The following is a 55,948-nucleotide window of genomic DNA, read 5'->3' as shown; positions in this document are numbered from 1 at the left end:
GTGTTGAACAGGTAGCGCCAGACCACCGCGGTGGCGACCACGGTGGTCACCACCGGCGCGAACAGCGCGGTGCGGAAGAACGCCTGCGCGCGCGCCAGCGGCGAGTTGAGCAGCAGCGCCGCGCCCAGCGAGGCGCCGATCGACAGCGGCACACCCACCGCCACGAAGTACAGCGTGTGGCCCAGCGCCGCCCAGAACAGCGGCCGGTGCAGCAACGCCCAGTAATTGCCCAGGCCCACGAAGCGCAGGTTGTGCGGGTCGGCCAGCGCGTAGAGGTCATAGTCGGTCAAGCTCAGCGCGAGCGCGGCCAGCACCGGCAGCAGGAAGAACACGCCCAGCACGAACAGCGCGGGGGCGAGGAACAGCCCGGCGGCCAGGGAGCGGTTCACGGCGCCGCCTCGCGCGCGCGGTCGAGCACCCAGCGCCGCTTGGCCAGGATGTCGTCGGCGCGGCGGTCGATCTCGGCGGCGGCCTGGTCGATGCTGAGCTGCCCGGCCACCGCCTGCGCGGCGACCAATTGCATCTCGTTGACGATGCGCTCCCACTCCGGCACGGCGGGCGCCGGCCGGACCCGCTCGAGCTGCTCGCGGAACGCGCGTGCCTTGGGATCGTTGCGCAGCGCGTCGCCCTCCCAGGAGGCGCGCCGCGGCGGCATGTCGCCGAGCAGCTCGTAGAAACGCTGCTGCACCTGCGGCCGCGAGAGGTACTCGATGAGTTCCCACGCTTCCTGCTTGTGCGCGGAGCGGCGGAAGATCACCAGGCTGGAGCCGCCGGCCAGTCCCGCGCCGGGACCGTCGGGACCGGGCAGCGGCGCGGTGGCCCAGTCGTCCTGTTCGGCGGTCGGCAGGCGCTTGCGGAACTCGCCGATGTTCCACGGACCGGAGAAGTAGAACGCGTACACGCCGCGGCCGAACTCGTCCCACGGGTTGCCCGCCTCCACGTTGGTGATCGCCGGCGCCTGGCGGAGGCGGAAGGTGTCGACGTAGAAGGCCAGCGCGCGCCTGAAGCCGGCGCTTTCGAAATTGCCGTAGCGGCCGCCGTCGCGCAGCAGCGGCTCGGGCTGCTGCAGCGCCAGCGAGAGCAGCTGCTCGAACTCGTTGGTCGGCAGCAGGATGCCGTAGGTCTTGCGCTGCGGATGGCTGAGCGCGGCGAGCATGCGGCGCCACTGCGCCCAGTCGCGCGGCGGCGCGTCGAAGCCGGCCTGGTGCAGCAGGTCGCGGCGGTAGAACAACAGCCGCGTGTCGACGTACCACGGCACGCCGACCAGCGTGCCGTCGACGACGTTGGTCGCCCAGATGCTCTGGAAGTAGTCGTCCTGCCGCACGACCTGCGAGCGGTCCACGCGCGGCTGCAGCGGCTCGAGCGCACCCACCGCGGCCAGCTCCGCCAGCCAGGTGTTGCCGAGCTGGCTCACGTCCGGCGTGGTGTCGCCGGCGAAGGCGGTGAGCAGCTTCTGGTGCGCCGCGGTCAGCGGCATCTGCTCGACCTTCACGGTGAGCCCCGGGTGTTCGCGCTCGAACGCGGGCAGGAGCTTGCCCACCGCCTCGCCCTCGCGGCCGATGGTCCAGAAGGTCAGCGTGTGCGCGTCGTCGCGCTGCGTGCATCCGCCCGCCAACAACGCGCCGATCAGCGCCAGGCCGGCCGGCAGCCATCGGCGCGGGCGGCGCACGCGCGACTTCATGGCTTGCGCGGCGCCTCGTCCAGCCAGCCACCGGTGAAGCCGGCCCGCTCCAGTCCCTTGCGGATGTAGGGGTTGCGCCTCATCACCTTCCACACCAGGCCGCTGCGCCAGTTCTCGATCATCAGCACGATCGGGCCCTGGTCGATGCCCAGCTGCACGGTGTCGACCCAGCCGAGCGACGGCACCAGCCTGCCGGTGCGCAGCGTGGCGTCGGCGTCGTGGAAGCTCGGGTTGAACGCGTCGACGAAGCCGTAGCGGTTGTAGATGGATTTGCCGTAGCGCTGCTTCATCGTATCGAGCGCGGGGACCACGATCTCCGGTGCGAAGGCGATCGAGCCCCCGGCCGCGGTGGGCGCGAGCGTGCCGTCGTCCTCGACGTAGTCCAGGCCCGCGCCGCGCGCCGAATAACCCTTGAACGCGCGCCCGCCATCCTCGACGTCGCCCGGGCCGTTGCTGGCGGTCAGGCCCCACACGTCGGCGCCGTAGCCGGTCCACTTGCCCGGGTTGGCGATGGCGTAGTTGCGCTGGCTGTAGGTGGCGCGGCGGCTGTTCTCGAAATAGTCCAGGTTGTGCTCGCGGTTCCAGTCGTCGCGGATGCCACGGAAGTCGATCCAGGCCTGGCTGTACTGATGGCCGAACAGCGGCGCGAAGGTGAGGAAGGTCTGGCCGTAGTACGTGCCCCAGGTCTTGTCGTTGGTCGAGGTCCAGGCCTTCCATGCCGCCGGCTGCACCGAATGGGTGGGCGAGCCCAGCGCCATGACGTAGACCAGCATGCCTTCGCAGTAACCCTTCCAGTCGGCCGGGATGAACTTGCCGCCGGGGGTCCAGCCCATGCTGATCAGCGGCGGCCGCGCCTGCATCCAGCGCCAGTCCACCGCGCGATAGATGTCGTCGGCGAGCTGGCGGATCTCCTTCTCCTTGGGCGTGTCGCGGTCGTAGTAGGACTGCGCGAACAGCACGCCGCCGAGCAGCAGCGTGGTATCCACGCTCGACAGTTCGACGCCGCGGTCGAAGCGCTTGCCGGTCTTCATGTCCAGGAAGTGGTAGTAGAAGCCGCGGTAGCCGGTGGCATCGTCCTCGCTGGCGTTCTGCGGCGCGTCCTTGAAGAAACGCAACGTGGCCAGCGTGCGCTCGATCGCCTGCTCGCGCGTGACGTAGCCGCGCTCCACGCCGATGCCGTAGGCGGTCAGCCCGAAGCCGACCGCGGCGATGCTGGAGAACGACTCGCCCGGATAGTGGTCCGGCACCAGCCCGGTCTTCGGATCGGCGCTGTCCCAGAACCAGTCGAAGGTGCGTCGTTCGAGGTCGTCGACCAGGCGTTGTTGCGCCGGCGTGGCGTGAGCGTAATCCAGCGACGTGTTGCGTTCGCCGGCATGGACGGGAGCGGCCAGTGCGGTGACGGCGACCGTCAGGCCGGCAAGGGTGGCGCGCAAGGTATCGAGCAATGGCTTGGTCATCGAAGAACCGTGATGTCTGCGGATGGGGAAGGTACCGCCCCGACGAACATCACGCCGCCACGGCCTCGGCCGTGCAGTGCCGTGCGATGAAGGCCTCGTGCGGCGGCATGGCGTCCACGCAACTGGATACGACGTTGCGCACGCCCTGCATGAACTGGCGAAGGTCCGCCTCGGGCATCTGGTCGACCAGCGCGTGGTAGCGCTCCGGCAGGATGCCCTGGCCGATCATCACCTGGACCCAGCTGACCAGGCCGAACATCTCGTTGCCGTCGCGGAAGAAGCTGCCGGTGTCGCGGAACAGCCGGATGTTGTCCTCCAGCGTGGTGGGGATGGACATCTCGCGGCATTGCTTCCAGAACGGCTCGTCGCGCTGCGTCGCGTGGTAGTGCAGGATCAGGAAATCGCGGATGCGTTCGGCCTCGACCGCCGATTGTGCATTGAAGCGCTCGCGCAACACCGGATGGCAGTCGCGCCGCGGCAGCAACGTCAGCAGCCGCATGACGCCGGACTGGATCATGAAGATGCTGGTCGATTCCAGCGGTTCCATGAAGCCGCTGGCCAGGCCCAGCGCCACCACGTTGCGGTTCCACGCCTGCTTGCGCCGGCCGGTGACGAAACGCAGAGGCCGCGGATCGCCCAGCGGCCGCCCGTCCAGGTTCGAAAGAAGCACGGCCGCCGCTTCGTCGTCGCTGACATGGTCGCTGGAATAGACCATGCCGTTGCCGGTGCGATGCTGCAGCGGAATGCGCCATTGCCAGCCGGATGCGCGCGCCGTGCAGCGCGTGTACGGCGTCGGCGGCCCGACCTTCTCGCAGGCCACCGCCAGCGCGCGGTTGCACGGCAGCCAGTGCGTCCACTCCTCGTAGCCGGAGTGCAGGGCCTGCTCGATCAGCAGGCCGCGGAAGCCGGAGCAATCGATGAACAGATCGGCCTCGATGCGCTCGCCGTTTTCCAGCACTACCGCTTCGACGAAGCCGTCGTCCGCGCGCAGCAGGGTCTGGGCGATCTTGCCTTCGGTGCGGCGCACGCCGCGCTTCTCCGCATAACCGCGCAGGTAGCGGGCATATCGGCCCGCGTCGAAATGATAGGCGTAGGCGATATTGGCCAGGGGCGAGGTCGCCGGCACGTCGCTTGCCGAGGTCATGAAGCGGCCGCGTGGCGCGGCGAAGGTGTTGAGTGAATACAGGCCGAGCTCGTCGGCCAGCCCCAGTTGGCGTGCGCGCAGCCAGTACTGGTGGAACGGCTGCATGCCCACGTCGTGGCCAAGGGTGCCGAAGCCGTGGATGTAGGAGTCGCCCACCCTGCCCCAGTCGTTGAACTGGATGCCGAGCTTGAAGGTGCCCTGGGTCTGGCGGACGAACTCGGCTTCGTCGATCTCGAGGAAGCGGTTGAACAGGCTCAGGTGCGGCACCGTCGCCTCGCCGACCCCGATCGTGCCGATCTCCTCGGATTCGACCAGTCGTATGGCGCAGTCGCGGCCGAGTACCTTGGCCAGCCCGGCGGCTGCCATCCAGCCTGCCGTGCCGCCACCGACGATGAGAATGGTCCGGATGTGATCGCTCATGGCATGCGCTTTCGACGAAAACGGAAACCTGGCGCGACCAGCGCTTGCCCGTCCCTGGAGCCGGCTGACCGCCGCCGCATAGGAGCAAGGCCTGCAAAGCAGGCCTTGCCATGGTACGACCGTACGACTGCCGCGGTCAGAACTTGATGTCTGCCGTGAGCTTGTACGTGCGTGGCACGCCGTAGATGTTGCCGATCGGGTTGTAGTACGGCTGGTACACACCGTTGTTGAAGACGTCGATCACGTCCGAGTAGTTCTTGAAGTTCAGGACGTTCAGCGCGTCGAACCGCAACTGCAGCACCAGTCCGTGTCCGAGCTCGAAGTTCTTGGTCGCCTGCAGGTCGATGTCGCGGTAACCGAAGATCGGACCGCCGATCAGGAACCTGCCCCCACCGCTGGGCGTAGCCGTCGCAGGCCAGGCATTGGCGTATTCGCCCTGCGGGCCGATCGGCTGCGCGCCGCAGTAGTTGGTGCCCTGGGCCTCGGGTGGCACACCGCAGATCGAGTTGTTGGGCGTCGGCGTGGCCAGCGTCAGTTTGCCCGCCAGCGTGATGCCCCATGGCACGTCGACCGAGCCGCTGACCACCAGGCGGTGCTTCGGCGCGGCGCTGGAGGTCTGGAACGGATAATCCTTGATGCTCGGCAGATCGAACGCGTAGCCGTCGGAGTACAGGCGGTTCTGCGTCGCGTGCGTATGCGTGTAGGAAATCGTCAGGCCCCAGCCGCTTTCGCGGGTGTAGGGCTTCTCCGCCGACACCAGCAGTTGCGTGTTGTAGTTGGTCTTGCCGTTGTCGAAGAGGATCAGGCTGCCGATGCCCGGCACGCCCGAATCGCCCCACTGGTTGGTGTTGGTGCCGTAGGTATAGAAGTGGCCGTTCGGATAGCGGTTGCCGAGCTGGCCGATGATGCCGTCGTACTGGATGATGCGCGCCAGCGTGACGCTGGTGTTCCAGTCACCCAGCTTGTTGCGCATGCCGAGGCTGAACTGGTCCGAGTACGGGGCCTTGATGTTGTTGTTGATCATGTCGACTTCGCTCACGCCCGATCCCAGGCCTTGCAGGTTGGCGGCGTCGAAGTACTTCGGATCCCACACGAAGCAGGACTGGTTGTCGGCCTGGCCGGGACCGCAGCCGTTGAGCCCGGCTGGATTCTCGAAGTAGATGTCCGGTTCGGACAGGGCGTTCTTGCTGTTCTCCAGCGAGATCACGTCGAACAGGTTGCGGTCGTACGCGCGGCCGGCGCCGCCGAAGATCACGTGCTGCTCGTCGGCGTTCAGGTCGTAGGAGAAGCCGAAGCGGGGCTGGATCTCGTTCCTCGGCGCCTTGCGGTTGTGGCCGTTGCTGATGTAGTCGGCGATGTTGACGCCGCCGGCCGCCAGGCTGTCGGCGTAGGAGTGGTCGATGGTCACCTCGCCGGTACCGTCGTTGACCTGGTAGGTCGGCGCGTAGATGGCATCGACGATCGGCTGCAGCGTCCGGTAGTTCAGGAACTGCGGCGATTTCTCGTAGTCCCAGCGCACGCCGAGGTTCAAGGTCAGCTTGTCGTTGACCTCCCAGTCGTCCTGGATGTAGGCGCCGAACTGCTTGTTCTCCGACACCGCGGTGAGCGGAAGGCCGGAATTGACCTTGCCGAACGTGACGCGATACGGGATCGATGCCGCGCCGTTCGGACCGACGTCGTAGAAATAGTTCGCGGCCGTCGAGCTGTCGCGGTCGGAGAGCGTGACCTTCTTGTATTTCACGCCCATCTTGACCACGTGGTCGCCATGCCACTCCAGGTCGTTGAAGGTCAGGTTGTCCTGGATTCCATTGCCCTTCTGCCGCGCCTCGAAGTACTGGCGAGGGTCCTGGCCGTTGATCAGCAGAACCTGCCCGACGGGGTCCGTCGCATTCCAGAAGTAGGTGGTCGCCGGCGCGTCCGTGATCGCCGAGGGCGAGTCCAGCGTGCTCTCGTAGGTCCACATCAGCTCGTTGAACCAGGCGTCGGCGCTGTGCTGCCAGCGCGCGTCCACGCGCTTGTCGTCGTTGCGGTAGTTGTAGTTCGCCGAGGGCGCCGTATCGATGTCGGCGCCGAAGATCTGCGTTTCCTTGCGGATCTTGGTGCTCAGTTCAAAACGGTCACGGTCGGTCGGCTCCCAGTCGATCTTGCCGAAGTACAGGTTCTCCTTGAACGGCAACGCGCTCGGGCCGAGCTGGCTGCGCACGTCCGGGGGAAGGAAGTTGTTGAATGGGACGCCGTTGTAGGTGCCGGCCGAACCGGTGGTGGTGGTCGGCGTGGAGAACTCCTTCGCTTCGTAGGTCACGAAGAAGTGCAACTTGTCCTTGATGATGGGGCCGCCGAAGGCGCCGCCGTATTCACGGCTGACACCCCGCGCCTTGTTGTGCGAGTCGGCCTCGGCGGGAGTCTCGGCGCGGAAGCGGTCGCTGGTGAAGGTCTCGAACGCCTCACCGTGAAACTCGTTGGTACCGGACTTGGTCTCGGCGGTGATCGCTGCCGAAGAGATCTGGTCGTATTCGGCCTTGTAGTTGGACGTGATGACGCGATACTCGCCGATCGCCAGCTGCGGGAACGGATTGCCGGCGTCGCCGTCATGGTTGGGACCCGCCTGACCAGCCAGGCCGCCGCCATGGATGTAGTTCTTCTGGCCGACGCCGTCGATGTAGACATTGACGTTGCTGCTGGGCTGGGAGCCGGCCTTGATGGAGGTCTTGCCGTTCTGCGTGCTGAAGGCCATGCCGGGCACGATGTCGGCGAACTCGAGGAAGTTGCGCGTGACCTGCGGAATGGTCGCGATCTGGCGCTGCGAAACGACGTTGCCGACTTCGGATGTCTTGACCTCCACCAGCGTGGTCGCGCTCACCGTCACGCCGGTCAGCGTGGTCGCATTGGCCGCCGAGGGAGCATTGCTGGGCGCAGCCGGCTGCTGCAGATCCAGCGTGGCAGTGGAAGCCACCGTCAGGGTGACGGTGCGTTCGGTGCCCGGACCCGCATCCACCTGGTAGGTGCCAGGCTGCAGTCCCGGCATCGCGTAGCTGCCGTCGGCGCCGGTGCGCGTGCGGCGCACGGAACCGGTGGCCACGTTGCGGGCGGTCACCTGGGTGTTGGCGGGACCGCTGCCGCGCAGCGTCGCGTTGGCGGTCTGCGCCCACAGCAGGTCCGGTGCGGCGGCAAGCGCCACCGCCGAGCCGGCGATCAGGCTGGCGAGCAGGCGTTTCTTAAAGCGCATCGTCGTGTTCATGGTTCCCCTCCCTCGAGGGCGCGTGCTGTTGGATGGTTGTTTCAGGCGGGTGATGCGATCGTGAGGTCCGCGCCGCAACTGCTACGTACGACGACCTCGCAGTCCAGGGTGTTGGCCAGATCGCCCGGTGGTTCGCCGGGGTCGAGCTGGCCGGCCAGGCGCTCCAGCGCGCTGCGGCCGAGATCCGCAATGCGCACGTGCACCGTGGTCAGCGGCGGCGTGAGGTAGCGCGCGATCGGGATGTCGTCGAAGCCGGCCAGCGCGATGTCCTGCGGAATGCGCAGGCCGGCGTCCTTGAAGGCGTACATGCAGCCCACCGCCATCATGTCGTTGGCGGCGAACACCGCGCGCGGGCGGACCTCGCGCTGGAGCAGCGCGATCGCGGCGGCGTGGCCGGATTCCTCGTTGAAGTCGCCAGGCACCACGTCCGGCGTCACGCCCGGTGCGTGCTGCGCCATCGCATCGCGATAGCCGCGCTCGCGTTCCTGCGCGTCGAAGTTGCCCGCCGGTCCGCCGATGAAGGTCACCTGCGGGTGGCCCGTGCGCAGCAGGTGGCGGGTCATCGCGTGGGCGCCGGCATAGTCGTCGATGTTGAGCGTGCGGTACGCCGGGTCGCGCACCGCGCTGTTGAGCAGCACGGTGGGCAGTTGTTCGGGCAGGTTGGCGTGCAGGAACGCGGCGTCCATGCGTGGCGACAGGATCAGCAGGCCGTCGACCCGGCCCTGCATCGCGCGCATCGCCGCGGCCGCCTCCTCGCTGCTGTCGTGCGAACTGGACACCAGCAGGTGCAGGCCGCGTGCGCGTGCGGCCTGGTCGATGCCGCGGATCAGTTCTGAGAAGAACTCGCCGTGCAGGTCCGGCAGGAGCGCGCCGATGGTGTGCGTGCGACGGGTGATCAGGCTGCGCGCCGCCACGTGCGGCACGTAGCGCAGGCGCGCGGCGATCTCGCGGATACGCGCGGTGGTTTCCGGCGTGACGCCGCGATGGCCGTTGAGCGCGCGCGATACCGATGCCACCGAGACCCCAGCCTCCCGTGCCACGTCTTTGATCGTTGCCATGTCCTTGTCCCCACCGTCCGTCGCGGCGGAACGTAAACGTTTTCATCGGGGAAAGTAAAGTTGCAGCGAAGCAAACGTTTTCATGGCCCTCCAGTGGCGACGAACCCGGCCGATAGCCTCTCGAAGGGAGCTTTCCGGTGCGTGCGCTGGTTCCCGGTTCGCCCGTTAAAACGCCATTAACCTGCGTTCCGCCAAGATGTTGCACATACTCTCGCTCCTTTGCCCGAACAAATTTCGGTAAATGGTTGATTTCACGATGATCGCGCTGCTCACCGCCGTCTTCTGCCTGGCCCTGCTGGCCGGTGCCGTCCGGCGCGTGCCGAACGGCCAGGTGCTCAGCCTGTATCGCGGCGGCAAGCGGCGGCGGCTGCTGCAGCCGGGCGTGCATTTCGTATTGCCGGGGCTGGACCGGGTCGGCCACCGCATCGATCTGGCCGGACAGGTGCTGCATTTCCAGGAACCGCTGGCCAGCGCGCACGACGTGCGCGGCACGGTGTACTGGCAGGTGCTGGAGCCCGAGCGCGCCGACGCCGTGTTCGACCAGGCCGAGCAACTGATCCGCGGCGGTGCGCTGGACGCGCTCAAGGACGAACCGGCCGCTGCGCAGGAGAATCGCCGCGACCTCGGCGGCCGGCTCAAGCAGCGCCTCAACGCCGCCCTGCGCGAGCGCGGCATGATGGTCACCCGGGTCGACCTCGACTTCGCCTGACCCCCGCGCTCTGGCTTCGGCTGCGCGCGCACCGGATACTGGGCGGCTCCCGCATGCGAGCGCGCCGATGAACTCTCCCAGCCTGCACGAACGCCTCGAACACGGCATCGCCGCGCTCGGCCTCGCGCTGCCGGCCGGCGCGGTCGACCGGTTGCTGGCCTACCAGGCCCTGCTGCAACGCTGGAACGGCACCTACAACCTCACCGCCGTGCGCGACCCGGCCGAGATGGTGACCCGCCACCTGCTCGACTCGCTGGCGATCCTGCCCTACGTGCAAGGCGACACGCTGGCCGACCTCGGCACCGGTCCCGGGCTGCCCGGCATCGTGCTGGCGATCGCCGCGCCGGGACGGCAGATCCTGCTGGTGGACTCGAACGGCAAGAAGGTGCGCTTCCTGCGCGAGGCGATCCGCACGCTCGGGCTCGAGGGCGTACGCGCGGTGCAATCGCGGGTGGAAGAGGTCGAGGGCTCGTTCGACTGCATCACCGCGCGCGCCTTCGCCAGCCTGGCCGACATGCTCGGCTGGGGCGGCCATCTGCTGGCGTCCGATGGCGTCTGGCTGGCGATGAAGGGCAAGCCGGCCGACGAGGAGTTGCCGGGAATTCCCGCCGGCTTCGAACTGCGCGCGCGGCATGCCCTGCACGTGCCCGGGCTGGAGGCCGAGCGGCATCTGCTGGTGCTCGGCCGGGCCTAGCCGCGGCGCCGCATGGCCGAGCCTTCCCCCGCGAACGCGGGGAAGGTGCCGACAGGCGGATGGGCGCGCTCTTGGGCGCGATGCCTGGGTGAGGCCTTCGTAAGGTTTCCCCCATCCGCCCTGCGGGCACCTTCCCCCGTCAACGGGGGAAGGAACCAGGCTTGGCTGGCCGTCATGCCGAGGGCCACCGCGCGACGCCGATGGGACTATGCTTGACCGGCGGCATCCCGCAGGAGCGCGTCGTGAAACATTTGCTCAGCCTTGCCCTGATCCTCGGCGCGACCGTCGCCTACGTGGCCGCGTCCGGTCCCCTGTTCTTCGGCGCGCCGCTGCTGGGCGCGCTGCTGCTGCTGGCAGGGATGGCCCTGGAAGTCGGCTTCTGGCGCCGGCTCCGGCGCGTCCGGGTGGCGCGCGCGCCGAGGCGCGCCTAGTCGTCCAGCGCCGCGCCGTTGCTGGCGATCACCTGCGCATAGAGCTTCGCGCTGGCCTTCGGCGTGCGCTTCTGCGTGGCGAAATCCACGTGGTACAGGCCGAAGCGCTTGGCGTAGCCGAGCGACCATTCCAGGTTGTCCAGCAGCGACCAGGCGTAGTAGCCCTTCAGGTTCACCCCGGCTTCGATCGCCGCATGCAAGGCCTTCAGGTGCTTGCGCAGGTAGCCGGTGCGCAGCGGATCCTCGAGCACTTCGCCCTCGGCGACGGGCGGGTCGTAGAACGCCGCGCCGTTCTCGGTCACGTACAGCGGCAGGTCGCCGTAGCGGCCCTTGAACCAGGTCAGCGTGTCGGTGAGGCCCTGCGGATAGACCTCCCAGCCGGTCTCGGTGTAGGTCGCCTGCGGCTGGCGTACCGGCGAGGCCTTGAGCGGGTACTGGGCCGGATCGTGACGGACCACCGCCCGGGTGTAGTAGTTGATGCCGACGAAGTCGGGCCTCTGGCAGGTCAGCTCGAAATCCCCGGCGGGGAAGTCCGGCCAGGCGTCGCCGAAGATCTCCTTCAGTTCCGGCGGATAGCTGCCCAGCAGCGCCGGGTCGGCGAACTGCTCGTTCATGTAGGCATGCGCGCGGCGGGTGGCGGCCAGGTCCTCCGGGCTTTCCGTCGCCGGGTACTTGGGCTCGATGTTGAACACCACGCCGACCTGGTGCCGGCCATGCGCGCGGTAGGCCTGGATGCCGGCGCCGCTGGCGCGCATCAGGTTGTGCGCGGCGAGCGGCGCCTCGTACTTGCTGCGATGGCCCGGCGCCACGCCGCCGAGCAGGTAGCCGCCGTCGGTCACCACCCAGGGTTCGTTGAGCGTGGTCCAGTGCTTCACGCGGTCGTCCAGCGCCTTGAACATCACTTGCGCGTACTCGGCGAACCAGTGGGCGATGTCGCGGTTGAGCCAGCCGCCGCGATCGTCCAGCGCCGCCGGCAGGTCCCAGTGGAACAGCGTGGCGTGGGGCGCGATGCCGCTTTCCAGCAGCTCGTCGACCAGCCGCGAGTAGAAGTCCAGCCCCTTCGGGTTGACCCGCCCGGTGCCCTCGGGCAGCACGCGCGCCCAGTTGATCGAGAAGCGGTAGCCGGCCAGGCCCAGCGCCTTCATCAGCTGCACGTCTTCCCTGTAGCGGCGGTAGTGGTCGCAGGCGACGTCGCCGGTGTCGCCGTTGTGCATCATCCCCGGCGTGTGCGCGAAGCGTTCCCAGATGCTGGGGCCGGCGCCATCGGCCAGCGGCGAGCCCTCGATCTGGTACGCCGAAGTGGCGGCGCCCCAGAGGAAATCGTCGGGGAAGCGGTAACTGCGGGTCATGGCGGGAACTCGCGGCCGGGGAGGCGTTGGATGTAAACGATTACGCGGGCAGAATAACCGAAAAGGTCGAGCCCGCAGACCGCTATCGCCGCCGCGCCCCGGCGCCGAGGACACCGAATGGCCACCGTTCGCCTGGACAACGTGCGCAAGGTCTACCCCAACGGCCACGTCGCGGTGGAAGAAGCCAGCTTCGAGGTCGGCGACGGCGAACTGATGGTGCTGGTGGGGCCTTCCGGCTGCGGCAAGACCACGCTGCTGCGGATGATCGCAGGCCTGGAGACGATCAGCGCCGGCACGCTCAGCATCGGCGGCCGCGTGGTCAATGAGGTCGCGCCGAAGGAGCGCGACATCGCCATGGTGTTCCAGAACTACGCGCTCTACCCGCACATGAACGTGGCCGAGAACCTCGGCTTCGGGCTGAAGCTGCGTGGCCACCCGCGCGCGGAGATCGAGCGGCGCGTGCGCGAGGCCGCGTGTCTGCTCGGGCTGGAGGCGCGGCTGGATGCGCGGCCGGCCGCGCTGTCCGGCGGCCAGCGCCAGCGCGTGGCGCTGGGCCGCGCGCTGGTGCGCAACCCGAAGGTGTTCCTGCTGGACGAGCCGTTGTCCAACCTCGATGCCAAGCTGCGCCTGGCGATGCGCGTGGAGATCGCGCGCCTGCACCGCCAGCTCGGGGCGACCATGGTGTACGTCACCCACGACCAGGTCGAGGCGATGACGCTGGGCCAGCGCATCGTGGTGCTCGACGGCGGGGTGATCCAGCAAATCGACACGCCGATGGCGCTTTACGAACGGCCGGCCAACCTGTTCGTGGCCTGCTTCCTGGGCAGCCCGGCGATGAACCTGCTGCGCGGCATCCTGCAGGGCGACGGAAGCGGCCTGGCGCTGGCGACCGCGCACGGCCGCATCGCCCTGGGCGAGCCACCGCAGGCCGGTTCGCTCGGATCCTGGCTGGGACGCGAGCTGGTGCTGGGCCTGCGCCCGGAAGACCTGCAGCCGGCCGATGCCCGCCGGCCGGCCCGCCTCGAGGCCCGGCTGGAACTGCCCGAGCCGGTCGGCAACGAAATCTTCCTCAACCTGCGCCACGGTCCGCTGGCGCTGGTCTCGCGGGTGCCGCCGCAGCCGCTGCCCGAACCCGGAAGCATGCTGGCGCTGGGCTTCGCGCCCGACCGGCTGCATTTCTTCGAGGCCGACGGCGGCGCGCGGATTGCGTGACCGCGGCCGGGGTCGCCCGCGGCGCCGGACCCACTACACTAGGTCCCTTTCCGCGTCACCGGAAGCTATCGACCCATGGCCCGCATCATCGCTGTCGCCAACCAGAAGGGCGGCGTCGGCAAGACCACGACGGCAGTCAATCTCGCGGCGGCGCTCGCGGCCGCCAAGCGCAAGGTGCTGCTGGTCGACCTGGACCCGCAGGGCAACGCGACCATGGCATCGGGCGTGGACAAGCGCGAGGCCAAGCCCAACGGTTGCGAGGTGCTGCTGGACGAATCGCCGATCGAGCGCGCCATCGTCACCACCGAGGCGCACTACGACCTGCTGCCGGGCAACGGCGACCTGACCGCCGCCGAGCTCAAGCTGATGGACGCGATCGCGCGCGAGAGTCGGCTCAAGGAGCAACTGGCCAAGATCAGCGACAAGTACCAGACCATCCTGATCGACTGCCCGCCCTCGCTGCACCTGCTCACGCTCAACGCGCTGGCAGCGGCCGACGGCCTGCTGATTCCGGTGCAGTGCGAGTACTTCGCGCTGGAAGGGCTCTCCAGCCTGCTGGAGACGGTCAAGGCGGTGCGCCAGCGGCTCAATCCGAAACTCGAGATCGAGGGCCTGCTGCGCACCATGTACGACGTGCGCAACAACCTCGGCAACGAAGTCTCTGCGCAGCTGACCCAGCACTTCGGCGACAAGGTGCTGCGCTCGATCATCCCGCGCAACGTGCGCCTGGCCGAGGCGCCCAGCCATGGCCAGCCGATCCACCTGTACGACCGCAGCTCGCGCGGCGCGATCGCCTACATCGGCCTGGCCGGCGAGATCATCCGCCGCGAACGCGGCGCGCAGGCCGCCGTGGCCGCGCTCAACGACATGCACGACACCGGCGCGGCGCTCGACACCGCCGCCGACATCCACCAGGAGTAACCATGGCCGCCGCGAAGAAACGGGGACTCGGCCGCGGGCTGGACGCGCTGCTCGGCGGCGACGGCGCCGGCACCGCATCGCCGCTCGAGCAGGAGGGCGAGCTGCGCAGCTTGGCCGTCCAGCAGATCCAGCCGGGCAAGTACCAGCCGCGCCGGCACTGGAACGAGGAGGCGCTGGACGAACTGGCCGCCTCGATCAAGGCGCAGGGCCTGATCCAGCCTGTCGTGGTGCGCGCGATCGGCACCAACCGCTACGAGTTGATCGCCGGCGAGCGCCGCTGGCGCGCGGCGCAACGCGCGCAGATGAGCGAGATTCCCGCGCTGGTCAAGACCGTCGACGAGGCCGCCGTGCCGGCGATGGCGCTGATCGAGAACATCCAGCGCCAGGACCTCACGCCGCTGGAAGAAGCCGATGCGCTCAAGCGCCTGATCGACGACTTCGAGCTCACCCACCAGCAGGCGGCCGACGCCGTGGGCCGCTCGCGCGCGGCCGTGTCGAACCTGCTGCGCCTGATCGACCTGCCCGCTTCGATCAAGAAGCTGCTGGACGAGGGCAAGCTGGAGATGGGCCACGCCCGCTGCCTGCTGACGCTGGACGAGGGCATCGCCGTGCCGCTGGCGCGCCAGGCCTCGACCCTGGGCTGGAGCGTGCGCGAGCTGGAGGATGCCGCCCGCCGCGCCCAGGCCGCGCCGAAGGGCAAGGCCAAGGGCGGCGCGCGCGATCCCAACATCGATGCGCTGGAACGCGAGCTGGGCGAGCGCTTCGCTACCCGCGTGGAGCTCGCGCAGGGCCGCGGCGGCCGCGGCAAGCTGGTGATCCACTACCACAGCAACGACGAGCTCGACGGTATCCTGGGCAAGCTGCGCTGACACTTCGGACGCCTGAAAGATGAAACGGCTTGCCCCGGTCTTCTCGAAGGTGGATCCCAGACAGCGACAGTTCGAGGCGCTCACCCGCGCGCATGCCGGCGACCTGTACCGCTTCGCCTACTGGCTGTGCGGGCAGGACGCACTGGCGCAGGACCTGGTGCAGGAAACCCTGCTGCGCGCCTGGAAGAACCTCGACGCGCTGCGCGAGGCCGAGGCCGCCAAGCCCTGGCTGCTGACCATCCTGCGCCGCGAGCACGCGCGCCTGCACGAACGGCGCAATTTCGACACCACCGAACTGGACGACGACCTTGCCGAAGACGCTGCCTGGGCCAGCCCCGAACGGCACGGCGATGCCGCCCAACTGCGCGAGGCCATGCACAAGTTGCCGCACCGATACCGCGAACCGTTGCTGCTGCAGGTGCTGGGCGGTCTGAGCTGCGAGGAGATCGCCGCCGAACTGGGCCAGCAGCCGGGCGCGGTGATGACCCAGTTGTTCCGTGCGCGGCAGAAGCTCAAGGCCATCCTGCACGGCGAACGCGCGGAGGTGCAGCATGGACTGTCTTGAGTTCCGCCGCCGCCTGGGCGCCGAGCCGCACGGCCGCGATCCGGACATGCTCGCCCATCGCGAGACCTGCCCCTCCTGCGCCGCGGCGTGGGAGAAGGCGCAGCGCTTCGAGCAGTCCCTGCACGGCGCGTTCGAGGTGCCGCTGCCCGAAGGCCTGGCCGAGCGCGTGCTGCTGGCGCAGGCCACCGGCGAGCGACAGCGCCACGTGCGCCGCCGCCACATCGCGCTGGGGCTGGCCGCCTCGCTGCTGATCGTGCTGGGCGGCGGCGGCATTGCCTGGCGCCAGGCGCAGGCGCGCGCGTTGCCGACGCTGGCGGTGGCGCACATGCCCGGCGAGATCGGCGCGCTTGCACTCACCCGGCCGCTGGCATCGGCGCCCGTCGCCGCTGCCTTCGCCGAACGGCACGCCGCGCTGCGCGGCCCGTTGCCGGACGACACCACCTACGTGCACGTCTGCGACGTCGGCCCGTTCCACACGGTCCATCTGGTCAGCCGTCCGGACGGCCAGCCGGTGGTGGTGCTCTACGTGCCGGCCCGGCAAAGCACGGCGCGCCGCGACTTCCGGCGCGACGGCTGGTTCGGCCGCGAGGTGCCGCTGGAGCACGGCACGCTGGTGATGCTCGCCAACCGCCAGGATCGCAGCGCGTTCGACACGGTGGAGCAGGGCTGGCGCGTGGCCATCGACGGACTCGGGCAGGGTCGCGTCAGCGAACTGTGAGCCTCTCGGTCGCCGGGAGACGGCGGCCGATCCCGGTCATCGACATCCTCGTTGCCGACGGCATGCCATGGCAAAGACCCACGACCACCTCGTACAGGTCGACGACGCGGCGAACTGCATCCGCGTGTTCCGCGTCATGCCCGACGGCGCGCACGTGCTGTTCGCCGAGTACGCGCTTCCGGCCGACCAGCACGGCTGGACCGACAGCGTCGCGGCACTGGCCCGCGCGCTGGGCGAAGACCTGCTGATGGACGCGCCGATTCCGAGGCAGCGGTACTCCCTGTAGCCATCGGATTGACCGCCGGCGACGGAACGCGCCCGCGTCTCAGCCCAGCCGGCGGCCCGGCAGCCAGCGTACGGCCAGCGCATCGAGCGACCAGCGGCCGGCTCCCAGCGCGAGCAGCGCCAGCAGCATCAGGCCCCAGGCCTTGTGGTCGTTGAAGTCGCCGCCGACGAAGCCTTGCCACAGGCCGTCCGGCCACAGCGCCGGGTACGAGACCACCGCGACGATGTTGTAGACGAACAGCACTGCCGCGACCACGCGTGTGCCCAGGCCCAGCGCGAGCAGCCAGGGCAGCACCAGTTCGGTCCAGGTGGCCAGCGTGGCGGCGATGGCCGGAGCGAGCAGCGGCACCTGGTACTCGTTGTCGAACAGATAGGCGGTACCGGAGGGGTCGTCCCACTTGACCACCCCGGCGCGCCAGAACGCCAGCGCCACGAACAGGCGCAGCAACAGCAGCGCCAGCGGCGCGAGGTGATCGAGCGAGGCGGTGAAGCGGGACCAGCGGACGACGACGGTACGGGCATTCATGCGGAAGTCTCCTCGGAAGCGTTGACGACGGCGGCGATCAGGCCGTGTTCGAGCAGCGGGGCGAGCAGCTCCTGCGGTGCGGTGCCGGACGCGTTCGCCCAGGCGGCCGCCAGGCGCTCGCCGGCCAGCAACGCGCGCACGAAACTGGCCAGCGCGGAATCGACTGCGCGCATGGCGACGCCGTCGCCGGCGCGCCAGAGCAGCACGTGTTCGCCCGCGCCGTTCGGTGCGACGGCAGGCGCGAGGTCCATGGCGTAGCGCCACAGGCCGAGCACCGGCACGGCGGACGAACACAGGCGCAGGTGCGGTTGCAGGCGCACGGCCGCGTTGGTGGCGGCGGCCAGCGCGAGGACCAGCGCGAACGGGTCGGCAACGTCGCCGGACGCGGCCAGCGCCACCTCCTGGCGCAGCCATTCCAGCCGCGCCACCTCCGCCACCCAGGCATGCGCGGTCAGCTCCGGCTGGGCGACGAGGAAACCGGGTAAGTCGGCGCCGTACGCCTGCAGGTTGCCGCTGGCGCTGCCGATCCAGGCGGCATGGCGCGTGGCCAGACCATCGAAGCAGTCCTCGCCGAGCAGGCGGACCGTCGCGGGAAAGCTGGTCGCCAGCGCCTCGACGTGGATGGCCAGGTTGGCGTGCCGGTAGATGCGCAGGCGCGCGGCCGGATCAATGCCGCGTGCGGCGATCCATGGCGCCAGCGCATCGCCGTCGCCCTCGACCAGCGCGGCGCCGAAGGCGCGCTGCAGCTCACGCAGGGAGGGCGGCATCGGCATGCAGGATCTCCATGGCCAGGCGCGCCTCGTCCTCCAGCACGCCGAAGTCGGGCAGGTGCTGGTCCCATTCGATCAGCGTGGGCTTGCGTCCGAAGCGCGCGACCGCGTCGGCGTAAAGCGCCCACACGGCCGGATCGACGCGGGCGTCATGCGAGTCGATCAGCAGCGGCCCGCCCAGCCCGTCCTTGCGGGTGAAGCCGGCCAGGTGCAGTTCGCCGATCGTGGCCGGATCGAGCGCGGCGAACAGGCGCTGCGGATCCGACCCGTGGTTGATGTGGTTGACGTAGACGTTGTTGACGTCCAGCAGCAGGCCGCAGCCGCTCTCGCGCGCCAGCGCGGCGAGGAACTCGCCCTCGCCGAGCGTCGAATGGGTGAAGTGCACGTAGCTGGAGACGTTCTCCAGCAGCACGCGGCGGCCGAGCGTGTCCTGCAGTTGCCGCACGCGCGAGGCCATCAGCGCGAGCGCCTCCTCGGTATAGGGCAGCGGCAGCAGGTCGTTGAAGTGGCGCCCGTCGACGCGGCCCCAGCACACGTGCTCGGACACCAGCGCGGGCTCGACGCGGTCGACCAGCGTGCGCAGCGCGGCCAGGTGGTTGGCGTCGAGCGGCGCGGTCGAACCGAGCGCCAGGCCCACGCCGTGCAGGCTGACCGGGTAATCGCGGCGCACGGCGTCGAACGCATCCCACAGCGCGCCGCCGGCGCAGAAGAAGTTCTCGCTGTGCACCTCGAAGAACGGCACCGGCGGGCGCTGCGCCAGCACGTGCGCCAGGTGCGCCGGCCGCAGCCCGATCCCGACCGCGGTCGGGATCGGCTGCGCACGCGTGGCGTGCGATGCGGTCACGCTCAGCCCTTCTTCATCATCATGCCGTCGCCCGGCTGCAGCGAGCCGTCGGCGAGCTTCTGGCACAGCCCCGCGGGTACCGCCACGAAGGCCTGCGGATCGCGCGCCCTGGCGTCCTGGCCGGCGCAGGAATGGCCCGGCGACTGGCAGTCGTTCTTGTGCGCGGCGTTGACGCCGTAGCACTTCTCCATGCCGTTGTGGCCGGCCATCTTGTCGGCCGCATGGGCGTTGCCGGCGACGCCGAGGCCGCCGGCGGCGAGCAGGGTGAGCAGGGCCGAGGCGACGAGGGAATGCGATTGCATGGGCTTGATCTCCGTTGGGCCGGACCATTCCGGCTGCACGAGGAGACCGACCCTTCCGGGATTTCCTTACAACCGTCCTGCGCCCGGCCGGCGCATCGGCGATAATCGCCGCCCAACGTTTCCCCGGACTGGCCCCATGCCCGAGCTTTCCGTCGTCGTGCCCGTGTTCAACGAGCGCGACAACATCCCGCCGCTGCTTGCCGAGATCGCCGCCGCGCTGCGCGGCACGGCCGACTTCGAGATCGTCTACGTGGACGACGACTCCACCGACGACAGCCGCGCCGTGCTGGCCGCGCAGAAGGCCAGCTATCCGGAACTGCGCGTGCTGCATCACGTCAGCCGCAGCGGCCAGAGCACCGCGGTGTGCAATGGCGTGCGCGCGGCACGCGGTGCGTGGATCGCCACCCTCGACGGCGACGGCCAGAACGATCCGGCCGACATCCCCAGGCTGCTGGCCGCGCGCGCCGCGGCCGCGCCGGACGTCAAGCTGTTCGCCGGCTGGCGCACCACGCGCCGCGACAGCTTCAACAAGCGCATCTCCTCCAGGATCGCCAACGCGGTGCGCTCGCGCATGCTCAAGGACGCCACGCCCGACACCGGCTGCGGCCTCAAGCTGTTCGAGCGCGAGACCTTCCTGCGCCTGCCCTACTTCGACCACATGCACCGCTACCTGCCGGCGCTGGTGCGCCGCGCCGGCTACGCCAGCCAGAGCGTTCCGGTGGGCCATCGCCCGCGCACCGCCGGTACGTCGAAGTACGGCATGCTCGATCGCCTGTGGGTCGGCCTGGCCGACCTGCGCGGCGTCGCCTGGCTGATGCGCCGGGCCAAGGTCACGCGCGTCGAGGAGCTGTAAGGGCGCAGGTCGATCGTAGGGTGGGCTTCAGCCCACCGCGGCGTGCGTGGATGGTGGGCTGAAGCCCACCCTACGCCGTCCTACGGGGTGTTCACCCGTCAGGCGTAAGCTTTGCGATGTGTTCCTTCGAAGGGGGATGCCATGAGCCTGACCGTCAAGCGCGTCTACGACCCGCCGTCGCCGAAGGACGGCTATCGCGTGCTGGTCGACCGCCTGTGGCCGCGCGGACTGAAGAAGGACGCGGCTGCGCTCGACCTGTGGGTGAAGGAGGTCGGCCCCTCGCGCGAACTGCGCCAGTGGTTCGGCCACGAGCCGACGCGCTGGGAGGGCTTCCGCCATCGCTACGCGGGCGAGCTCGACGCTGCGCCGGACACCTGGCACGGGCTGGCCGAGAAGGCCCGGCGCGGCCGCGTCACGCTGCTGTTCGGCGCGCGCGACGAGGAACACAACAACGCCGTGGCGCTGAAGGCCTACCTGGAAGGCTATCTCGCCGCGCACGGTCCGCACTGAGCGGACGGAGGCTAGTCGCGCGTGGCGTCGAACCGTTCGAGCGCCTCGCGGGTGCGCATGCGGCCCAGCTCGATCAGCTCGCTGGCGCGATAGAACTCGTAGGTGGCGGCCGCGTCGCGCGGCAGCTCGATCAGCAGGTCCGGCTCGTACGCGGCCAGGCGCAGCCGCGAGAGGTTGGACTGCATCAGGTCCATCGCCTGGGTCAGCAGCGCCAGGGCGCCGGGTTCGTGGACCGGCGGCGACTTGTCCTCGCCGTGGGCGAACAGCTTGCCCAGCCAGCCCGGCGGCGAAGACGGGCTGGCCGCGGCGTCCTGCTCCGGGCTGCGCCGTTCGGTCGGGCCGTCCAGGCTGATCGCGAACAGGAAATCCGCGCGCTCGCGGATCAGCGGCGTCACCGGCACCGGGTTGAGCAGCGCGCCGTCGACCAGCCGGCGTCCGTCGATCGTGTGCGGGCGAAAGATGGTGGGAATGGCGATCGAGGCGCGGATGGCGTCGAACAACTGGCCGCGGGTGAGCCATACCTCGCGCTCGCGGTCGATGTCGGTGGCCACCGCGGTGTAGGCGAGCGGCAGGTCCTCGATGCGCGCGTCGCCGATCAGCGTGCGCAGGGTCTCGATGATCTTCTCGCCCTTGATCAGCCCGCCGCGGAAGGTCCAGTCGACCAGCCGCAGCACGTCGAAGCGGGCCAGCTTGCAGACCCAGTCGCGATAGACGTCGAGCTTGCCCATCGCGTAGATGCCGCCGATCAGGGCGCCCATCGAACTGCCCGCGATGGCGCCGATGCGGAAGCCCTGGCGCTCCAGTTCTTCGATCACGCCGATGTGCGCAAGCCCTTTCGCGCCGCCGGCGCCCAGCGCCAGCGCGACGGTCGGTTGGCCCGGCGCGTCCGTATCGACGGCGTCCGTGGCGGCATCCGTATCGGGGGGACGGCTCATGCGGTGGCCTGGCGAGGGCGGTTCCTCACGATACGTTAGCGTGTGCCTGTGGTGAAGTCTGCGGTCCGGCGACCACGGCCGTTATGATGGTCCGTCGGCGTTCGCGCCAGAAGACGAGGCAGCCGTAAGGAAACCATGCCAGCCGATACCCGCCTGAATGTCCCGCTCCGCACGCCGGCCCCGGGCACCTCCTCGCGCTGCCGCGGAGCGCGCGCATGAGCTGGCAGGCGTGGGCCACGGTGGCGATCATCATCGGCGCGATGGCGCTGTTCGCCAGCGAGAAGGTGCGCATCGACCTGGTCGCCCTGCTGGTGCTGGCGGCGCTGGTGGTGCTGCGAATCGTCACGCCGGAGGAGGCGCTGTCCGGCTTCAGCAACGAGGCCACGGTCACCGTGGCGGCGATGTTCGCCTTGAGCCTGGGCATCGAGCGCTCCGGCGCGCTCGAGCCGCTGACGCGCCTGCTGATGCGCATCCGCAAGCCCTGGCTGCTGACCTTCGCGATGATGCTGGCGATCGCCCCGCTGGGCGCCTTCGTCAAGAACATCGCGCTGGTCGCCACCTTCCTGCCGCTGGCGCTGCGCGTGTGCCAGCGCACCGGCACCTCGCCCGCGCGCGTGTTGATGCCGATGGCCTACGCCGCGCAGATGGGCGGCGTGTGCACGCTGATCGGCACCTCTTCCAACCTGCTCGCCGACAGCCTGGCGCAGAAGCACGGATTGCCGCCCTTCGGCGTGTTCGAGTTCACCAAGATGGGTGCGCTGCTGGCGGTGGCCGGCATGGCCTACCTGATGCTGATCGGGCGCAGGCTGCTGCCCAAGCAGATCGACGCCGCGCTGCCGGAGGGCGGCGAGGTCGGCAAGTACGTCACCGAGCTGGTGGTGGGCGAGGATTCGCCGCTGGTGGGAACGCGCATCGCCGACGCGCAGCTGGGCGACAAGTACGGCGTCTACCCGTTGGAACTGCTGCGCGGCGAGCGGCGCATGTGGTCGCCGCGCGAGCAGCAGCTGGCGGTGGGCGACGTGCTGCTGGTGCGCGGCGACTGGGACAAGATCGAGGATTTCCAGCGCCGCACGCGCCTGCGCAACGCGCCCGAGCAGCACTACGCGCGCGAGGACGATCGATCCCGCGTGCTGGCCGAGCTGATGGTCGCGCCGGGCAGCCCGGCCGAGGGCCGGCGCCTGTCGGAACTGGGCCTGGACTGGCGCTACCGCGCCACCGTGCTGGCGGTGCACCGGCGCGGCCAGGTGCTGCGCGACAAGCTGAGCAACACGGACCTCGCGGTCGGCGACGTACTGCTGGCGCTGGTCGACGAGGGCGGCATGCCGAAGCTGCGCACCGACGACGCCTTCATCGTGCTGTCCGAGCGCGACGACGCGCGCGGCAGCATGCGCAAGGCGTGGGTGGCCGCGGCGATCATGGTGGCGGTGGTGGTCGCCTCGGGCCTGCACTGGCTGCCGATCCCGATCGCCGCGCTGTGCGGCGCCACCGCGATGGCGCTGACCGGCTGCTTCGGCCGCAAGGACATCTACGAGGGCATGGACTGGAAGATCATCATCCTGCTCGGCGCGATTCTGCCGCTGGGGCTGGCGATCGAGAAGACCGGACTGTCCACCGTGGTAGTGGCAGGCGCGATGGGCCTGGTCGGCAACCACGGGCCGCTGGCCGCGTTGTTGATGGTGTACCTGTTGACCGCGCTGCTGACCGAACTGATGGGACACAACCCGTCGGTGGTGCTGATGGTGAGCATCGCGGTGACCGTGGCGCATGCGGCACACGCCGATCCGCGGCCGTTCGTGGTGGCGGTGGCCTTCGCCGCGGCGACCTCGTTCGCCACGCCGGTGGGCTATCCGACCAACACGATGGTGTATTACGCCGGTGGCTACCGCTTCACCGATTTCATGAAGGTGGGCATTCCGCTGATCATGCTGTTCTGCGCGCTGTCGATGTGGTTGATTCCGCAGCTCTGGCCGTTCCATCCGTAGGCGGCGGGGCTGGCGGGAGTGACCACATGATGGCGGGGCCGCGGCCAGGTTTTCGGACGCTTTTCCGCGAGCCCCGGCCCCTCACCCAAACCCTCTCCCCGGAGGGGCGAGGGCTTCGGGGCGCGGCTAGCGGGGGGCTTGCTGGTAGCCGCCCAGCGCCATGTGCAGCAGGCTCTTCATCTCCTCGCGCAGCGGCAGCGGCGCCACCACCTCGGCGTCCGGGCCGTACTTGAGCACGTCCATCAGCAGCTCGCGCGACTTCGAATACGGCACTTTCAGTTCGTAGCGGCCATCCGGCAGCCACTCGCCCTTCTGCTGCGAATGCCAGTGTTCGTCGGCGACCCAGCGCGCGGCGTGGGCGGAGAAGCGGATCGTCGCCCAGGCCTTGGGCTTGCCGGCGAAGATGCCGTAGCTGGAGGCGAGCAGTTCGTTGAGGTCGGTCTCCGGCACGTCGATCGCGGGTTCGTCCAGCGCGTGCGCGTCGCGGATGCGGTCGACCGCGAAGCTGCGCAGCGCCTCGCGGTCGTGGTCCCACACGTCCAGGTACCAGTTGTCGCGGTAATGGGTCAGGCGCTGCGGCGAGACGGTGCGCTTGCTGTCCGAGTCGGTGGTGCGCGCGCGGTAGGAAAAACGCAGGCGGTTGCGCTCCAGCACGGCGCCGGCGACCACGCGGAACGCCTGCTGGTCGAGCTTGCGCTCGCCCCAGGGAATCACGCGGATGCGCTCGATCGGCAGCGCCTTGTCCTTCTCCTGGCCGGTCAGCAGGCGCTCGATGCGCGCCTTGAACGGCGCCAGCGCGCCGGCCAGCACGCCCGGGCCGGAGCGGCCGATCAGCTCGTTGAGTGCCAGCAGCGCGGCCAGCTCGTCGGAGGTCAGCCACAGGCCGGGCAGCTCGAAGCGCTCGCCTTCGCCCACCTCGTAGCGGAACGCCGCCTGGTCGGTGCCGGCGCTTTCGATCGGCGCGCCAAGCCCGTCGCGCAGGAAGGCGACGTCGCGGTACAGCGTGGCCCGCGAACATTCCAGTTCGTCCATCAGCCGCGCCAGCGGGACCGGGTAATGCGCCGATTTGAGAAGTCGGTGCAGGGTCAGAATGCGTTCGTAGCGATCCATGGCATACCGCAGGGGTGGGAGCTTTGTGTAGCATGGGTACGGCCCGCGGCGGCCGCAAGTCCGTCGCACGGCCCGGTGCATGCGCCGGGTCGCGGTTTTTCCCCAGCCGCCGAGCCTTTCGATGTGATGCATCCGTCCAGCGACATGCAGGCCTGCGTCCCGACCGCCGCAGCGGACGAGCGGGCCTACCCGCTGCCGCCGGCCTATCCGGCCGCGCTGCTGCGCATGCTGGCGCTGTCCGGCTACGGCCTGTGGATGCTGTTGGGGCTGGCGCTGGCGCTGGGCATCTACCGCGGCGGCCGCAGCGAGGCGCTGGTGCCGCTGGCGCTGGGCGCGGTCTTCGTCAGCGGCGGGCTGCTGGTCGCCTGCCTGCATCTGCCGGGCCTGTCCGACTGGCATGGCTGGTTTCCTGCGCGGCGCAGCCGGCCCACGCGCGAGGCGCTGCTGGCGTTGGCGGCGTACCTGCCGATGCTGGCGGTGGGCGGCCTGGTGCGCGGCGACAACACGTTCTGGGCGACCCGCGTGGCAGGCGCCGCGCTGGCACTGTGCAGCATCGCCAGCCTGGTCTACACCGTGCACAGCTATCGCCGGCGGCTGCCGGAGACCGTACTGCGCCGCTCGGCGCAACTGCCGGTGAGCCGGTTGGTGGCGGCCTGGTATGCCGGCGGGCTTTGGCTTTGGCTCTGCCTGGCGGCGCAGGACGGCGCCGTGCACGCCGCCGGCACGCGGCCCTGGATCATGGTGCTGCTGGTGCTGGCGCTGTTGCTCGGACTGATCGAGGGCCTGCGCTGGCAGGCGCTCAATCCGTCCGAGGGGCGGGCGTCGTCCCAGCGCATGCGCGGACGCACTGCGCGCTTCGTCGCGGCGCTGCTCACCTATGCGGTACCCAGCCTGGCCCTGCTGGTGGTGGACCTGGCGGATGCCGGCGTGTCGCTGGTGGCGCTGGCGGCGGTCAGTTGCCTGCTCGGCCGTGCCATCGAACAGCGTGCGTACGAGTCCGCGCTCGCGCGGCTTTGCCGCGGCGAGCGCGCGGCCGGTCCGGGCGTCTAGGCGTCCGGACCGGCGGGTGCACGTTCACTGCGAGTTCAATCCGCCGCATTAAGGTGGCGGCCTTTCCTGCCCACCCCCCATCCATGGATCGCCCGATGAACAAGACCCTGATCGCTGCCGTGTGCCTGCTGGCCTTCGCCGGCGTGGCGCAGGCGCAGGACGCCGGTGCGCCCGCCACCGACTCCGCCACCGACAACGGCGGCTGGAGCGGCTCGGGCGAGTTCGGCTTCGCCTCGGCGCGCGGCAACTCGCGCACCGAGAACGTCAACGCCAAGCTCGGCCTGAACCAGGAAAACGAGTACTGGAAGAACAACTTCTTCCTCAATGGCATGCGTTCCAAGGGCGAAGTCAGCGTGGTGGATGCCGATACCGGCGCCACGGTCGACCGCTTCAGCACCACCGCCAACCGCTACGACGCCGGCGCCTCGGTCGGCTACAAGCTCGACCCGCGCAGCTACATCGTGGGCGCCGGGCGCTACGAGCACGACGATTTCGGCGCCAACCTGTGGCAGGGCATCTTCTCGCTGGGCTACGGCTACATCGCGCTGAAGAACGAACGCACCGAGCTCTCCTTCGAAATCGGCCCCGGTTACAAGCGCTATCGCCCGGCCGACACCACCGTGCTGGTGGGCGAGGAAACGGTCAAGGTGCGCCAGCCCACCGAGAGCGAGGTGGTCGGCCGCGGCTTGATCAACTTCAAGTACCGGCTGACCGACAACACCGCCTTCGAGGACACGCTGCTGGTCGAAGCGGGCTCGAAGAACAAGTACTACCAGAACGATGCGGGCCTGTCGGTCAGCATGACCAAGAAGATGGCGCTCAAGCTCGGCTTCCAGGTGCGCTACAACTCCGACACGCAGCCGGGCACGCAAAGCACCGACACGCTGACCACGACGAACCTGGTCTACAACTTCTGACGTCAACGCAGCTTGCGGTCGCGCCCTCTTCCCTCGGGAGAGGGCCGGGGTGAGGGGCCACGCTTGCGGTGAACCCGCAGTGGGGCGTGGCTGTGAAGCCCGGCTAGCCGAGCATCTCGCCAGCACCCTGCGCCAGCAGGGCATCGGCCACCGTCCGACCAAGCACCTCCGGCTGGTCGACCGGACCGGCCGCCTCCGCACGCACCAGCCGTCCGCTCGCCGCATCGCCGACCAGCCCGTGCAGGTGCAGCCCGCGTTCGGCCAGCACGCACCAGGCGGCCACCGGCACCGTACAGCTGCCGCCCAGCGCGTGGTTCATCGCGCGCTCGGCGCCGACGGTGACGCGCGTGTCGGCATCGTCCAGCGCCGCCAGCAGCGCCAGCACGGCGGGTTGGTCCGCGCGCGCCTCGATCGCGATCGCCGCCTGCCCCGGCGCGGGCAGCCATTCGGGCGCGGCCAGCCGCTGGCGGATGCGCGCGGCCAGGCCCAGGCGCTCCAGTCCGGCGCAGGCCAGCACGATCGCGTCGTAGTCGCCGGCATCGAGCTTGGCCAGCCGCGTGTTGACGTTGCCGCGCAGGTCGAGCAGGCGCAGGTCCGGCCGCGCCGCGCGCAACTGCGCCTGCCGGCGCAGCGAGGAGGTGCCCACGCGCGCGCCTTCGGGCAGGGCGTCCAGCGTGGCGTGGTCGTTGCTGACGAAGGCATCGGCGGCGTCCGCGCGCGGCAGCATCGCCGGCAGCACGAAGCCCGGCTCCAGTTCCGCCGGCACGTCCTTGAGCGAGTGCACCGCGAGGTCCGCACGGCCCTCCAGCATCGCCACCTCCAGTTCCTTCAGGAACAGCCCCTTGCCGCCGATGGTGGCGAGTGGGCGGTCGGCGATCTCGTCGCCGCGGGTGGTCATCGGCACCAGTTCGACGGCCAGGCCCGGATGCACGGCGCGCAGGCGCGCGGCGACGTGCTCGGCCTGCCACAGCGCGAGCGCGCTCTTGCGGGTGGCGATGCGCAGGATGGACGGCGGCATGGGAGCTCCAGCGGGAGTGCAGGCGCCCATTGTCGCCGCATTCGCGCCGGCGCGCGTGCGGCGTGGCGCCTCAGCCGGTGCGCAGCAGCTTGCGCAGCGCCGGCAGGTTGCGCCGGCTCACCTCGGGGCTGAACTCGGTGCCGGCTAGGCGCGCCAGCACGCGTCCGTCGGCGAGCGTCTTCAGGCCGAGCAGGCGCGGCGCCGGCACCAGGCAGTTGCGGTGCAGGCGCACCAGCTGGGTCGGATAGGCATCCTCCAGCTGGCGTAGCGATTCCTCCACCAGCAGTTCGCCGCCAGCGTGGCGCACCACCACGTACTTTTCCTCGGCCAGCAGGCAGACCACCTCGGTCAGCGCGATGCGCACCTGCTCGCCGCGCAGGCGGCCACGCAGATAGCCGACCGGTTCGGCCGGTGCAGCGGCCAGACGCTGGCGAGCGCGTTGCAATGCTTCGCGCAGGCGCTCCAGGCGCACCGGCTTGAGCAGGTAGTCGACCGCGCCCAGCTCGAACGCGGTCAGCGCGTGGTTCTCGTAGGCTGTGCAGAAGATCACCAGTGGCCGCGCCTGGCCGGCCAGCCGCGCGGCCAGCGCGGCGCCATCCAGGCCCGGCATGTTGATGTCCAGCAGCAGCAGGTCCGGCTGCAGTTCGCCGATCGCCGCCAGCGCGGCCTCGCCGTCGCCCACGCTGCCGGCCAGCGTGGCGTCCTCGCATTCGCCCAGCAGTGCGGCCAGGCGCGTGCGCGCCAGCGGTTCGTCGTCGACGATCAGCACGCGCATCAGGCGGGCTCCGCCGGCGGGGGATCGAGCGGCAGGCGCAGGCATACCGCGAAGCGGCCTTGTTGCGGCCCGGCCTCGACCGCGGCGCGCGCGCCGTAGCGCCAGGCCACGCGCTGGCGCACGTTGGCCAGTCCGTGGCCGTGGCCCGGCGTGCCCGGCGCGGGCGGCAGCGGGTTGCTGACGTCGATGAGCAGCGCACGTCCGTCCACCCTGCCGCGCAACAGGATCTCGCCGCCCTCGCGCAGCGGCTGGATGCCGTGGCGCACGGCGTTCTCCACCAGCGGCTGCAGCAGCAGGCGCGGCAGCGGGTAGTCCGCCGGCAGGCCGTCGAGCTCGCGCCGCACGCGCAGGCGCTCGCCCAGGCGCAGCTGCTCGATCGCCAGGTAGCGCTCGATCAGCGCCAGCTCCTCGCCGAGCGTGCCCTCGCGCCCCGCCCCCGCCTGGCCCAAAGCAGCGCGGAACAGCTCGCAAAGATCTTCGATGGTGCGTTCGGCGGCATCCGGATCGACCCGCACCAGGGCGGCGACGGTGTTCATGCTGTTGAACAGGAAATGCGGGCGGATCCTCGCCTGCAGCGCCTCGACCTGCGCGTGCGCCACCGCGGCGAGGCGCGCCTGCCACTGCGCCAGTACGTAGAAGTAGCGCAGCATTGCCGCACCGAGCAGCGCGGCGATCAACAGGTTGTCGCGCACGAAGGCCACCGGCGTGGTGCGCACCAGGTCCAGTTGCAGGGCGAGGTCCATCCAGCGCGCCACCGCGCTGGCCAGCGCCACCACCAGCTCGATCAGCAGCCACACGCCGGCATACGGCATCCAGCCGCCGAGCCGCTGCAGCCACGGCCGCGCGTAGCACAGCGCCAGCGCGACCAGCATCGACAGCCAGGTGACGAACAGCATGCCCACGCTGTAGCCGCGCCAGCCGCGCGTATTGTCCGGCGCCAGCCACATCAGCGTGACGGTGAGCGCGCCCACCGCGAACAGCGCGGCCACCGCCGGCAGCCGGCAGAAATCCGGCAACGGCGTAGCGGGGCGGGCAGGGCGGGCGCTCATGCGCTTCAGTATGCCGGCAACCGGATGCGCGCTGCTGCCTCCCGCCACACGCTTCAGGGAAAACGGGGTTCCGGGGTTGCGCCGGAAGGTCGAGCCAGCAGCGGCCCTTCATTCAACCCCCGACAACAGAGATCGGGTTACCTGAGATGGCTGCCAAGCCAGCGGCGCAGGTCGGCGATCTCCTCGGCGCAGACCGAATGCGGCATCGGGTAGGTGTGCCAGTCGATTGTGTAGCCCAGCGCTTCCAGCAGTTGCCGCGAATCGAGCCCGCGCTGCAGCACCACCACCGGGTCGGCGTTGCCGTGGCCCCAGAAGATCGGCACCCGCGCATTGGCGGCGCTGCGCTCGGGCGCCAGCGTGGCGCTGATCGGCAGGTAGGTCGACAACGCCACGATGCCGGCCAGCGGCTGCGCGTGGCGCAGGCCGGCGGCCAGCGCGATGGCGCCACCCTGCGAGAAGCCGGCCAGCACGATCCGTTCGCTGGGCACGCCGCGCGCATGCTCGCGTGCGATCAGCGCCTCCACCGCATCGATCGCGCGGCGGATGCCGGCCTCGTCCTGCGCCGCGCGCGCGTCGAAGCCGTAGATGTCGTACCACGCGCGCATCGGCACGCCGCCGTTGATGCTGACCGGCTGCACCGGCGCATGCGGGAACACGAAGCGCAGCGCGGGCCAGGCCGCATCCACCAGCTCCGGCACGATCGGCGCGAAGTCGTTGCCGTCGGCGCCCAGGCCGTGCAGCCAGATCACGCTGTAGCGGGGATCCGGGCCGGTTTCGTGTTCGACGCTGGAAAGCAGGTTCATGCGTGGCACCAGAAGCGGAAAAACGGCCAGTCTCGCCCATGCGCCCCGACACCGCCAACATGGCCGCAGCGGCGCGATGCGGCGCCGGCCGTGCGGACTCAGGCTGCGCGCGCCGCGGCGACCAGCGCGCGCTGGTGCGAAGCATGGATGCTGTCGCGCTCGGGCGCGGTGCCGTTGGCGAGGTGGTCGATCCATTCGTCGGTGCGCATCACCGCTGCATAGCGCGACTGCTCCACCACCGCGAATACGCGATGGATTTCTTCGGCCGTGGCCGTGCCGGCACGGTTCGCATAAGGCACGCTGCCGGAGGCGTCGTGCAGGAATTCCACCTGCAACCCGCGGTCGAAGGCGTGCTTGATCGTGGTGTCGTTGCAGTTGTGCGTCATGTAGCCGACGACGGCGAGCGTGTCGACGGCACGCGCCGCCAGCCACTCGCCCAAGTCGGTGCCGGCGAAGGCGCTGGGCAGGGCCTTGGGCACGTAGTGGTCGCGCGGGCGACTGGCGACGATCTCGTGCAGGGCCCAGCCATGCGAGCCGGCGGCGAACAGCGGCGCGCTCTCGGGGGCCATCTGCTGCACCACGATCACCGGAATACCTGCCTTGCGCGCCGCGTCCATCGCCAGGCCGATGTTGCGCAGCGATTCGGCCACCGGCGGGTACTGGATGCGCAGGCCGCCGGTCTCGTATTCGTTCTGGACGTCGATCACCACGAGCGCGCGGCGAGGGGCGGAGGTTTCGGTCATGGCGTGACTCCTTCAGCTGGAAAGGCGGGATAGCCATGATCGGCATCGGCGGATGCCGCCGGAAGTGGCCTGATTGCCACTAAGAGTTATAATCGGGCCATGTTGATCCAGCGCGGAGGCAGGCAATGAGCGGGACGCGCGTGGCGGTGGTGGCGTTCGACCGGATCCGCCCGTTCCACCTGTCGGTGCCCTGCGCGGTGTTCGGCGAGACAGCGGGCGACGAGGTGCCGCTGTTCGACGTGCGCGTGTGCGCGGCTGAACCGGGCGAACTGCGTGCGCATGCCGGCTTCGGCATCGCCGCGCGGCACGGCCTGCGCACGCTGGCCTGGGCCGACATCGTGGTGGTGCCGTCCTGGCGGGATCCGCGCGAGGTGCCGCCGGCGCCGTTGCTGACTGCACTGAGGCGGGCGCACGAGCGCGGGGCGCTGGTGGTGGGCCTGTGTCTGGGCGCCTTCGTGCTGGCGGCCGCGGGCCTGCTCGACGGCCGCCGCGCCACCACCCACTGGCGCTGGGCCAGCCGCTTCGCCGAGCTCTACCCGCAGGTGCGCCTGGACCCCGACGTGCTGTACGTGGACGAGGGCGACGTGATCACCTCGGCCGGCACCGCCGCCGGCCTCGACTGCTGCCTGCACGTGGTGCGCCGCTGCCACGGTGCGGAAGCGGCCAGCCGGATCGCGCGCATCCTGGTGGTGCCGCCACACCGCCAGGGCGGCCAGGCCCAGTACATCGAGCAGCCAGTGCTCGAGCGCGCCCGCGACACGCCGCTGACGCGAACGTTGGACTGGGCGGTGCGTCATCTCGATGTGGCACACAGCCTGGACTCGCTGGCCGCTCGCGCGGCGATGAGCCGGCGCAGCTTCACCCGCCATTTCCGCCGGCACACCGGCACCACGGTCGGCCAGTGGCTGGCCGCCCAGCGGCTTGCGCTCGCCCAGCGCCTGCTCGAGACCACCGACCAGCCGGTCGAGCGCATTGCCGAGTGCGCCGGCTTCGGCACGCCGCTGTCGCTCAGGCAGCATTTCGCGGCGGCGCTGGATACCACGCCGTCGCGCTACCGGCGCGAGTTCCGCGGCCACTAGCGCACGCAGGTGCCGTATCGGCGATGGGCTCGCGCCGGGACTTGTGGCGCTTGCGGCGCAGGCAGGCTTGGCTATGCTCGGCTGCTTTGCCACTAGCGGAGCGCTTCCATGCGTCGACTTCTCCTGGCGGGCCTGGCCGCCTTCACCGCGCTGCCGGCGCTGGCGGCCACCCCGGCCGCACCGCTGGACCTGGAAACCATCATGGCCAACCCCGACTGGATCGGGCAGGCGGTGGAGTCGCCGTACTGGAGCGCCGACGGGCAGGCGATCTACTACCAGCTCAAGCGGGACGGCAGCGAAGTGCGCGACCTGTACCGCGCGGACCCGGCCACGGGGCGCAGCGAGAAGCTCGATCCGGCGGCGATGGCCAGGGCCGACGGCCCGGCGGTGTTCGACCGCACGCACCGCTACGCCGCGTTCATCCGGCACGGCGACGTGTTCGTGCGCACGCTGGCCGACGGCCGCACCGTGCAGGTGACGCAGACCGTCGAGGACGAATCGGCACCGCAGTTTTCCGCCGACAGCCGCGCGCTGCAGTACCGCTCCGGCAACGACTGGTACAGCTACGACCTGTCCCGCGGCGTCAGCGCGCCGGTGGCGGTGCTGAAGTTCGCCGACGACCCCGACCAGAAGAAGACCGACGCGCTGGAGGACGAGCAGCTGAAGCTGTTCTCCACCCTGCGCCAGCTCAAGGCCGACAAGGACGCCGAAAAAGCCAACGCCAAGGCGCTGGCCGCCGCCGACCCGGGCCGCGCGCCGCAGCCGTTCTGGCTGGGCGACAAGATCGTGGCGGTCGATACCGAACTCTCGCCCGACGGGCGCTGGCTGCTGGTGGTCACCCGGCCGAAGAGCTACGAGGCGGGCCGCCATCCGAAGGTGACGCACTACGTGAGCGACTCGGGCTACGCCGAGGGCGAGGACGCACGCGTCTACGTCGGGCGCAACGAACCGGCCGCGCAGTCGCTGCTGCTGCTGGACCTGCGCGCGCATCGGCACTACTCGTTGCCGACCGAGGGCCTGCCCGGCATCAAGGACGACCCGCTCGCCGACATCCGCGCGCAGACCGTCGCCGCACTGAAGAAGGCCGGCAAGGACGACGAGGCCAAGGCGCTGAAGGCGCCCGACGTGCGCGCGGTGCGCATCGTGTCCAGCGCCGAGGATGGCGGTGGCGGCGGCATCGTGTGGAGCGAGGACGGCAGCAACCTCGCCATCCAGCTTCGCGCGATCGACAACAAGGACCGCTGGATCGCCAGCGTCGATTTCGCCCGCCACGCACTGGTCAACCAGCACCGGCTGCATGACGACGCCTGGATCAACTGGAACTTCAACGATTTCGGCTGGCTCAAGGACGGCCGCACGCTGTGGTACCTGTCCGAGGAGAGCGGCTGGTCGCAGCTCTACGTCAAGCCGCTCGACGGCAAGGCGAAGGCGCTGACCCACGGCAGGTTCGAGGTGAGCCACCCGCAGCTGTCGCAGGATGGAAAGTGGTTCTACCTGCGCACCAACGAGGTGGCGCCCTACAGCTACGACGTCTACCGCGTGCCGAGTGCCGGCGGCGAGCTCGCCCGCGTCACGCAGTACCAGGGCATGGACGGCTTCGAACTGTCGCCGGACGGCAGCCGCCTGGCGGTGCTGCACTCCTCGCCCTACCGGCTCGACCAGCTGGCGGTGCAGCCGGCCGCGGGCGGTACCCCGCGCGAACTGACCCACACCATGAAGAGCGCGTTCACCGCACGCGAGTGGATCGCACCCAAGATCGTCGAGGTGCCTTCCAGCCATGGCGCCGGCGCGATCTACGCCAAGTTCTACGGGCCGGCCGAGGAAAGCGAGGTGTCGAAGCCCGCGGTGATCTTCGTGCATGGCGCCGGCTACACGCAGGACGTCACGCTCGGCTGGTCCTACTACTTCCGCGAGCAGATGTTCCACAACCTGCTGGTGCAGAAGGGCTACGTGGTGCTGGACATGGACTACCGCGCCTCCGAAGGCTACGGCCGCGACTGGCGCGATGCGATCTACCGCAAGATGGGCCACCCCGAGCTGGAGGACCTGCTCGACGGCAAGACCTGGCTGGTGAAGAACCACCACGTCGACCCGAAGCGTGTGGGCATCTACGGCGGCAGCTACGGCGGCTTCATGACCGAGATGGCGCTGCTGCGCGCGCCCGGCGAGTTCGCCGCCGGCGCTGCGCTGCGCCCGGTCAGCGACTGGCGGCTGTACAACCACGAGTACACCGCCAACATCCTCAACCCGCCGGAGCTGGACCCGCACGCCTACGACATCAGCTCGCCCATCACCTACGCCGACAAGCTAGCCGATCCGCTGCTGATCCAGCACGGCCTGATCGACGACAACGTGCTGGCGGCCGATTCGATCCGCCTGTACCAGCGTTTCATCGAGCTGCACAAGAAGAATTTCTGGATGTCGCTGTACCCGATGGAGCGCCACGGCTTCGTACACCCCGATTCCTGGCACGACGAGTACCGCCGCATCGACGAGCTGTTCGACACGTACGTCAAACCCGTCCGATAAGCATGGAGCCCATCCCCCTCCCGCCCGGGGGGGATGGGGCGCGCCTCCGGTGGCGCCGGGTGGCGCGTTTGCGCCGAATCCCCGGCTGGCCTTCGGCCGGGCGGGAGAGCGAAAGGCTTACGGCCAGACGGCGACCAGCAGCAGCGCGAAGCCGACCACCGCGATCAACGCGTGCACCACCACCAGCCACTTGGGCAGCGCCAGCCGGTTCCAGTGGTAGACCAGGTTCATCACGATGCCGCCGGCGGCGGCGATCAGGAACAGCAGCAGCCCCAGCTGCGCCATGCCCGGCAGGCCCACGGTGAAATAGTCGTAGACCAGCAGGGTGACGGCGGCGCCGGCGATGAAGCCGTGCCCCATCGCCAGCCAGGTCGGCGGATGCGGCTTGCCGGCGAAGCGGATGCCGGCCATCAGCAGGCCGCCCAGCGCGGTCAGCGCCAGCAGCACGGCCGCGGTACGCATGCTCAACATCGGTTCCATGACGCGCCCTCCTCGATTTAACGAAAGGATGGTCCGAGCGCATCCGTGATGCGCGCGTCAGGCCGAGAGCGGCATGCGCTCGAAGTAGCGCCCGGGCGACTGCCCGAAGCTGCGCCGGAACATCGCCACGAAGGCGCTGACACTGGCGTAGCCCAGCGCATCGGCAACCTGGCTGACTGCCTTGCCGTCGGCCAGCAGTTCCAGTGCATGGCCCAGCCGCGCCTGTTGCCGCCACTGTGCGAAGCTGGCGCCGGTCTCGCGGCGGAACAGGCGGCTCAGGTTGCGTGCGGACAGGCCGGCCCAGGCGGCCCAGTCCTCCAGGCTGCGGTCTTCCTGCGGGTGTTCCAGCACCGCGTGCGCGATGCGCAGCACGCGGCGGTCGCTGGGCAGGTTCAGTTGCGGCGGCAACTGCGGCGCGCGGCGCAGTTCGTCCAGCAGCACCGTCAGCAGGCGCTCCTGCGGCTCGTCCAGTTCGTCGAGCATGGTCCATTCGGAGGCGCGCAGCACCAGCGCGCGCATCAGGTCGTTGGCGCCCAGCACGCAGGTGTGGTCGGGCAGGCCGATGGCCGCCTGCGGCGCCACGAACACGCCCCAGCCGCACAGCGCCGAGGACATGCGCACGGTGTGCGGCTCGCCCGGCGGCATCCAGCCGACCCGCTGCGGCGGCAGCGCCCACGCACCCTCGCGCGTGCGGATGCTGACCATGCCGCGCTCGACATAGAAGAACTGCCCGCGCACGTGGGTGTGCCAGTCGCTCTCCTCGACGTGCGGCTGGTGGTCGCCGGAGCCGTCGACCAGGAAGGCGATCAGCGGCGGGCCGCCGGCGTTCTCGATGCGCTCGAACATGGCATCGCCGTGGGACATGGCGGATTCTCGACAAAATCTGACCGAATGACGATAACGCGCCATCGGCGTCGATACTAGCCTGATCTCCCCGACGTCCTGGATGCGCACGCCCGCGCATTCGCATCCGAGGAGAACCCCATGTCACGTCCGATCAGGAACCTGCCGACCGAACAGGCGCTGCCCCATTTCGTCGAGTGCGCCCGACGCATGCTCGATCCGGCCACGCCCGAGCCGTTGCGCCGCGAACTGGAACCGCAACTGCTGCGTCTGTTGCCGGTGGTGCAGGCGCTGGGCCTGTTCGAGTTGTTCGAGGTGCGCGACCCCGCGCTGGCCGCATTGCTGCGCGACGAGATGGCGACGCTCCGTGGCCTGTACGCGGCGGCCTGAGCCGCGCCGCTCAGGCCGGCAGGGCCATGGGTTCCAGTTCCGCCGCGATGCGCGCGAAGCTGGCCGCGGTGGCGTCGTCCTCCGGCACGAAGAAGAATCCGGTGGCGCCGTCGGCGCGGCCGTCGCGCAGCGGCATGCGCACCGAGTGCGCGCGCACGTCGCCGAAGTCCGGATGGAAGAAATGCGCGGTCCAGGTGCTCAGCGGCGCCAGCTGCTGCCGCTGCCACAGCTCGACGAAGTCCGGGCTGGCGCGGGTGAGCGCCTCGATCAGTTGGTCGAAGCGCGGGTCGTCCGGATGCGCCGCGTGGCTGACCCGGAAGATGCCCAGCAGGTTCAGCATGCCCGGCTCGAAGCAGGGTGCGTACAGCCGCCGTCGCGCCGGGTTCATGAACGCGTTCCACAGGTGGTTGTGCGCCAGCGGCCCGCGGAACTGGCCGAAGTCGTACAGGCGCTGCGCCATGCGGTTCCAGGCCAGCACGTCGAACACCGGGTCGACCACGAAGGCCGGCGCGCGATACAGCTCGAGCATGCCCTGCATGGCCGGCGGCAGCACCGGCGGCGCGGCCGGCGGCTCGGCCCGCGGCACGCCGGCGAGGGCGAACAGGTAGGCCTCGTCGGTGGCGTCCAGCGCCAGCGCGCGGGCGATGCGGCCCAGCGCGGCGGCCGACACGTTGATCGCGCGACCCTGTTCCAGCCAGGTGTACCAGGTGACGCCGACCGCCGCGAGGGTGGCGACCTCTTCCCGGCGCAGGCCCGGCGTGAGCCGGCGCCCGCGCGGCAGCCCGGCCGCCTCCGGTGCCAGCGCGGCGCGCCGCGCACGCAGGAAGGCCTTCAGCTCGGAGCGCTGCCGGGTCGGTTCCATGGACGGTTCCAGGGGGACGATGTTCGGGGTACCCGGCGCGGTCCGACGCCGGGTGGTAGTGAGAGTACCAGCAGTGCCGGCTGCCTTCCGCCAAGGCGCGCAGGCAACGTATGGTTGACGCTCCCCCCGTGCCGAACCGCGTGCAATGCGCGGACCGATGCCGGCTCCGCGAAGCCGGCATGTCACGCCGAGGCCCTGCCCGGCGTCCTCACCTGTATCGACAAGAACAAGGAGCATGCCGATGCCGTTGCTTCCCGTTTCCGTCCATTTGCCAGAGACCGACGCGCTCACCGATTTCGTCGTGCATGCGCAACTGATGCTGGACCCCGCCACGCCCGAGGCACTGCGGCGCGAGGCCGAGCCGCGCCTGCTCGCACAACTGCCGACCCTGCGTGCGCTGGGCGTGTTCGAGCTGTTCGCCATTCGCGATCCGGCGCTGGCGGCGCTGGTGCGCGACGAGCTGGCGACCCTGCGGGCTGCCTGAATCCTTGCCGGGACAATGATGGCTGCCATGATATTTGCCTTGACAAATATTCTCCGGGCAATAGAATGCGCGGCATGGTTTCCGACTCCCTCGCCTTCGCCCATCCCCAGGAAAGCCTGGGCGTCCTGCTCGGCCTCGTGCGTTCGGAGATCGTGCGCGCGATGGAGGCCGAGCTGGCGGCGCTGGGCGTCGACCTGCGCTTTACCCAGTTCCTGATCCTCAAGCGGCTCGCCCGGCTGGGCCCGATGACGGCCTCGGAACTGGCCCGCTCGGTCGAGCTCGACGGTGGTGCCATGACCCGGCAACTGGATCATCTCGAAGGCCGCGGCTACCTGCGTCGCTGCCCGCACGAACAGGACCGGCGCGCCCTGCGCATCGAGCTGACCGAGCAGGGCACGGCGTTGTGGGAGCAGCTCACCGACTGCAACGAGCGCGTGCTGGAAGCGGCGCAACGCTCGCTCAACGAAGCCGAGCGCAAACGCCTGCACGACTACCTGTCGCGCGTACTGCACGCACTGCGCGACAAAGACTGACCCTCACCCGGAATCCCGACACCATGCGTCTGCAATCCCTTGCGGCGGCCACCGCACTGACCCTCGTCCTGGCCGGCTGCGCCAGCAGCGGCGGCCTGCATCCGGACGGCAAGCTGCTCGACCCCTCCGCGCTGAAGGCCCAGCGCAGCCTCGGCGAAGGCGCGCTCACGCCGGCCGCCTGGCCGGGCCAGGCGTGGTGGAGCGGCCTGGGCGACCCGCAGCTCGACGCGCTCATCCAGGAAGCGCTGGCCGGCAATCCTGGCTTGGCCGCGGCCGACGCGCGCGCCCGCGCCGCGCAGGCGGCGGCCGGCGTCGCCGACGCCGCGCGCAAGCCGCAACTGGACCTGGGTGCCAGCGTGGCCGGCGCCAAGCCGCCCTCGGGCCTGCTCGGCGCCGACGCGCACTTCTCGGTCGCCAAGTTTGGCTACCTCAGCTTCAACTGGGGCCTGGACCTGTGGGGCGGCCAGCGCGCCGCGTGGGAGGCCGCACTGGGCCAGGCCCGCGCGGCCGAAGTCGAGGCGCGCGCGGCGCGCATCGAGCTGTCCGGCAACGTCGCCCGCGCCTACGCGCAGCTCGGTTACGCCTTCGACCAGCACGACCTGGCGCAGGCCGAGCTCGATCGCGCCGGCAAGGCGCGCGAGCTGACCGCGCAGCGCGTGCGCGCCGGCCTCGACAGCCAGCTGCAGCTCAAGCAGGGTGACGCCGAAGTGGCCAGCGCGGAGCAGCAACTGGCGGTCGCGCAACGCGCCATCGATGCCGCGCGCTCGGCGCTCTCGGTGCTGCTGGGCAAGGGTCCGGATCGCGGGCTGGACATCACACGCCCGCAGCCGCTGGCACCCGACGCGCTCGCCGTGCCGGAGAACCTGCCGGTCGAACTGCTCGGTCACCGCGCCGACCTGGTCGCCGCGCGCTGGCGGGTCGAGGCGAGCGGCCACGACATCGCCGCGGCTAAGACCGAGTTCCTGCCCAACGTGAAGCTGGGCGCCATGGCCGGCCTGCTCGCCATGGGCGGCAACCCGCTGCTGCGCGCCTCCTCGCTGTTCTACCAGGTCGGGCCTTCGCTCAGCCTGCCGATCTTCGACGGCGGCCGCCTGCGCGCCAACCTCGCCGGCAAGGATGCGCAGTACGACCTGGCCGTGGCGCAGTACAACCAGACCCTGGTCGGCGCGCTCAACGAGGTGGCCGACGACTACGCCGCGCAACAGTCGCTGGTGATCCAGGTGCAGGCGCAGCAGCGCGCGCTGGATGCGGCCAACGACGCCTGGCGCCTGGCCGAACAGCGTTACCGCGCCGGCGTGGGCAGCTACCTGGAGGCGCTCAGCGTGCGCCAGCAGCTGCTCGTGGCCGAACAGCGCATGGCCGCACTCAAGGCGCAGCAGGTCGACCTTTCCGTGCAACTGATCCAGGCGCTCGGCGGTGGCTACCGTCCGGACGCCGCACATCAGACCGCTTCGACTTCTTCCACCCCCGCTCATTCCTGAAGGCTCTTCCATGTCCAGCCAGCCTGCTTCCCAACCGGTCGCCGCCGCTCCCGCGCCGGCCGCGAAAAACAAGCGCGGTTTCCTGCTGCGCGCGCTCGGCGTGGTGGTGCTGCTCGCCCTGATCGGCTGGGGCCTGTGGTACTACTTCGACGGCCGCTGGTACGAAGGCACCGACGATGCCTACGTGTCCGGCAACATCGTGCAGATCACCCCGCAGATCCCGGGCACCGTGGTCTCGATCGGCGCCGACGACGGTGACCGCGTCAGGGCCGGCCAGGTGCTGATCAAGCTCGACCAGAGCAATGCCGACGTGGCGCTGGCCGAAGCCAAGGCGAACCTCGCCAGCACCGTGCGCAAGGTGCGCGGCCTGTACAGCACCGTCAGCGGCGCGCAGGCCGACGTGGCCGCGCGCAAGGTGGCGGTGGCCAAGGCGCAGGCCGACTACGACCGTCGGCGCGACCTGGCCAAGTCCGGCGCGATCTCCGCCGAGGAACTGGCGCACGCCCGCGACGAACTGACCGCCGCGCAGAGCGCGCTGACCGCCGCCACTCAGCAGTACCAGACCAGCAAGGTGCTGGTCGACGACACCGTGGTCGCCTCGCATCCGGACGTCCAGACGGCCGCGGCGAAGCTGCGCGCCGCCTACCTGGACGATCTGCGTACGACGATCGTGGCGCCGGTCGACGGCTATGTCGCCAAGCGCGCGGTGCAGCTGGGCCAGCGTGTCGCGCCGGGCACGCCGCTGATGGCGGTGGTGCCGCTGCACGAGGCGTGGATCGACGCCAACTTCAAGGAAACCCAGCTCACCCACATGCGCATCGGCCAGCCGGTGGAGATTCATGCCGACGTCTACGGCGGCGACGTGACCTACAAGGGCATGGTCGAGAGCCTGGGCGTAGGCACCGGCAGCGCCTTCTCGCTGCTGCCGGCGCAGAACGCCACCGGCAACTGGATCAAGATCGTGCAGCGCGTGCCGGTGCGGGTGGTGTTCACCGATCCGGGCCAGTTGGACAAGCATCCGTTGCGCATCGGCCTGTCCACCGACGTCACCGTCGACCTGCACAACCAGCAGGGCGCGATGCTGGCGCCGGAGCCGCCGACCAAGCCGGCCTTCAGCACCGAGGTGTACCAGAAGCAGCTGGAGCAGGCGGATGGCCTGATCGGCCAGATCATCCACGCCAACATGGCCGGCAGCGGCCGCTGACCCACTCGTAGGAGCGCCCCGGATGCGACCGGCCACGGTCGCGCCCGGGGGTGCTCCTACACGAGAGCGAACTCTCCGCGATGACTACCCAATTCCGTCCGCCCAGCATGGCGATCACCACGATCGGCATCTCGCTGGCCACCTTCATGCAGGTGCTGGACACCACCATCGCCAACGTGTCGCTGCCGACCATCGCCGGCAACCTCGGCGTGAGCGTGAACCAGAGCACCTGGGTGATCACCTCGTTCGCCGTCAGCATGGCGATCTCGCTGCCACTGACCGGCTTCCTCACCCGCCGCTTCGGCGAGATCAAGCTGTTCATCTGGTGCACGCTGCTGTTCGCGCTCACCTCGTTCCTGTGCGGCGTGTCGCAGAACATGGAGATGCTGATCCTGTTCCGCGCCATCCAGGGCGCGGTGGCCGGCCCGATGTACCCGATCACGCAGAGCCTGTTGATCTCGATCTACCCACCGGCCAAGCGCGGCATGGCGCTGGCGCTGCTGGCGATGGTCACGGTGGTGGCGCCGATCGCCGGCCCGATCCTGGGCGGCTGGATCACCGACAACTATTCCTGGCCGTGGATCTTCTTCATCAACGTGCCGATCGGCATCTTCGCCAGCGTGGTGGTGGGCAACCAGATGCGCGGCCGGGTCGACAAGACCGAGCGGCCCAAGGTCGACTACGTCGGGCTGATCACGCTGATCATCGGCGTGGGCGCGCTGCAGGTCGTGCTGGACAAGGGCAACGACGAGGACTGGTTCAACTCCACCTTCATCATCGTCACCAGCATCGTCTCGGTGATCGGCATCGCGATCTTCCTGATCTGGGAACTCACCGACAAGGATCCGATCGTCGACCTGAAGCTGTTCCGCCACCGCAACTTCACCTACGGCACGATCGCGCTGATCCTGGCGTACGCGGCGTTCTTCGCGATGAGCCTGCTGATGCCGCTGTGGCTGCAGCGCAACCTCGGCTACACCGCGACCTGGGCGGGTTATGCTACCGCGCCGATCGGCGTGTTGCCGGTGCTGCTGACCTTCTTCGTGGGCAAGTTCGCGCCGAAGTTCGATCTGCGCGCCGTCGCCTCGGTCGCCTTCCTGGTGCTGGGCGTGACCTGCTTCATGCGCTCGGATTTCTACATCGGCATCGACTTCTACCACGTGGCGCTGGTGCAGTTGATCCAGGGCCTGGGCGTGGCGCTGTTCTTCATGCCGATCCTGACCATCCTGCTCTCGGACCTGCAGCAGAACGAGATCGCCTCCGGCTCGGGCCTGGCCACCTTTCTGCGCACGCTGGGCGGCAGCTTCTCCGCCTCGATCACTACGCTGTTCTGGGAACGCCGCGCAGTGGCCCACCATGAGCAGCTGGTCGAGCACGTCACCGCCTACGACCCGACCACCCGCGCGGCGATGGGCGCGATGGGCGACCCACAGACCGCCGCGGCAATGATCAACCAGATGGCTACCCAGCAGGGTTACCAGATCTCCTTCAACGAGGTCTTCCACGTGCTCGGCTGGATCTTCTGCAGCCTGGTACTGGTGATCTGGCTGACCCGCCCGCCGTTCATCGCCAAGGCCGGTCCGGCGGCCGGCGGCGGACACTAAAAAAGAAGGCGCCCTCGGGCGCCTTCTTTTTTCCAGGGCGGACTGAAGCCCTGCGTGCCAACCGGTTTTCAGAGATCGAAGCCCACGCCGACCAGCGCCATCGTCTCGCCGCGGTTCGGTCCGTTGAGGCCGCCGTTGGAAATGTGGCGGATCTGCAGGCTCAGGTGCTCGCCCTGCCAGCCCAGGGTGCTGACGAACTGGTAGTGGCTCGACAGCGCCTGGGTGGTCTGGTTGGTGCCGGCCAGCTGGAAGCTGAAGAACAGCGGGCGGTACCAGGCGTCCGGCGCGCCGTAGTGGAAGCGCGCGCCGGCGGCCAGCAACGCCACCGAGTGGCTGGTGTCGAACTCCGCATGGCGGTAGCGGTTGACGTCGCGGCCGTTGATCCAGCCGGCGGAGATGTCGGGCGACCAGTCCAGCCGACCGCTGCTGCCGATGGCATGCGGCGCGAAGGTGGTCTCGATGAAAGCGGTGTTGGCGCCGTGGGCGTCCATGTAGCTGCGCCCGCCCTGGATTTCCAGGTGGGCGGCGGCGGCCGGCAGGGCGGCGGTGGCGAGCAGCAGTGCCAGCGCACCGCGCAGACGCGAAGAGGCGGAAAGCATGGGGAGCCTTTTTCGGTGGGGAGAGGTTTGTGTACTCGATAGTTTACTTTATCTCGCGATGACCGGGTGAAGCGCGCCGTGCATGGTGGCGAACGCTGTGTCGCGCGCGTGGCAAAAAGGAACACGACCTGGGCTGGGTCGTCCGCACTCCCTGGTGCTCCTTGCCCGGTCTTCCTGACGGCACCCAGCGACGGCCGTCCACCTCGCAGGCGGTTCGCGGCCCCGGACGCAGGACGGACGGGAGGCGCCGCCCCGCAGCTTGACGGCTAATTTAATCCGGGTAAATTATGCACCCTTCGCTTCCGGGGTTTTCCATGCATCCGCATGCCAGCATTGCCTGCACTGCCTTCGACGGCCACCGCCTGCTCGCCTCCGGCCCCTGCGCCGAGGTGGCGCTGGCGGTCAAGCGCGCGCTCGGTGCCGGCGCCGCCGGCCCCGTGCAGGTGTTCGACGACCGCAGCGGCCGCCCAGTCGAGTTCGATTTGCGCGGTAGCGAGGCTGAGGTACTGGCGCGCCTGCAACCCCCGCCTGTCGCGCCACGCGGTCCCGGCCGCCCCCGGTTGGGCGTGATGCCCCGCGAGGTAACTCTGATGCCCCGCCACTGGGACTGGCTGGCCGCGCAACCCGGCGGTGCCTCGGCGGTGCTGCGCCGACTGGTCGAACAGGCGATCCGCGAGGGCGGTTCCGCGCAGCGCGCACGCGAAGCTTCCGAGGCGGTCGACCGCTTCATGCTGGCAATGACCGGCAACCTGCCCGATCACGAGGAAGCCAGCCGTGCGTTCTGGCGAGGCGAACGCGAACAATTCGCCCGACTCACCGGCGGCTGGCCGGCGGACGTGCGCGATCACCTGCGTCGCCTCGCCGCCATCGCCTGGGACGAGGCCGGCGGCACCCGGCCCGGCGCATTGCGCGTCCCTTGACGCTACTGCGGCCAGCGCCGCACGAGGAACGAACCATGCTGTCCCCGACGACGAGCCGCCCGGCGGCGCCGGCGCTTCGCGCCAACCGCGACTTCCGCCTGCTGTTCGCCGGCAGCGCGGTATCGGTGCTGGGCGACCAGTTCACCCTGGTCGCATTGCCGTGGCTGGTGCTGCGGCTGACCGGCAGTGCGGCAACGCTCGGCCTGGTGCTGGCGGCGATGGCACTGCCGCGGGCGATCCTGATGCTGGTGGGCGGCGCACTGGTCGACCGGATGTCGGCGCGGCGCGTCCTGCTGCTGGCGCGCAGCATCAACGCGGTACTGGTCGCACTGCTGGCCGGCTTGGCGCTGACCGGCGGCGTCAGCATGCCCGTGGTGTACGCCATCGCTCTGGGCATCGGCGTGGCTACCGCCTTTGCCTATCCCGCCGGCTCGGCGCTGCTGCCGCAAGTGGTGGTGCCGGCGCAGCTGTCCTCGGCCAACGCGCTTTTCATGGGAATGCGCCAGCTGAGCATGTTCATCGGCCCCGCACTCGCCGGTCTGGCGATCGGCATGCATGCCGGTCAAGCCGCGGCCGAGGCGCGGCGGCTCGGCCTGGCGTTCGCGATCGACGCGGCCAGCTTTCTCGTCTCGCTCGGCTCGTTGTGGCTGATCCGCGGTGCCGCTCAGGGCCAGTCGCGTCCACGCATGAACGGTGTGCTGACCGACGTGGCCGCAGGCCTACACCAGGTCTGGACGGACCTGCCGCTGCGGGCGTTCATGCTCTATGCGGCCGTGGTCACCGCATTCGTCGGCGGGCCGATCCAGGTCGGCCTGCCGGTGTTGGCCAACAGCCGCTTGGACCTGGGCGCTGCGTCGCTCGGCCTGCTGATGACCGCCAACGGCGGCGGCATGCTGGTGGGAGGCTTCCTCTCTCGCGTGGTGGCGCGCGCGGCGAACGGGCGACTGGGCGTACTGGTTCTGTGCATGGACACGCTCGCCGGCCTCGCCCTGGCTGCGCTCGCGCGGGTGCACAGCACGTCTCACGGCGCGCTGCTGCTGGCCGGCGTGGGCGTGCTGGCGGGTATAGCGCAGATCGCCATCGTCAGTTGGATCCAGCAGCGCGTGCCGGCGGCCATGATGGGTCGCACGATGAGCCTGTTGATGTTCACCTTCATGGGCATCGGGCCGGTGTCGGCGGCCTTGGCCGGCAGTCTGCTGAAGCTGATCTCGCTGGGTACGCTGTTCGCCGGCGCCGGGCTGGGCCTGAGTGCGATCGCCCTCGGTTGCCTGGCCAGCCCGGCGTTGCGTGCAATCGGCTCGGCGCGCGCGGACGGCGCCGGCCTGAACGCTTAGCTGGCCATCTGCTGCTTGCCCAGCGCCTTGAGCCGCTTCTTCTCCTCGCGGCGCTGCCTGCGAGCAGCCTTGCGGATCTTGCGGTCGTAGCCCCACAGGTAGATCGCCGGCGTGCTGAGCAGGGTCAGCAACTGCGACACCAGCAGGCCGCCGACGATCGCGATGCCCAGCGGCTGGCGCATCTCCGAGCCGATGCCGAAGCCGATCGCCAGCGGCAGCGCAGCGCCCATCGCCACCAGCGTGGTCATGGTGATCGGGCGGAAGCGCACCAGCGCAGCCTCGCGGATCGCATCGGGCGGCGCGAGCGAGCGCTCGCGCTGGGCGACCAGCGCGAAGTCCACCATCAGGATCGCGTTCTTCTTGACGATGCCGATCAGCATCAGGATCGCGATGATTGCCATCAGCGAGAGCTGCGTCTGGGTCACCAGCATCGCCAGGAAGGCGCCCATGCCGGCGGCCGGCAGCGTCGAGAGGATGGTCAGCGGATGGCCCAGGCTCTCGTAGAGGATGCCCAGCACGATGTACATCGCCACGATCGAGGCCAGCAGCAGGATCATGCCGTTGGACTTGGCCTGCTGCAGCTGCTGGTTGGTGCCGGTGAAGTCCACCCGCATGCCGTCGGGCAGGTGCACGGCGAAGGCCGCCTGCTCGACCAGCTTGACGCCGCGCGCCTGGTCCACGCCCTTGTCCAGGTTGTAGGTGACCGTCGCCGCTTCCAGCTGGTTGTGGTGGCGGATGCGCATCGGCGCGATGTTCGGCTCGATCTTCGCCAGCGCCGACAGCGGGATCATCTGCCCCTTGCTGTTGCGCACGCGGATGTTGAGCAGCGACTGCGGGCTGATGGTTTCGGCGCCGGCCGAGGTCAGCACCACGCGGTACTGGTTGATGTCCGAGTAGATCACCGAGACCGGGTTCTGCCCGAACGAGTTGTACAGCGCCGAGTCGACGTCGCCCAGGCTCACGTGCAGGCGGCCGGCGGCCTCGCGGTCGACCTTCAGCAACTGCTGCTTGCCGACCTGGTCGAAGTCGCTGCCGACGTCGCGGAACTCCTTCATGTCGCGCAGCCGGTGCACCAGTTTCAGCGTCCACGGCTGCAGGTCGCCGCCGTTGTCGCTGACCAGCTGGAACTCGTACTGGCCACCCTTGTCGCCGCTGCCGCCGCCGCCGAGGAACTGCGCGACGCTGAGCTCGACTTCCACGCCGGCGATCTTGTCCAGCCGCTTGGACAGGCGCTCGACCACCTGCTTGGCGCCGATCTGGCGCTCGCCCGGCCGGTCGCCGCGTGGCTTGAGGTCCATGAACATCTGCCCGGAATTGCCGACCGCGCCGGTCCCGGCGCCCTGCCCGCCGAGCATGACCAGCATGTCCTCGACCGCCGGGTCCTCCTTGATGATCTTGGCGACCTGCAGCACGCGGTCGGTCAGCAGCGCCGGCGAGATGTTGGCATCGGCGGTGATCTGCGCCTGCAGCTGGCCGGTGTCCTCGTCGGGCATGAAGGTGCCGCCGGCGGTCTTGCCCACGGCCACGCCCAGGACCACGGTCAGGATCAGCAGGATCAGCGGTTGCCAGCGCATCAGCCGGCGATGGTGCATGGCCCAGTCCAGCGCGCGCTCGTAGTGCCGGAGCAGCGCGCGGTCGAAGTTCTCCACCGCGCGCTCGATGCGGCCCGGGGGCGGCGGATTGGCCGGCTCCGCGGTGAGCAGGCGGCCACAGAGTGCCGGCGTGAGGGTGAGGGAGACGATCGCCGAGATCACCACCGCGGCGGTCAGCGTCACCGAGAACTCGCGCAGCAGCATCACCAGCATGTTGTTGCCGAACAGCAGCGGCGCGAACACCGCCACCAGCGACAGCGTGATCGACACCACCGTGAAGCCGATCTCGCGCACGCCGGTCAGCGCGGCCTGCAGCGGCGGCATGCCGTGCTCCATGTGGCGCACGATGTTCTCGATCACCACGATCGCATCGTCCACCACGAAGCCGATGCACAGCACCAGCGCGACCAGCGACAGCGTGTTGAGCGTGTAGCCCAGCGCCCACATCGCCACGAACGCGCCGGCCAGCGACAGCGGCACGCTCAGCGTGGCGATCAGCGTGGGCCGCAGCCGGCGCAGGAACACCAGCATCACCAGCACCACCATCACGATGGAGATCAGCAGCGCCACTTCGACTTCATGCAGCGCCGACTTGGTGGTCTGGGTGAGGTCGAACACCGCGTTCATCTGCAGGCTGGCCGGCAGCGACGCGCGCAGCTGCGGCAGCTTGGCGCGGATCGCCTCCACGGTCGCCACCGCGTTGGCTTCCGGCCGCTTGCTGATCTGCAGGCCGACGGTACGGGCGCTGCCGCTCGCGTCGGCGAACCAGGCGGCCTGGTACTTGTCCTGCTGGCCGCCGTAGATCCGCGCCACGTCCGACAGGCGCACCGGCACGCCATGCTTCATCGCGATAAGCAGACGGGCGAACTCGTCAGGAGTCTGCAGTCCGTCGCTGGCGGTGACCGTCATCTGCGTGCGGCCGTCGCTGAGCGTGCCCTGCGGCGAGGTGACGTTGGCCGCGCGCAGCGCGTTGGCCACGTCGTTGGCGGTCAGGTCCTTGGCAGCAAGGGCGGCGGTATCCAGTTCGATGCGCACCGCGTGCGGCGTGCCGCCGAACACCTGCACCTGGGCCACGCCGGGAATCTGCGCCACCGCGGGCTTCAGCAAGGTGTCGGCCAGGTCGAACAACTGATCCTGGGGCATGCCCGAGGAGGTCAGCGTGATGAACAGGATCGGGATCTGCGAGGTGTCGAACTTGAAATACTGCGGCGGGCCGGGCATGCCCGAGGGCAGGTCGGGCGCGGCGGCGTTGATCGCCGCCTGTACGTCGCGCGCGGCGCTGTCGGCGGTGCGGTCGAAGGTGAAGCGCACCATGATCGAGGCCTCGCCTTCGCGGGCGTTGCCGTACATGTCGTCGACGCCGGGGATGCGCCCCAGGTGCCGTTCGAGCGGCGCGAGGATGGTGCTGGCCATGGTCTGCGCGCTGGCGCCGGGCTGGCTGGCCACCACGTACACGCCGGGGAAGTCCAGCGACGGCAGCGCCGCCACGCCGAGCAGCAGGTAGGCCCAGAAGCCGGCCAGGGTCAGGCCCAGGGCCAGCAGCGAGGTGCCGATCGGGCGGCGGATCAGGGGAGCGAAGATGTTCACGGGGCGTCCGTACCGCGGGGAAGGTGCGCGCGCGTCGCCGCGCCGGGGGCATCAGCGTAGCGCACGGCCGGCGCCCGGTTCGTGGGCCAGAGGATGGGCAGGGTCATGCCCCACGTTATGCCGTGCCCGTACCGGCCGGTGGATGTGCCTGAAGTCCGGCCCCTGCCGAAAGGCAGGGCCGTAACCGTGGTTACGTGGCAAGGCTTCCCCCATCCGCCTGCCGGCACCTTCCCCCGCCCGCGGGGGAAGGCTCACTCGGGGATCCCCCGCCGCTGGTCCTTCCCCCGCCTGCGGGGGAAGGTGCCCGAAGGGCGGATGGGGCGGGCTTGCCGGGAGTTCACTCCCCGGGCGTGTAACGCACCGTCAGGTACCAGCTGCGTCCCGGCTGGTTGAAGTAGTACACGGTTTCATAGCGACGGTCGAAGGCGTTGGCCAGCCGCGCCTCGACCTGCCAGTCGCGCGCGAACGCGTAGCTGGCGCGCAGGTCGGTGGTCGCGTAGCCGCCGAGCCGGTGCAGGTTGGCCAGGTCGTCGTAGCGCGCGCCCGCGGCCAGCAGAGTGGCGCCCACGCCGAAGGCACCGAAGCGGCGGTCCAGTTCCAGCCGCACCGTCCGCTCGGGGCGGCGCGGCAACAGGTGGCCGTCATTCGCGCTGCCGTCGCGGTTCTCCGGGCGCTGCAGGGTCAGGTAGCCCTCCACCCGCCAGTCGGCCAATACCGTGCCGGCCTGTGCCTCCAGCCCGCGGATGCGTGCACGGCTGATGTTGCGCGGGAAGTAGTTGGCATCCAGCGAGATCAACTGGTCGATGCTGGTCTGGTACGCATTGAGCGCCCAGTGCCAACCGGCCTGCTGCTGGGACAGGCCCAGTTCGGCGCTGCGCGAGGTCTCCGGCTGCAGATCCGGGTTGCCGCTGCCATAGGGGTAGTACAGGTCGTTGAAGGTCGGTGCATGGAAGGCGCTGCCCCAGCTGGCCGACAGCTTCAGTCCATGGTCGAACGCGTAACCCCAGGCGGCCGCGCCGGTGGTGTGGCCGCCGAACTGCTGGTTGTCGTCCCGGCGCAGCGAGAGCTGCAGCTCGTGCGGGCCGAAGCTGCCCTGGTACTGCACGTAGCCGCCGGTATCGTTGCGCTGGTCGGCGAGGTAGCCGGTATCGCTGGACAGGTGCTCCTGCTGCCAGTCGATGCCGAGCGTGAGCAGCTGGTTGTCGGCCAGGCTCAGGTCGTTCTGCCAGGACGCCTGGTTGCGCCGCGAGTCGCCGTAGCGCAGGAACGTGCCGTCGTTGTAGGTGCGCTGTTCGTCCAGGCTCTGCCCGGCTGCCAGGGTCACCTTCCATGCCGGTAGCGGGTCGAAGCCAAGCCGCGCGCCGGCGACCTGCTGCAGGTTGTGCAGCTGGTTGCCGTACGGCGCGCCGTCGTATTCCACGTGACTGGCGCTGCGCAGCCAGGTGGCGGCCAGCTCCGTGCCGTTGTCCCAGCGGTAGCCGGCGTTGGCCAGCGCATTGCGGTTGCGGTAGGCGTCCGCGTCCGGCTCGTCGGTGAAGCAGCCGGCGAAGGCCTCTGCCGCGCCGACCCGGCAGGCGTTGATGCCGCGGGTGTACTGGCCGCCGATGCTCAGGTTGTACCAGGCATGCGTATCGCCGCCGGCCAGGCCGAACTGGCCGTCGGCATAGCCGCGGCTGCCGGTACCCAGCCGCAACGAGGGCGCCAGGCCACCGTCGTGCGTTCCATGCCGGGTGAAGATCTGGATCACACCGCCGATCGCGTCGGCGCCGTAGAGGCTCGAGCGCGGCCCGCGTACCACTTCGATCCGCTCGATCTGGTCCAGCGGCAGTTGGTCGAAGGCGGGAATCCCCGCACTCACCGTGCCCACGCGCACGCCGTCGATCAGCAGCAGCGTGTGCGAGGAGTTGGTGCCGCGCAGGAACAGCGAGCTCTGCTGGCCCAGCCCGCCGGACTGGACGAAGCTCACCCCGGGCAGGCCCTGCAGCAGGTCGATCAGCGACACCGGCTGCAGGCGGTCGATGTCCTCGCGGGTGATCACGCTGACCGACGACAACGCGTCGTCCACCGTGATCGCGGTGCGCGTAGCGGTGACGATCACCGGCGCCAGTGCGGCCGGATCGGTGGCATCGGCCGCCAGCGCGGCAAACGTGCTGCCGCACAGTGCGGCGGCGAGCAGGGTCTTCTTCATAGATGTGCGTCCCTCGGCCGCGCGCCCACGCACGGCCATGCGATGGATGAACTGGCCGATCGCGGAGGGAAAGGGGAACGACGGGCAGGCGCGGGCCGTGCACGAGGTCCGGCCCGCCCACCGCAGGTCCACCAGGTAATGCTTCGGGCCGGTCTCCGGGCTCGCGGGTGCAGGCGCTGGACCTGCCGGAGCGGCGCCTTCCCATGCGCATGGCACAGTGGCTTGGGACCGTCCCTTCGACTCGCTTACCGTTGCGGGGGCAGCGCCGGCCTTGTTGTGCATCGCACAACGCACCGGCTTCCCGTTTCATCCCCCGGCTGAATGCCGTGGGACACCCGAAACGGGTCGAATCTTACCGAAAAAACGGGCCACGTTTGGTTTATTTCGGAATCGCCTTGCGGCGGTTGGACCGCAAGTTTTTTCTTTGCGGCAATTGCTAAGAAAAAGTTGACATTGCGTTAGCCATGGCGGTAGGTTGCCCCAGCGAATCACCGTGGTTGCGTGGTTTGCGAGCGACGGGGAACGCTGGGGCGAGACCGACGAGCGGTTACTGGACCGTATCTCGGGCAACAGGAAAGCGTCTGTCGTTGTTATCCGGTGTGCGGGCCCTCGGGCCATGCCTATCTGGTTTTTACATGACTCGTCTAATGGGTCGATCTGGGGAGATCTCTCGATGAATAAGCGTTACATGTCGCGCGGGGCGTTGCCTCGTCGCACTGCACTGACGGTCGCGATGGCCATGGGTCTTGGCTTTACCGGCCTCGCCTTCGGTCAGGCCACCACCGGCAGCATCTTCGGTACCGCGCCGGCTGGCGCCGGCGACACCGTCATGGTCCAGGGCGCCAACGGCACCACCCGCGAAGTCGCGGTGGATGCGGATGGCCGTTACTCGGTCACCGTGCCGGTCGGTCGCTACACGGTCACCCTCCGCAAGGATGGCCAGGTGCTCGCTACGCAGGAGAACGTCGGCGTTTCTCCGGGCGGTGGCACCAACGTGCCCTTCACCGCCGCCAGCGCGGAAAATGCGCAGAACCTCGGCGCCGTGCAGGTGGTCGCCAGCGCGTTGCCCGCCATTGACGTGACCAGCGTCAACTCCAGCACCATCATCACCGCGGCCGACCTGGCCAAGCTGCCGGTCACCCGCAGCGCCGAGTCGATCGCGCTGCTGGCGCCGGGCACCGTCAAGGGCAGCAGCTACTTCGCCAACGCCGTGTCCTTCAGCGGCTCGAGCGTGTCCGAGAACGCCTACTACGTGAACGGCTACAACACCGGCGAGCCGTATCGCAATATCGGCGGCTTCCAGCTGCCCTACGGCGCGATCGACCAGCAGGAAACCCTCACCGGTGGCTACAGCGCCAAGTACGGCCGTTCCGACGGTGGCGTGATCAACCAGATCGGCAAGCGCGGCACCAACGAGTGGCATTTCGGCGCGCAGGTCGTGTGGGAGCCGAAGTTCCTCGAGGCCAGCCCGCGCAACAACTACTACGGCAACCCGGCGATTCCCGCTCCGGTTCCCAACAGCACCAGTCCGGACGGCTTCACTCACTACGAGTTGGAAGACCCTTCCAAGCCGGGCACGCTGCACCAGTACCGCAATGACAACAAGCAGTGGGAAACGGTCTACTCCGCGTATGTCGGTGGCCCGCTGATCAAGGACAAGCTGTTCATGTTCTTGGCGGCGGAAACCAGCAAGACGCAGGCGACCAACGTCGAGATCATCTCGGCCGGCAAGGTCCAGTACAACGAAGACCGCAACACCAAGTTCTACGGCAAGTTGGACTGGAACATCACCGACAACAACATCTTCGAGTTGACGACGCTCAACAATCGCCAGACCACCGGCATGGGCACGACGTACAACTACGATTACGACACGCTGCAAGCGACGACGTTCAACTCGAACAATGACGTGACCCGGGACAACGCCCAGTTCTACATCGGTCACTTCACCAGCTACATCACCGACAACGCCACGCTGAGCATCCTGTACGGCAAGGCGAACTACCAGAACCCGACCACTTACGGCAACACCAGTCCGCTGCCGTACATCTCGCGGCCGTACAACCAGAACCCGGCCTACCTGCCGCCGGGCACCGGCGCCAACGGCATCGTCAACGATCAGACCAACATCCAGTGGTTCTCCGATTCGGCGAAGCTTTCCTCGCGTAGCCTGCGCGTCGACTTCGATTATCGCCTGGGCGACCACGACCTGGCGGTCGGTATGGACAACGTCAGCTACGGCGCCAAGAACCAGGGCCCGAACCAGCAGAACCCGTTCAATCCGGCGATCAACTACTACTGGCGTTACCTGACGGGCAATCTGGTGCAGAAGCGCGAGATCGGCTGGCAGACCAGCATGACGCTGTCGCAGAAGGCCTGGTACGTGCAGGACACCTGGCAGGTGACTCCGTCGTTGCTGCTGAACATCGGCGTCCGCAACGACCACTTCACCAACTACAACAACGTCGGCGTGGCGTTCGTCGACGAGAAGAACCAGTGGGAACCGCGTATCGGCGTGAGCTGGGACGTGAATGGCGATTCCACGTTCAAGGTGTACGGCAACGTGGGTCGTTACTACCTCGCCCTGCCGCAGAATGCGGCGGAGCGTGCGGCGAACACCTCGACCTACCTCACCACCAACTACACCTATACCGGCATCGACGAGAACGGCGTGCCGACCGGCATCAAGGCGACCGGGCCGACCACTTCGCCGGACGGCGAATTCGGCCTGCCGAAGGATGCCCAGCAGGTCACCGCGCGCAACCTCAAGCCGGAATACCTGGACGAGTTCATCGCGGGCTTCGACAAGCAGCTCAACGAGAACTGGACCTACGGCGCCAAGGCCATGTGGCGTGACCTCAAGAGCGCCATCGACGACGAGTGCTCGGCCTACCTGATCGCCGCCAAGATGGAGAAGATGGGGATCAACTCGGGCGACTACTCCGACTCGATCTACGGCCCCGCGTATTGCCGCCTGATCAACCCGGGCCAGACCAACAACATGCTGGTCAAGTCGAACGACGGCAGCACCAGCGTCCTCGTGCCGATGTCGATGCAGGACTGGGGTTACACCCAGGGCGTCAAGCGCAAGGTCGGTTCGTTGAACCTGTACCTGGAGCATCCGTTCGACGGCAAGTGGCAGGCGCGCGTCGACTACACCTACAGCCGCGGCTTCGGCAACACCGAAGGCCAGGTCCGTTCCGACTTCGGCCAGGGCGACGTGTCCAAGACCGAGGACTGGGATTCCTGGCAGCTCATGGACGGCCAGAACGGCGAGTTGATGAACGTCCGCAAGCACCAGATCCGCATCCGTGGCGCCTACCAGATCACGCCCGAGTGGCTGGTCTCCGCGACCTTGCTGGCCCAGTCCGGCGTGCCGAAGGAGTGCCTGGGTTACTACGGCACGGGTGAGGGCTACAACGGTCCGGGCGGCGAGGGCGATCCGTCGGGTTACAACGGCCTGGGTAGCGGCAACTACCACTGGTGCCATGGCGTCCGTATCCCGCCGGGCAGCGCCGGCCACACGCCGTGGACCAAGCCGCTCAACCTCGGTGTGCACTACACGCCGGCGTTCGCGGACCACAAGCTCGCGTTCAACCTGGACATCTTCAACGTGTTCAACGAGCAGAAGGCGGTCCAGACGGATCCGACCGGCGAGTCGGGCTACAACAACGGTCAGGCTCAAACGGACGCGGCCGGCAATCCGGCGCCGATTCCGGACGTCATCTCCATCAACAACAGCTACGGCGACCCGGTCTTCTTCGAGCCGCCGCGCACCATCCGCCTGTCGGTGACCTACGACTACTGATAGCGGAAGCTGATGTAGCCTTGAAAGCCACCGGTCGAAAGACCGGTGGCTTTTCTTTTGCCGCACCGCTTTGCATGGCAGCCTGCCCGAGGCTCGCAGGGCCTGCGTTCGCCGAGGCCATCGTGCACGATGGCGCCAGTCGGCTATTGCGTGGCGATGGATGCCGTTGGTTGCGCTGCCAGCGCGACGCGCAGAGGTTCCAATGGACCGGCATAGCGGCGCCACTGGTCAAGCCCGCGGGTATGGATCGACTCGCGCACCTGCGCGCTGCTCGGCGTCGCCACCGGCGCAGCGTTCCGCTCGGGGCGCAGGCATGCCTCCTCGGCAGCGAGCCCGCAATGCGCGAGTACCCGGCCGATCGTCGTCGCCGGATCGCGCACCAAGTCGGCGTACGGGACATCCAGCATGGCGCCGGGCATGGCGGCGTGCCAGTGACGCACCAGGCGCGCGTACTGTCCGTGGTAATGGGCCAGCGCCGCGAGGTCGTAGCTGTAGGGCGACACGTTGCCGAACATCGCCTTGAAATTGGAAAAGCAGGTATCCATGGGATCACGCACCATGTGCAGGATGGGCGCGTGCGGCAGGGCCTGGCGAATGAACGCGACAAGTTGGATGTTCGCAGGCAGCTTGTCGATGTAGAAGGCGCGATCCTGCGCGCGCCACTGGGTCTGGCGCAGGTAGCGGAAGCCCAGTTCCCGGTAATCGATCTCCGCGCTGCGCCCGATGATCCTGAGCAGGCCGCTGGCCTTGGCCGGAAGCACGTCGGCCACCCAGTGCAGCTGGCGCCAAAAATCGATGATCTCGCCGGCGGAGGCGACCTGTGAATGGCTGGAAAGGATGCGGTCGAGCAGAGTCGTGCCGGAGCGCGGCATGCCCACGATGAAGATGGGCGTCGGACCCTCGAAGGCGGCTCCCGTCGGCTGCGTGCCCGTTGGCGCCGGCAAACCGAGCAGGGCGTCGGTGACTGCCTCCTCGGCGGTGGCGTTGTACGGGTTGAGCTCGCGCATAAGCGCGTTGCAGCGCGCCAGCGCGGTCCAGGCCTCTTCGCACCGGCCGAGGTCGTCCAACGTCTTGAACGACGCGTACTCGAACTCGGCACGGACAAACGCCTCATCCGGACTGGTCGGCGTGGCGGGCAGCCGGCGAAGCTGTTCCTGCCACTGTTCCAGGCGATGGGACTCCGGCATCTGCCTGCGCAGGTTGGTCAGCACCATGGCGGCGTCGCCGAACTGCGGCCAGCGCGACAGGCAGTTCTCCAGCACGCTGCATGCCTTGTCGATGTCGCCGTCGAACTGCAGCAGCATGGCATAGAGGTGCAGGTCCTCCGGTGCATTCGCACCGGCCGCCACTGCCTTGTCCATCAGCCCCCTCGCCGTGTCTATCTCGCCGATCGCAAAGCGCAGGTTGGCTTGTGCGACCAGCAAGGCAGGCGGCGGCTCGGGCGCTAGCGCGAGCAGGTCCAGGCAGGCGCGCGCGGCGACGATTTCGCCGCG

Annotated in this window: 50 protein-coding genes and 1 riboswitch (1 of these 51 cut by a window edge); of the genes, 25 read left to right on the top strand and 25 right to left on the bottom strand. The window is 69.3% G+C overall.

What is annotated here, in order from left to right:
- The 6 genes from AAIL17_RS04410 to AAIL17_RS04385 all read right to left on the bottom strand — a co-directional run.
- Window positions 1–389, bottom strand: partial view of a carbohydrate ABC transporter permease gene (locus tag AAIL17_RS04410; protein ID WP_424681608.1) — the 5' portion only. 490 nt of this gene lie to the left of the window's left edge; the window shows 389 of its 879 coding nt (coding positions 1–389); its start codon is at window positions 387–389; the stop codon falls past the left edge of the window.
- Window positions 386–1,681: a sugar ABC transporter substrate-binding protein gene (locus AAIL17_RS04405; RefSeq protein ID WP_424681607.1), complete on the bottom strand. Its 1,296-nt coding sequence runs from the start codon at window positions 1,679–1,681 to the stop codon at window positions 386–388. Before AAIL17_RS04405 ends, AAIL17_RS04410 begins: the two co-directional genes overlap by 4 nt.
- The gene (locus AAIL17_RS04400) at window positions 1,678–3,138 is read right to left on the bottom strand and encodes a glucoamylase family protein (RefSeq protein ID WP_424681606.1); all 1,461 of its coding nucleotides are present in this window, start codon (window positions 3,136–3,138) and stop codon (window positions 1,678–1,680) included. Before AAIL17_RS04400 ends, AAIL17_RS04405 begins: the two co-directional genes overlap by 4 nt.
- 49 nt (window positions 3,139–3,187) lie before the next feature.
- Window positions 3,188–4,702, bottom strand: a complete 1,515-nt coding sequence (locus AAIL17_RS04395) for a tryptophan halogenase family protein (protein ID WP_424681605.1) — start codon at window positions 4,700–4,702, stop codon at window positions 3,188–3,190.
- 136 nt (window positions 4,703–4,838) lie between these two features.
- On the bottom strand, window positions 4,839–7,940 hold the full coding sequence (locus AAIL17_RS04390) for a TonB-dependent receptor domain-containing protein (RefSeq protein ID WP_424681604.1): 3,102 nt from the start codon (window positions 7,938–7,940) through the stop codon (window positions 4,839–4,841).
- Between the two features lie 41 nt (window positions 7,941–7,981).
- Window positions 7,982–8,998 (bottom strand): LacI family DNA-binding transcriptional regulator, encoded by a 1,017-nt coding sequence (locus AAIL17_RS04385; RefSeq protein WP_424681603.1) that lies wholly within the window; start codon window positions 8,996–8,998, stop codon window positions 7,982–7,984.
- A gap of 241 nt (window positions 8,999–9,239) precedes the next feature.
- On the opposite strand from AAIL17_RS04385, the gene AAIL17_RS04380 reads away from it, so the two are divergent.
- The 3 genes from AAIL17_RS04380 to AAIL17_RS04370 all read left to right on the top strand — a co-directional run bounded on the left by AAIL17_RS04380 (window position 9,240) and on the right by AAIL17_RS04370 (window position 10,832).
- Window positions 9,240–9,707, top strand: coding sequence for an SPFH domain-containing protein (locus AAIL17_RS04380; protein ID WP_424681602.1), 468 nt, complete (start codon window positions 9,240–9,242; stop codon window positions 9,705–9,707).
- Between the two features lie 67 nt (window positions 9,708–9,774).
- On the top strand, window positions 9,775–10,401 hold the full coding sequence (gene rsmG / locus AAIL17_RS04375; protein ID WP_424681601.1) for a 16S rRNA (guanine(527)-N(7))-methyltransferase RsmG: 627 nt from the start codon (window positions 9,775–9,777) through the stop codon (window positions 10,399–10,401).
- A gap of 242 nt (window positions 10,402–10,643) precedes the next feature.
- Window positions 10,644–10,832 carry a glycosyl transferase family 39 gene (locus AAIL17_RS04370; protein ID WP_424681600.1) on the top strand — a complete coding sequence of 63 codons (189 nt, stop codon included), beginning with the start codon at window positions 10,644–10,646 and terminating at the stop codon, window positions 10,830–10,832.
- Here AAIL17_RS04370 and AAIL17_RS04365 read toward each other — a convergent pair.
- Window positions 10,829–12,181 (bottom strand): GH1 family beta-glucosidase, encoded by a 1,353-nt coding sequence (locus AAIL17_RS04365; protein ID WP_424681599.1) that lies wholly within the window; start codon window positions 12,179–12,181, stop codon window positions 10,829–10,831. The genes AAIL17_RS04370 and AAIL17_RS04365 overlap by 4 nt on opposite strands.
- A gap of 117 nt (window positions 12,182–12,298) precedes the next feature.
- Here AAIL17_RS04365 and AAIL17_RS04360 point away from each other — a divergent pair, with 117 nt between their 5' ends.
- From AAIL17_RS04360 to AAIL17_RS04335, 6 genes are all read left to right on the top strand, one after another.
- A complete protein-coding gene (locus tag AAIL17_RS04360; protein ID WP_424681598.1) occupies window positions 12,299–13,393 on the top strand; it encodes an ABC transporter ATP-binding protein in 1,095 nt (364 codons plus the stop codon).
- Between the two features lie 75 nt (window positions 13,394–13,468).
- The gene (locus tag AAIL17_RS04355) at window positions 13,469–14,314 is read left to right on the top strand and encodes a ParA family protein (RefSeq protein WP_424681597.1); all 846 of its coding nucleotides are present in this window, start codon (window positions 13,469–13,471) and stop codon (window positions 14,312–14,314) included.
- A gap of 2 nt (window positions 14,315–14,316) precedes the next feature.
- Window positions 14,317–15,183: a ParB/RepB/Spo0J family partition protein gene (locus tag AAIL17_RS04350; protein ID WP_424681596.1), complete on the top strand. Its 867-nt coding sequence runs from the start codon at window positions 14,317–14,319 to the stop codon at window positions 15,181–15,183.
- Between the two features lie 19 nt (window positions 15,184–15,202).
- On the top strand, window positions 15,203–15,748 hold the full coding sequence (locus AAIL17_RS04345; RefSeq protein ID WP_424681595.1) for a sigma-70 family RNA polymerase sigma factor: 546 nt from the start codon (window positions 15,203–15,205) through the stop codon (window positions 15,746–15,748).
- Complete coding sequence (locus AAIL17_RS04340) at window positions 15,735–16,466, top strand: DUF3379 family protein (protein ID WP_424681594.1); 732 nt, start codon at window positions 15,735–15,737, stop codon at window positions 16,464–16,466. The genes AAIL17_RS04345 and AAIL17_RS04340 overlap by 14 nt, the downstream gene beginning before the upstream one ends.
- A gap of 67 nt (window positions 16,467–16,533) precedes the next feature.
- A complete protein-coding gene (locus AAIL17_RS04335; protein ID WP_424681593.1) occupies window positions 16,534–16,752 on the top strand; it encodes a hypothetical protein in 219 nt (72 codons plus the stop codon).
- A 39-nt stretch (window positions 16,753–16,791) separates the two neighbouring features.
- On the opposite strand, the gene AAIL17_RS04330 is transcribed toward AAIL17_RS04335, so the two are convergent.
- From AAIL17_RS04330 to AAIL17_RS04315, 4 genes are read right to left on the bottom strand one after another with little or no spacing between them, the layout of a single operon-like run.
- Complete coding sequence (locus AAIL17_RS04330; RefSeq protein ID WP_424681592.1) at window positions 16,792–17,277, bottom strand: DoxX family protein; 486 nt, start codon at window positions 17,275–17,277, stop codon at window positions 16,792–16,794.
- The gene (locus AAIL17_RS04325; protein WP_424681591.1) at window positions 17,274–18,050 is read right to left on the bottom strand and encodes a putative DNA-binding domain-containing protein; all 777 of its coding nucleotides are present in this window, start codon (window positions 18,048–18,050) and stop codon (window positions 17,274–17,276) included. The genes AAIL17_RS04330 and AAIL17_RS04325 overlap by 4 nt, the downstream gene beginning before the upstream one ends.
- The gene (locus AAIL17_RS04320; protein WP_424681590.1) at window positions 18,025–18,891 is read right to left on the bottom strand and encodes a DUF692 domain-containing protein; all 867 of its coding nucleotides are present in this window, start codon (window positions 18,889–18,891) and stop codon (window positions 18,025–18,027) included. Before AAIL17_RS04320 ends, AAIL17_RS04325 begins: the two co-directional genes overlap by 26 nt.
- Window positions 18,892–18,893: 2 nt before the next feature.
- The gene (locus AAIL17_RS04315) at window positions 18,894–19,193 is read right to left on the bottom strand and encodes a DUF2282 domain-containing protein (RefSeq protein WP_424681589.1); all 300 of its coding nucleotides are present in this window, start codon (window positions 19,191–19,193) and stop codon (window positions 18,894–18,896) included.
- A 136-nt stretch (window positions 19,194–19,329) separates the two neighbouring features.
- Between AAIL17_RS04315 and AAIL17_RS04310 the strand changes: the two genes are divergently transcribed.
- Both AAIL17_RS04310 and AAIL17_RS04305 read left to right on the top strand, forming a co-directional pair.
- Window positions 19,330–20,046 carry a glycosyltransferase gene (locus tag AAIL17_RS04310; RefSeq protein WP_424681588.1) on the top strand — a complete coding sequence of 239 codons (717 nt, stop codon included), beginning with the start codon at window positions 19,330–19,332 and terminating at the stop codon, window positions 20,044–20,046.
- 141 nt (window positions 20,047–20,187) lie between these two features.
- Window positions 20,188–20,556 (top strand): DUF488 domain-containing protein, encoded by a 369-nt coding sequence (locus AAIL17_RS04305; protein ID WP_424681587.1) that lies wholly within the window; start codon window positions 20,188–20,190, stop codon window positions 20,554–20,556.
- 11 nt (window positions 20,557–20,567) lie between these two features.
- Here the strand turns inward: AAIL17_RS04305 and AAIL17_RS04300 are convergent, their stop codons facing one another.
- The gene (locus AAIL17_RS04300) at window positions 20,568–21,491 is read right to left on the bottom strand and encodes a patatin-like phospholipase family protein (RefSeq protein WP_424681586.1); all 924 of its coding nucleotides are present in this window, start codon (window positions 21,489–21,491) and stop codon (window positions 20,568–20,570) included.
- 197 nt (window positions 21,492–21,688) lie between these two features.
- Here AAIL17_RS04300 and AAIL17_RS04295 point away from each other — a divergent pair, with 197 nt between their 5' ends.
- Window positions 21,689–23,473: an SLC13 family permease gene (locus AAIL17_RS04295; protein WP_424681692.1), complete on the top strand. Its 1,785-nt coding sequence runs from the start codon at window positions 21,689–21,691 to the stop codon at window positions 23,471–23,473.
- A 126-nt stretch (window positions 23,474–23,599) separates the two neighbouring features.
- Here AAIL17_RS04295 and AAIL17_RS04290 read toward each other — a convergent pair whose 3' ends face one another.
- The gene (locus AAIL17_RS04290; RefSeq protein WP_424681585.1) at window positions 23,600–24,583 is read right to left on the bottom strand and encodes a helix-turn-helix transcriptional regulator; all 984 of its coding nucleotides are present in this window, start codon (window positions 24,581–24,583) and stop codon (window positions 23,600–23,602) included.
- 126 nt (window positions 24,584–24,709) lie between these two features.
- Here AAIL17_RS04290 and AAIL17_RS04285 point away from each other — a divergent pair, with 126 nt between their 5' ends.
- Entirely contained in the window at window positions 24,710–25,633 is a 924-nt protein-coding gene (locus AAIL17_RS04285) for a hypothetical protein (protein ID WP_424681584.1), read from the top strand.
- Window positions 25,634–25,728: 95 nt separating this feature from the next.
- Complete coding sequence (locus AAIL17_RS04280) at window positions 25,729–26,550, top strand: DUF481 domain-containing protein (protein ID WP_424681583.1); 822 nt, start codon at window positions 25,729–25,731, stop codon at window positions 26,548–26,550.
- A gap of 103 nt (window positions 26,551–26,653) precedes the next feature.
- Here AAIL17_RS04280 and hemC read toward each other — a convergent pair whose 3' ends face one another.
- From hemC to AAIL17_RS04255, 5 genes are all read right to left on the bottom strand, one after another.
- Window positions 26,654–27,568, bottom strand: a complete 915-nt coding sequence (gene hemC / locus AAIL17_RS04275; RefSeq protein WP_424681582.1) for a hydroxymethylbilane synthase — start codon at window positions 27,566–27,568, stop codon at window positions 26,654–26,656.
- 70 nt (window positions 27,569–27,638) lie between these two features.
- On the bottom strand, window positions 27,639–28,343 hold the full coding sequence (locus tag AAIL17_RS04270) for a LytR/AlgR family response regulator transcription factor (protein WP_424681581.1): 705 nt from the start codon (window positions 28,341–28,343) through the stop codon (window positions 27,639–27,641).
- Window positions 28,343–29,392, bottom strand: coding sequence for a sensor histidine kinase (locus AAIL17_RS04265; protein ID WP_424681580.1), 1,050 nt, complete (start codon window positions 29,390–29,392; stop codon window positions 28,343–28,345). Before AAIL17_RS04265 ends, AAIL17_RS04270 begins: the two co-directional genes overlap by 1 nt.
- A gap of 137 nt (window positions 29,393–29,529) precedes the next feature.
- Window positions 29,530–30,195, bottom strand: a complete 666-nt coding sequence (locus AAIL17_RS04260; RefSeq protein ID WP_424681579.1) for an alpha/beta hydrolase — start codon at window positions 30,193–30,195, stop codon at window positions 29,530–29,532.
- A 98-nt stretch (window positions 30,196–30,293) separates the two neighbouring features.
- Window positions 30,294–30,938 (bottom strand): cysteine hydrolase family protein, encoded by a 645-nt coding sequence (locus AAIL17_RS04255; protein ID WP_424681578.1) that lies wholly within the window; start codon window positions 30,936–30,938, stop codon window positions 30,294–30,296.
- 125 nt (window positions 30,939–31,063) lie between these two features.
- Here AAIL17_RS04255 and AAIL17_RS04250 point away from each other — a divergent pair, with 125 nt between their 5' ends.
- Window positions 31,064–32,017: a GlxA family transcriptional regulator gene (locus AAIL17_RS04250; RefSeq protein ID WP_424681577.1), complete on the top strand. Its 954-nt coding sequence runs from the start codon at window positions 31,064–31,066 to the stop codon at window positions 32,015–32,017.
- A 108-nt stretch (window positions 32,018–32,125) separates the two neighbouring features.
- The gene (locus tag AAIL17_RS04245) at window positions 32,126–34,546 is read left to right on the top strand and encodes a prolyl oligopeptidase family serine peptidase (RefSeq protein ID WP_424681576.1); all 2,421 of its coding nucleotides are present in this window, start codon (window positions 32,126–32,128) and stop codon (window positions 34,544–34,546) included.
- Window positions 34,547–34,663: 117 nt separating this feature from the next.
- Here AAIL17_RS04245 and AAIL17_RS04240 read toward each other — a convergent pair whose 3' ends face one another.
- Both AAIL17_RS04240 and AAIL17_RS04235 read right to left on the bottom strand, forming a co-directional pair.
- Complete coding sequence (locus tag AAIL17_RS04240; RefSeq protein WP_424681575.1) at window positions 34,664–35,026, bottom strand: hypothetical protein; 363 nt, start codon at window positions 35,024–35,026, stop codon at window positions 34,664–34,666.
- Window positions 35,027–35,083: 57 nt separating this feature from the next.
- Window positions 35,084–35,890, bottom strand: a complete 807-nt coding sequence (locus tag AAIL17_RS04235; protein WP_424681574.1) for an AraC family transcriptional regulator — start codon at window positions 35,888–35,890, stop codon at window positions 35,084–35,086.
- A 120-nt stretch (window positions 35,891–36,010) separates the two neighbouring features.
- On the opposite strand from AAIL17_RS04235, the gene AAIL17_RS04230 reads away from it, so the two are divergent.
- A complete protein-coding gene (locus tag AAIL17_RS04230; RefSeq protein ID WP_424681573.1) occupies window positions 36,011–36,259 on the top strand; it encodes a hypothetical protein in 249 nt (82 codons plus the stop codon).
- A gap of 10 nt (window positions 36,260–36,269) precedes the next feature.
- Here the strand turns inward: AAIL17_RS04230 and AAIL17_RS04225 are convergent, their stop codons facing one another.
- The gene (locus AAIL17_RS04225) at window positions 36,270–37,121 is read right to left on the bottom strand and encodes a helix-turn-helix transcriptional regulator (protein ID WP_424681572.1); all 852 of its coding nucleotides are present in this window, start codon (window positions 37,119–37,121) and stop codon (window positions 36,270–36,272) included.
- 241 nt (window positions 37,122–37,362) lie between these two features.
- On the opposite strand from AAIL17_RS04225, the gene AAIL17_RS04220 reads away from it, so the two are divergent.
- From AAIL17_RS04220 to AAIL17_RS04200, 5 genes are all read left to right on the top strand, one after another.
- Window positions 37,363–37,605 carry a hypothetical protein gene (locus tag AAIL17_RS04220; protein WP_424681571.1) on the top strand — a complete coding sequence of 81 codons (243 nt, stop codon included), beginning with the start codon at window positions 37,363–37,365 and terminating at the stop codon, window positions 37,603–37,605.
- Window positions 37,606–37,679: 74 nt separating this feature from the next.
- Window positions 37,680–38,138 (top strand): MarR family winged helix-turn-helix transcriptional regulator, encoded by a 459-nt coding sequence (locus AAIL17_RS04215; RefSeq protein WP_424681570.1) that lies wholly within the window; start codon window positions 37,680–37,682, stop codon window positions 38,136–38,138.
- Between the two features lie 23 nt (window positions 38,139–38,161).
- Entirely contained in the window at window positions 38,162–39,619 is a 1,458-nt protein-coding gene (locus AAIL17_RS04210; protein WP_424681569.1) for an efflux transporter outer membrane subunit, read from the top strand.
- Between the two features lie 10 nt (window positions 39,620–39,629).
- Window positions 39,630–40,823 (top strand): efflux RND transporter periplasmic adaptor subunit, encoded by a 1,194-nt coding sequence (locus AAIL17_RS04205; protein ID WP_424681568.1) that lies wholly within the window; start codon window positions 39,630–39,632, stop codon window positions 40,821–40,823.
- 80 nt (window positions 40,824–40,903) lie between these two features.
- Entirely contained in the window at window positions 40,904–42,427 is a 1,524-nt protein-coding gene (locus tag AAIL17_RS04200; protein ID WP_424681567.1) for a DHA2 family efflux MFS transporter permease subunit, read from the top strand.
- 68 nt (window positions 42,428–42,495) lie between these two features.
- Here the strand turns inward: AAIL17_RS04200 and AAIL17_RS04195 are convergent, their stop codons facing one another.
- The gene (locus AAIL17_RS04195) at window positions 42,496–43,026 is read right to left on the bottom strand and encodes an acyloxyacyl hydrolase (RefSeq protein ID WP_424681566.1); all 531 of its coding nucleotides are present in this window, start codon (window positions 43,024–43,026) and stop codon (window positions 42,496–42,498) included.
- A 314-nt stretch (window positions 43,027–43,340) separates the two neighbouring features.
- Between AAIL17_RS04195 and AAIL17_RS04190 the strand changes: the two genes are divergently transcribed.
- Window positions 43,341–43,946, top strand: coding sequence for a DUF2239 family protein (locus AAIL17_RS04190; protein ID WP_424681565.1), 606 nt, complete (start codon window positions 43,341–43,343; stop codon window positions 43,944–43,946).
- A gap of 35 nt (window positions 43,947–43,981) precedes the next feature.
- Window positions 43,982–45,280 (top strand): MFS transporter, encoded by a 1,299-nt coding sequence (locus tag AAIL17_RS04185; protein ID WP_424681564.1) that lies wholly within the window; start codon window positions 43,982–43,984, stop codon window positions 45,278–45,280.
- Here the strand turns inward: AAIL17_RS04185 and AAIL17_RS04180 are convergent.
- Entirely contained in the window at window positions 45,277–48,459 is a 3,183-nt protein-coding gene (locus AAIL17_RS04180; protein ID WP_424681563.1) for an efflux RND transporter permease subunit, read from the bottom strand. The two genes, AAIL17_RS04185 and AAIL17_RS04180, sit on opposite strands and share 4 nt — an antisense overlap.
- Before the next feature lie 337 nt (window positions 48,460–48,796).
- Complete coding sequence (btuB, locus tag AAIL17_RS04175) at window positions 48,797–50,647, bottom strand: TonB-dependent vitamin B12 receptor (protein WP_424681562.1); 1,851 nt, start codon at window positions 50,645–50,647, stop codon at window positions 48,797–48,799.
- Window positions 50,648–50,776: 129 nt separating this feature from the next.
- Window positions 50,777–51,001, bottom strand: a riboswitch (cobalamin riboswitch).
- A 319-nt stretch (window positions 51,002–51,320) separates the two neighbouring features.
- Between btuB and AAIL17_RS04170 the strand changes: the two genes are divergently transcribed.
- The gene (locus tag AAIL17_RS04170; protein ID WP_424681561.1) at window positions 51,321–54,455 is read left to right on the top strand and encodes a TonB-dependent receptor; all 3,135 of its coding nucleotides are present in this window, start codon (window positions 51,321–51,323) and stop codon (window positions 54,453–54,455) included.
- Between the two features lie 143 nt (window positions 54,456–54,598).
- Here the strand turns inward: AAIL17_RS04170 and AAIL17_RS04165 are convergent.
- Window positions 54,599–55,948: tetratricopeptide repeat-containing sulfotransferase family protein (locus AAIL17_RS04165; protein WP_424681560.1), on the bottom strand; the 1,350-nt coding region annotated here is incomplete at its 5' end.

The sequence above is a fragment of the Frateuria sp. YIM B11624 genome (genome assembly GCF_049727805.1).
GTDB lineage: Bacteria > Pseudomonadota > Gammaproteobacteria > Xanthomonadales > Rhodanobacteraceae > Frateuria_A.
This window is presented reverse-complemented; position numbering and strand designations above follow the sequence as displayed.

Bases quoted from the DNA above. Each gene is read 5' to 3' on its own strand.
- AAIL17_RS04405 (WP_424681607.1), bottom strand. From the start codon at position 1,681: ATGAAGTCGCGCGTGCGCCGCCCGCGCCGATGGCTGCCGGCCGGCCTG.
- AAIL17_RS04400 (WP_424681606.1), bottom strand. From the start codon at position 3,138: ATGACCAAGCCATTGCTCGATACCTTGCGCGCCACCCTTGCCGGCCTG.
- AAIL17_RS04395 (WP_424681605.1), bottom strand. From the start codon at position 4,702: ATGAGCGATCACATCCGGACCATTCTCATCGTCGGTGGCGGCACGGCA.
- AAIL17_RS04390 (WP_424681604.1), bottom strand. From the start codon at position 7,940: ATGAACACGACGATGCGCTTTAAGAAACGCCTGCTCGCCAGCCTGATC.
- AAIL17_RS04385 (WP_424681603.1), bottom strand. From the start codon at position 8,998: ATGGCAACGATCAAAGACGTGGCACGGGAGGCTGGGGTCTCGGTGGCA.
- AAIL17_RS04380 (WP_424681602.1), top strand. From the start codon at position 9,240: ATGGTTGATTTCACGATGATCGCGCTGCTCACCGCCGTCTTCTGCCTG.
- rsmG (WP_424681601.1), top strand. From the start codon at position 9,775: ATGAACTCTCCCAGCCTGCACGAACGCCTCGAACACGGCATCGCCGCG.
- AAIL17_RS04365 (WP_424681599.1), bottom strand. From the start codon at position 12,181: ATGACCCGCAGTTACCGCTTCCCCGACGATTTCCTCTGGGGCGCCGCC.
- AAIL17_RS04360 (WP_424681598.1), top strand. From the start codon at position 12,299: ATGGCCACCGTTCGCCTGGACAACGTGCGCAAGGTCTACCCCAACGGC.
- AAIL17_RS04355 (WP_424681597.1), top strand. From the start codon at position 13,469: ATGGCCCGCATCATCGCTGTCGCCAACCAGAAGGGCGGCGTCGGCAAG.
- AAIL17_RS04350 (WP_424681596.1), top strand. From the start codon at position 14,317: ATGGCCGCCGCGAAGAAACGGGGACTCGGCCGCGGGCTGGACGCGCTG.
- AAIL17_RS04345 (WP_424681595.1), top strand. From the start codon at position 15,203: ATGAAACGGCTTGCCCCGGTCTTCTCGAAGGTGGATCCCAGACAGCGA.
- AAIL17_RS04340 (WP_424681594.1), top strand. From the start codon at position 15,735: ATGGACTGTCTTGAGTTCCGCCGCCGCCTGGGCGCCGAGCCGCACGGC.
- AAIL17_RS04335 (WP_424681593.1), top strand. From the start codon at position 16,534: ATGGCAAAGACCCACGACCACCTCGTACAGGTCGACGACGCGGCGAAC.
- AAIL17_RS04330 (WP_424681592.1), bottom strand. From the start codon at position 17,277: ATGAATGCCCGTACCGTCGTCGTCCGCTGGTCCCGCTTCACCGCCTCG.
- AAIL17_RS04325 (WP_424681591.1), bottom strand. From the start codon at position 18,050: ATGCCGATGCCGCCCTCCCTGCGTGAGCTGCAGCGCGCCTTCGGCGCC.
- AAIL17_RS04315 (WP_424681589.1), bottom strand. From the start codon at position 19,193: ATGCAATCGCATTCCCTCGTCGCCTCGGCCCTGCTCACCCTGCTCGCC.
- AAIL17_RS04310 (WP_424681588.1), top strand. From the start codon at position 19,330: ATGCCCGAGCTTTCCGTCGTCGTGCCCGTGTTCAACGAGCGCGACAAC.
- AAIL17_RS04305 (WP_424681587.1), top strand. From the start codon at position 20,188: ATGAGCCTGACCGTCAAGCGCGTCTACGACCCGCCGTCGCCGAAGGAC.
- AAIL17_RS04300 (WP_424681586.1), bottom strand. From the start codon at position 21,491: ATGAGCCGTCCCCCCGATACGGATGCCGCCACGGACGCCGTCGATACG.
- AAIL17_RS04290 (WP_424681585.1), bottom strand. From the start codon at position 24,583: ATGGATCGCTACGAACGCATTCTGACCCTGCACCGACTTCTCAAATCG.
- AAIL17_RS04285 (WP_424681584.1), top strand. From the start codon at position 24,710: ATGCATCCGTCCAGCGACATGCAGGCCTGCGTCCCGACCGCCGCAGCG.
- AAIL17_RS04280 (WP_424681583.1), top strand. From the start codon at position 25,729: ATGAACAAGACCCTGATCGCTGCCGTGTGCCTGCTGGCCTTCGCCGGC.
- hemC (WP_424681582.1), bottom strand. From the start codon at position 27,568: ATGCCGCCGTCCATCCTGCGCATCGCCACCCGCAAGAGCGCGCTCGCG.
- AAIL17_RS04270 (WP_424681581.1), bottom strand. From the start codon at position 28,343: ATGCGCGTGCTGATCGTCGACGACGAACCGCTGGCGCGCACGCGCCTG.
- AAIL17_RS04265 (WP_424681580.1), bottom strand. From the start codon at position 29,392: ATGAGCGCCCGCCCTGCCCGCCCCGCTACGCCGTTGCCGGATTTCTGC.
- AAIL17_RS04260 (WP_424681579.1), bottom strand. From the start codon at position 30,195: ATGAACCTGCTTTCCAGCGTCGAACACGAAACCGGCCCGGATCCCCGC.
- AAIL17_RS04255 (WP_424681578.1), bottom strand. From the start codon at position 30,938: ATGACCGAAACCTCCGCCCCTCGCCGCGCGCTCGTGGTGATCGACGTC.
- AAIL17_RS04250 (WP_424681577.1), top strand. From the start codon at position 31,064: ATGAGCGGGACGCGCGTGGCGGTGGTGGCGTTCGACCGGATCCGCCCG.
- AAIL17_RS04245 (WP_424681576.1), top strand. From the start codon at position 32,126: ATGCGTCGACTTCTCCTGGCGGGCCTGGCCGCCTTCACCGCGCTGCCG.
- AAIL17_RS04240 (WP_424681575.1), bottom strand. From the start codon at position 35,026: ATGGAACCGATGTTGAGCATGCGTACCGCGGCCGTGCTGCTGGCGCTG.
- AAIL17_RS04235 (WP_424681574.1), bottom strand. From the start codon at position 35,890: ATGTCCCACGGCGATGCCATGTTCGAGCGCATCGAGAACGCCGGCGGC.
- AAIL17_RS04230 (WP_424681573.1), top strand. From the start codon at position 36,011: ATGTCACGTCCGATCAGGAACCTGCCGACCGAACAGGCGCTGCCCCAT.
- AAIL17_RS04225 (WP_424681572.1), bottom strand. From the start codon at position 37,121: ATGGAACCGACCCGGCAGCGCTCCGAGCTGAAGGCCTTCCTGCGTGCG.
- AAIL17_RS04220 (WP_424681571.1), top strand. From the start codon at position 37,363: ATGCCGTTGCTTCCCGTTTCCGTCCATTTGCCAGAGACCGACGCGCTC.
- AAIL17_RS04215 (WP_424681570.1), top strand. From the start codon at position 37,680: ATGGTTTCCGACTCCCTCGCCTTCGCCCATCCCCAGGAAAGCCTGGGC.
- AAIL17_RS04210 (WP_424681569.1), top strand. From the start codon at position 38,162: ATGCGTCTGCAATCCCTTGCGGCGGCCACCGCACTGACCCTCGTCCTG.
- AAIL17_RS04205 (WP_424681568.1), top strand. From the start codon at position 39,630: ATGTCCAGCCAGCCTGCTTCCCAACCGGTCGCCGCCGCTCCCGCGCCG.
- AAIL17_RS04200 (WP_424681567.1), top strand. From the start codon at position 40,904: ATGACTACCCAATTCCGTCCGCCCAGCATGGCGATCACCACGATCGGC.
- AAIL17_RS04195 (WP_424681566.1), bottom strand. From the start codon at position 43,026: ATGCTTTCCGCCTCTTCGCGTCTGCGCGGTGCGCTGGCACTGCTGCTC.
- AAIL17_RS04190 (WP_424681565.1), top strand. From the start codon at position 43,341: ATGCATCCGCATGCCAGCATTGCCTGCACTGCCTTCGACGGCCACCGC.
- AAIL17_RS04185 (WP_424681564.1), top strand. From the start codon at position 43,982: ATGCTGTCCCCGACGACGAGCCGCCCGGCGGCGCCGGCGCTTCGCGCC.
- btuB (WP_424681562.1), bottom strand. From the start codon at position 50,647: ATGAAGAAGACCCTGCTCGCCGCCGCACTGTGCGGCAGCACGTTTGCC.
- AAIL17_RS04170 (WP_424681561.1), top strand. From the start codon at position 51,321: ATGAATAAGCGTTACATGTCGCGCGGGGCGTTGCCTCGTCGCACTGCA.